Genomic DNA, 57,671 nt, shown 5'->3' on the forward strand with positions numbered 1-57,671 from the left:
AACCGTCTTTCAGAGTTTGTCCATGCGGACAAACTGATTATTCGGTATTAGCCCCGGTTTCCCGGAGTTATCCCCATCTGTAGGGCAGGTTGCCCACGTGTTACTCACCCGTCCGCCGCTAAAATCAGAGAGCAAGCTCTCGTCATTCCGCTCGACTTGCATGTATTAGGCATGCCGCCAGCGTTCGTCCTGAGCCAGGATCAAACTCTCCATAATAGAAGAAAATGAATAGCTCATTTCTTGCTGACTCGAATCCGAAGATTCTTGTGTGTGTTTCTTTTCAATCAACCGAAGCTGACTTAGTTAGAAACGTTTTGCTCAAGTGCGTTAGCACTCTCGCTGTATTTCATTGATGTTTTGCTGTTCAGTTTTCAAGGTTCATGTCGGAAGAATCAACTTGCATTCTTCGTTTTAAGTTGTTGTCGTTGTTTTGGTGACAACTTTTATATCATAACATTTCGTTTCGTTCATGTCAACAACTAATTTCAATTTCTTTTGTCGTTGTTTTAATAATGTCTTGAACGGAACTTATTAAATATACCAGTCTATCTCACAGAATGCAAGACTTATTTTGAAATAGTTTTCATTTCTATTTCAATACCACTGATATGCACTATCTCAAGCCTTATTCATCATTGCATATTAAAACATCCTTCTAATCCAATACCTTTTCTATAGCAAGATGCCTATTCGTAGTGAGGTCTAAAATAGATCCATCCACACTCTTCTTCACCATTGGACGTAATCTTGCATCACGGTGAACGAAAATAACTTCTCCTACTTCGCCGTTTGTCAGCAGCACCTTTGTTCCAATAGAAAGATTCCCGACAAGTTCATGCAGTGCTTGGACAACTTTAATATCAAATTTTCCGAACTCTTCTTCCTTTATCATCTCAATTACCTTAAACGAAGATTCCTTTGAACGATGAATCCGTTCTGATGTCATCGCATGGAAAACATCTGCAACCGCCAGCACTTGTGAAAACACGGAAATTTGATTTGCTTTCTCACCGCGTGGGTAACCGCTACCGTCGAGACGCTCATGATGTTGGAAGATTGCTAACTTCATTTCTTGTCGTAAAAGGGACGTGTCTTGAATCATTTGATAACTATACAATGTGTGTTGCTTTACTTCATTGAACTGATCTTTTGTTAAGAATGCTGCTTTCTCCGTAATCGCCGTATCAATTTTAGCCATTCCACAATCGGCGAGTACACCCGCAAGTCCAAGTTGTAAAGTCTGCCCTTTTGGAAATCCAAGTTGTCTACTGATAGCAGAAGCCAATATTCCCACACCAATTGAATGATGGTATATGTAGTCTTTGACATTTGAAAACTCATTTAATAACGTTACCATCTTTTTCTGTTCAATAAACGCATCTAATAGAGGTATCACTATTGAACGGACTTTAGCAATATCCGGACGCACACCTGCACGCCATCCGTGAAACTCCTTTTTATAGTTATGAACTGCATCGCTATATCGTGTTTGCAGGTCTCCCTGTTTCATGGGTATTTTTGCAAGCACATCATCCGGATTCACTGGACCCTCGTTGTCATCATATACATCTTCTCTTTTTACAACGAGTCGTTCTTGAACTTTAACTTTTTTTACACTGAATGCATTTAAAACCTTTATATGCTCCGGTGAGAGTTCAGTATCTTTTCTAAGGATCGGGTAGATTGTATTTATATATATATCTTCACTTGTAATTATGCCCGGGCGCAGGTCACTTGTTTTTACATAGTTTTCAGCCATCAATATTACCTACCTTCACCTTATAGTTCTTTCTATCATACTCTAAATATTTCAATTAAACGACGGGATTGTATAAATAGGCGTAAAAAAAAGGTTATTGAAATGGCCATATCGACCATTTCAATAACCTTTTTACTTAAGATTCCGTATCTTCATCGTCTATCTCAATAGTAGATAACCCGATGTCTTCATTATTTTCAGAAGAGACTTCATTCTCTTCAACAATATTGTCGTCGAGTTCTTCTTCCTCTTCTTCTTTCACAACTTTTGCAACAGTCGCGACAAGTTCATCTTCTCCTAGGCGGATTAAACGTACTCCCTGCGTACTGCGTCCAATAACAGAAATATCGTCAATGTCCATACGGATCAAAATGCCATGTATCGTAATCAGCATTAGATCTTCAGTACCATCTACTGTCTTCATCGCAACAAGAAGACCATTGCGTTCTGTCACATTCAATGTCTTCAGACCGTAACCGCCACGAGTTTGAATACGGTATTCATCTTCTGGCGTACGTTTTCCGAATCCTTTTTCTGTGACAACTAGAATTTCATCGCCTTCATTCACTGTATCCATACCAATTACAATGTCGCCTTCGCGAAGACGGATACCACGGACTCCACCTGCTATCCGACCCATAGAACGAATATCTGTCTCATTGAATTTGATTAACATACCATCCTTCGTACCAATGGAAATGTTTTCATCGCCTTTAGTCATTTTGACGCCGATAAGTTCATCATCGCCTCGAAGGGTAAGTGCTATCAATCCATTTGAACGGATATTAGCAAATTCGGAAACAGGTGTACGTTTAACAACCCCGTTACGAGTCGAGAAGAATAAGTATTTGTCATCCTCGAATGCATCTACAGGAATCATGGCTGTTACTTTCTCATCTTTATCGACACCTAACAAGTTAATGATAGGTAAACCTTTTGCAGTCCGGCTAAATTCAGGCACTTGATAGCCTTTCGTACGGAATACCCGTCCTCTGCTTGTGAAGAACAAGATGGTATCGTGCGTCGACGTATTCAATAAATGTTCAACGAAGTCGTCGTTATTCGTACCCATCCCTTGTATACCGCGACCTCCACGACGCTGGCTACGGTACGTATTAGCAGGCAAACGTTTAATGTAACCATTATGTGTGAGTGTCAGTACTGAGTTTTCGACTGGGATAAGATCTTCGTCCTCAATCATTTCAGCGCCGCCCAGTGTAATTTCCGTTCTACGTTTATCTTCAAAGCGAATTTTCACTTCGAGCAATTCCTCACGAATAATCTCAAGCAATTTTGATTCGTCTGCAAGAATTGCACGGAGTTCAGACATAAGGAGTTGCAACGCTTCGTATTCACTTTCAATTTTGTCCCGCTCAAGTCCTGTCAAACGTTGAAGACGCATATCAAGGATAGCCTGCGCTTGACGATCAGATAAATTAAATTGATCCATCAGCCCTGTTTTTGCTTCATCCGTTGTTTTAGATGCACGGATAAGGGTGATGATTCTATCGATATTATCAAGTGCTATGCGTAGTCCTTCTAAAATGTGTGCGCGATCTTCCGCTTTTTTCAGATCGTACTGAGTACGTCTACGGATTACAACTTTTTGGTGTTCAAGATAATGGAACAAAATCTCCTTTAATGCAAGGATTTTTGGTTGACCATCAACGAGTGCCAGCATATTGACACCAAAACTAGATTGCAATGCGGTTTGTTTGTACAGATTATTTAACAGTACGTTGGCATTTGCGTCACGACGTACTTCCATCACTATTCGCATTCCGGTACGATCCGATTCATCGCGTAGGTCAGTAATGCCATCGATTTTCTTATCACGTACCAACTCAGCAATTTTTTCAATCAGACGTGCCTTGTTTACCTGGAAAGGCAGCTCATGTACAAGGATTGTTTCCCTGCCGTTCGACTGCTGTTCAATTTCGACTCTGCCTCGAATGATAACCGAACCCCGCCCAGTTTCATAAGCTCTTCTGATTCCGCTACGACCAAGAATGATCCCACCAGTTGGAAAGTCTGGACCTGGAATAATTTCCAACAATTCTTCTGTTGTAATTGCAGGATTGTCAGCAAGTGCAAGGACAGCATCAATTGTTTCTCCAAGATGATGCGGAGGAATATTTGTTGCCATTCCGACCGCAATACCGGTTGTCCCGTTAACGAGTAAATTCGGGTATCTGCTTGGAAGAACAATCGGCTCTCTTTCTTGTCCATCATAGTTATCTTGGTAATCAACAGTATCTTTATTAATATCTCGAAGAAGTTCCATTGCAATACGCGACATACGAGATTCCGTATACCGCATCGCAGCTGCACCATCTCCATCGACAGAACCAAAGTTACCATGACCATCAACGAGCATATAACGGTAGTTGAAATCTTGGGCCATCCGTACCATCGTGTCATACACAGCACTATCGCCATGCGGATGATACTTACCGATGACGTCTCCGACAATACGTGCGGATTTCTTATGCGGTTTATCTGCGGTATTTCCGAGATCCTGCATTGCATACAGAATACGGCGATGGACCGGCTTTAAACCATCCCTCACATCAGGGAGCGCACGTGAAACGATGACACTCATTGCATAATCAAGAAAAGATGTCTTCATTTCTGTACTAATGTTAATTCCCTTAACACCACGTTGCGGCATATCTGCCATTATTGTTAGACTCCTTTCAACTCAAAAATCCTTAGGAAAAGATAGTTCGACTACTTGACTAGATATGCTGATCTAAAATATTCCATTGAACTCGCTAGGGGATGCCTCACACCTTAAGCGAAGCAGCCTCACCGTTCTCAGGGCTTCGGCTCTTTCGCTCAGTTATTATGGACAATCCTTTGTTCGATACATTTAGTTTTTTTTCATTTCAACTAGCCAATCAGGTATCTATATTTTTCACGTACATTGCATTCTCTTCGATGAATTTGCGTCGTGGTTCGACTTCATCTCCCATAAGCTGTTGGAATGTTGAATCTGCATCAAACGCATCTTCAAGGTGAACTTGGAGCAGTGTACGCTGATCAGGGTCCATTGTTGTATCCCATAATTGCGTTGCATCCATTTCCCCCAGACCTTTATACCGGGTAATAACGGGTTTCGGCATAGGAGGAAGTCGTCCAATAATCTCTTGGAGTTCTTCTTCAGTATAGCAATACTCCTGAACCTTCCCTTGTTTCACACGATAAAGTGGCGGCTGAGCAATATAAACATACCCTGCTTCGATAAGCGGTCGCATAAAGCGGAAGAAGAAGGTTAAAAGAAGCGTACGAATATGCGCCCCATCGACATCTGCATCAGTCATAATTACAAGTTTATGATAGCGTGCCTTGGAAAGATCGAATTCTTCTCCGATGCCAGTACCAAGTGCTGTAATCATCGCACGGATTTCTAAGTTACCTAAAATACGGTCAAGACGTGCCTTTTCGACGTTCAAGATTTTTCCTCGAAGCGGAAGAATTGCTTGGAAGTGACGGTCGCGTCCCATTTTAGCTGAACCACCCGCCGAGTCACCTTCAACGATATACAATTCACTTATAGCTGGGTCACGTGAAGAACAGTCTGCCAGTTTACCTGGAAGACTCGACACTTCAAGTGCCGATTTCCGGCGTGTAAATTCACGCGCATTTTTTGCAGCAAGACGTGCTCGTGCTGCCATAAGACTTTTATCGATGATTTGACGTGATGTTGTCGGATTTTCAAGCAGGAATCGTTGGAATCCTTCTGAAAATAATGAGTTAGTGATCGTACTAACTTCTGAGTTACCCAGTTTTGTTTTCGTCTGTCCCTCAAATTGCGGATCCGGGTGTTTAATCGAGATGATGGCCGTTAGTCCTTCACGTACATCATCACCAGACAAGTTTGGATCAGCTTCTTTCAGCACACCATTTTTCCGGGAATAGTCGTTAATAACGCGTGTCAGTGCTGTTTTAAAGCCCGATTCGTGCGTACCACCCTCATAAGTATTGATATTATTGGCAAATGAAAACAGATTTTCTGCATAGCCACTATTGTATTGCATGGCGATTTCGATTGAAATTCCATCTTTTTCGCCTTCAATGTATATAGGTTCATCATGAATAGGCTCTTTGTTTTTATTCAAGTGTTCAACGTACGACTTGATGCCGCCTTCGTAGTAATAAATGTCGCTTCGTTCTTCTTCACCACGCTCATCGGTAATCGTGATTCGCAGACCACGGTTTAGATAAGCAAGCTCACGAAGTCGGTTGGCCAGAATATCATACTCATATACTGTTGTTTCCGTGAAAATTTCTGGGTCTGCTTTGAAGCGGATTCTTGTTCCAGTTTCATCAGTAGTACCGATTACACTAAGCTCTTTTGACACAGCACCACGTTCAAATTCGATGAAATGGACTTCCCCGTCACGTCTTACATACACTTCTGTCGTTTCGGACAGCGCGTTCACGACAGATGCACCAACTCCGTGCAAACCACCGGAAACCTTATAACCTCCACCGCCAAATTTACCACCGGCATGAAGTACAGTCATAATAACTTCGACTGCAGGTCGACCTGTAGATTCCTGAGTACCTACTGGAATACCGCGGCCATTATCATCGACTCGGATCCAATCGCCTTTTTCCATCGTCACTTCGATATGGTCACAGTGACCTGCAAGTGCCTCATCAATACTATTATCAACAATTTCCCATACAAGATGGTGAAGTCCTCTAGAACTTGTTGTCCCGATATACATACCTGGACGTTTGCGGACAGCTTCTAATCCTTCTAAGACTTGGATTTGATTTTCATCATAAGCCATCTGCATATCTTTCTCTTCCATTGCCAAACTGTTCACCTTCCCTTTCCGAACGTCTAACATTTGTATTGCTGCTGTTTTATTTAAAGGGATGACTCAATCGTCATTCCTCTCTTTTAGCGACTTCGCCCGCTGTAACTTCGAATATGTCTGCCTGACGAATTGTTTCATGGTCAATCCCCGCTACGTTCGTCGTCGTGACAATTGTCTGCACTTCTCCTTGAATTGTGTTCAAGAGATGGGATTGTCGGTAATCATCAAGTTCAGACAGGACATCGTCCAAAAGAAGAACAGGTGCTTCTCCGACTTCTTGCTTTACAAGTTCTATTTCCGCAAGTTTAAGGGACAGCGCTGTTGTTCGCTGCTGTCCCTGCGATCCATACGTTTGGATGTCATAGCCGTTTACGAAAAAGTGAAGATCGTCTCTATGTGGCCCAATCAAGGTCATACCGCGATCTAGTTCACGGCGTCTTGCCTCAAGCAATCGCTGACCGAGTATCGACTGCATCTGTTCCACAGTCTGTCCCGAATCAAGTTCTTTTAGTGTTCCATAAGAAACTTGAAGGGATTCAATACCACGAGAGATTCCTTTATGAATCGGTTCTGCCCATTTTTGTAAAAGTTCCATGAAATAAAACCTTTTACGAATAATTTGGACGGCTACTTGAATATACTGCTCTGTATAAATATCAAACATGACATCGTTAAGGCTTTGTTTTCCCCGATTGTCTTTTAAAATTGCATTGCGCTGTTTGAGTATTTTTTGAAATGTTAAAAGATCATGTAAATAGGTTGGTGAAATTTGACCGATTTCCATATCTAGAAACCGTCTTCTTACCTGGGGACTGCCCTTTACAAGATTTAAATCTTCAGGAGCAAACATGACGACATTTAATTGGCCAATGTACAAGCTAAGGCGTTTTTGTTCAAGATGATTGACACGCGCTTTTTTGCCTTTTTTCGAAATGACCAATTCTAATGGCAGCCGTCCATATTTACGTTGTATGTCCCCTTCTATTTTACCATATTCTTGGTCCCAGCGTATTAATTCACGATCATTTGAAGTTCTATGCGATTTCGCCATAGAAAGTACATAGATTGCTTCCATGATGTTTGTTTTCCCCTGGGCATTTTCCCCAATTAACACATTGATTTGTGGGGAGAATGAAAGGTCAAGTGATTCATAATTCCGGTAATCGATTAATGCAAGTCGTTCAATATACATCCGTTTGACCGTCTGTTAGTTCAGTTACTTTATATGTGCCGACATTGGGAATTTTAACGATATCTCCATCACGAAGTTTTTTACCTCGTCGCTGTTCCTCCTCGCCATTGACGTAGACAATGTATTCATCCAGAAACCATTTAGCCATACCACCTGAACTAATTGTATTCGTCATTTTTAATAGTTGCCCTAGAGTTATGAACTCTGTATCGATTGTAAGATTTTCCATAGAGTCTCAACCTTTCGCAAGTTAGTCTGTCTTTCTATTTTAGCCGACTTTCGGCAGTAAGTAAAAAGGATAGTCAAATAAGTGACTATCCTTCAAGATTCAGTATGTTCGTACAGGGAGAATAAGTTGCAAGATTGAATCGTCATCAACTGATTTCAAGATGAACGGTCGCATAGCTCCCGTAAATTGAATCGTTATGTCTTGTCCATCGATTGCTTTCAATGCGTCCATCATATATTTAGCACTGAAAGAAATATTCAATTCTTCTCCTGTTACGCCAATAGCTTCAACCAATTCTTCAACCTTACCTACTTCAGGTGAATTTGAAGAGATTTCAATAACTTTACCTTCATTGGCAGAGAAGCGAACAATGTTGTTCCGTTCTTCACGTGCTAGAAGGGATGCTCTATCAATTGCCTGAAGAAGAAGTCGGCCATTCACCGTTACTGATGTTTTATATTCTAACGGGATAAGACGTGATGTATCTGGGTAATTGCCTTCCAATAGGCGTGAGTAAAATAACACACCACGTGTTTTGAATAACACTTGTTGATCTGCAATGACAATATCCACAAGTTCACCGTTATCAGGCAAAATCTTATTTAGTTCCTGAAGACTTTTACCAGGAATAACGACACTGAATGGAACTTCTGGCATATCTTCAGGTATCGTCAGTCTTCTTGCCAATCTATGGCTATCAGTAGCGATACAAGCAAGTCCCCCATCTTTTACTTCCCAAAGGACACCTGTTAATACTGGTCTAGTTTCTTGTTGAGACACGGCAAAGACCGTTTCTCGAATGATTGATTTCATCAGATCCGCTGGCAATGAAAATAGATAGTCATCTTTTACTTCTGGTAGAACCGGGTAATCTTCTGGATCTAGTCCAATTAGATGGAATTCAGACTTACCGGATTGAATATGTGTTTGAAGTCCATTTGCAACTTCTATTGTTACTTCATTCGTAGGTAGTTTTCGTACGATTTCGCTAAATACTTTAGCTTGCAGCACGATGCTTCCTTTTTCTACAACTTGAATAATTTGTTCTCCGTTATCTTCTGCAGGTATGAATGTACAGATCGTAATATCGGAATCACTTCCTGTTAATGTCATTCCTTTTTCGTCCACTTCAATCTTTATTCCTGTCAAAATTGGAATCGCAACTTTTTGACTGATGGCTTTCATAACATCGCTTAATCCATCAAGCAACTTATCTCTCATAATTTCAAATTTCATTCTATACCCTCGCTTAATATATATAGTATTAGTTATTAATAAAGTAATAGTAATAGTAGTAGGGGCTGTGGATATGTTGGTAAGTCTATTTTCCCTTTGAGCCTGAACGTTTTCCACATGTGTATAACCTGTTTGTAGGTGTGCACTACTTATTATATGTTATGCACAGGTCATCCTCTACCAAGAACATTACGAATATCTTGAACGTCTTGTTGCAAAGCTTGATCATCCTTTAACATTTGCCTAATCTTCTCGTGTGCGTGAATGACAGTTGAATGATCTCGTCCTCCGAATTCAGATCCAATCTTAGGTAGGGAGAAATCCGTAAGTTCTCTGGATAAAAACATGGCAATCTGTCGGGGAAATGCAATCGCCCTCGTTCTTTTCTTCGCAGTAAAATCCTCTAGACGTATGTCAAAGTGCTCTCCAACTGCTTTTTGGATATCAAGAATCGTTACAGTACGCGGTCTTGAATTAGGAATAATATCTTTCAAGGCTTCCGCAGCAAGATCCGTATTGATATCCGAATTGACGAGTGATGAGTAGGCGACAACGCGTATAAGAGCCCCCTCAAGCTCACGTATGTTTGAGTCAATTTGGTTGGCAATGTACAGCATGACTTCATTTGGAATATCAACAAGCCCATCAGCCTTTGCCTTTTTGCGCAAAATTGCGATGCGTGTTTCCAGGTCTGGAGGTGCTATGTCTGTGATAAGACCCCATTCAAAGCGGGATCTAAGTCTGTCCTCAAGTGTTGGAATTTCTTTTGGAGGTCGGTCACTTGAAATAACAATCTGTTTTGACTCCTCATGGAGTGTGTTGAATGTATGGAAAAATTCTTCTTGTGTTTGTTCTTTTCCCGCAAGGAATTGAATATCATCTATTAAGAGCACGTCTACATTCCGATAACGATTACGGAACTCGACAGCTTTATTATCACGAATAGAGTTAATGAATTCATTTGTAAACTTCTCAGATGAAAGATACATGACTTTTGCTGAGGGGTTCTGTTCGAGTACATAATGTCCAATTGCGTGCATTAAGTGTGTCTTTCCAAGCCCAACACCCCCATAGATAAACAGCGGATTATAGGCTTTCGCTGGTGCTTCAGCAACGGCAAGTGACGCTGCATGGGCAAAACGATTTCCTGAACCAATGACGAATGTGTCAAACGTATATTTTAGATTAAGCATGCCAGGTGCCGACGTTAATGGAACTTTTTCTATAGGTTTAACGGTCGGTTTAGGTAGCATGAAATCATTTTCTTCCATGTTTTTAGGAACAACGAACTGAATGATTCGGTCTTCGCCGGTCAATTCGGATAGAATACCAGTAATAAGATGTACATAGTGGTTTTCAAGCCAATCTTTTGCAAATGAATTCGGTGCGGCGATTGTGACATTTTCTTCGCCATAAGACATCAGTTTTGTCGACTTTAGCCAAGTTTCAAAACTAGGTCTTGAAATTTTCTGCTCAACCTTCGACAAAACTTCGATCCATAATTCTTCTAAGTGGTCCAAACGTGTGCCTCCTTTACAATGAAAATAAAAAACCCGAGGATATGTATTATACACAGTTTTCCGTCGTGTGGATAACAATTACGCAAAAGTGTTGAAAAAATTATCCACAATGTATTAACAACTGTGGATAACAAAAATGCTATAAAATTATGTGCATAACAAATTCATCTCATTGTAACAGGATATGTTGTGGATTACAAGGAGTCCTGAACCTTATCCACAGCGCAAGTGGTTGTGGATGAAATCTTTATCCACAGGCCTTGGTATGTGAGGAAGATGTCGATAAGCAGTGTGCATAAAAAAACTTGAGAAAATACTATCCACATCACTATCTGGAATTAGCGGAAGAAACCGTGGATAACTTATTGGGACGAAATCAGAGAAACTAAATGGCCTAAATTACTGTCGAACAGGAAAGGGTTGACTTTTACCTTGGAAATCCGATATACTATTCAAGACTGTCACAGTAATAAATAGACAATCAATGCAGGAGGTGTCTTAAAAGATGAAACGTACTTACCAACCAAATAAACGTAAGCGTAGTAAAGTTCACGGCTTCCGTGAAAGAATGAGCACGAAAAGCGGACGCAGAATTCTAGCAGCTCGTCGTCGTAAAGGAAGAAAAGTCCTATCAGCATAAGGCCACTGACATTTCAGTGGTCTTTTTTCTTGTTTATTAATGAAGAACTATAATCATAGATGACGGAGCAGGTGCATGAGATGAACAGACGTCAACGGATAAAGACGAATGAGGAATTCCAAGAAGTATTCAAAAAAGGGAAGTCGTTTGCTAATCGGCAATTTGTTGTGTATTCCTATAGGAAGGAAGACCAGCCAGAATTCAGGATTGGTCTGTCCGTCAGCAAAAAAGTAGGTAATGCAGTCGTGCGGAATAGGATCAAACGGTATTTACGACAGTCCTTCCTGGAATTGAAAGACGAACTGCGCAACGATATGGATTATGTCATCATCGCCAGACATCAGGCGGCCACATTAGATTTTCATGAAACAAAAAAAAGTTTGCAGCACGTCCTGCGTATTTCTCGTGTCTTAAAGAAGTAGAAGGAAGTATATGAACGTGATAAACTGTTAGTATCGGTCGATAGGGCCTTTTAACTTCACTCGGCAGGGGTCGAAACCCCTACTGAAAATTAAGGAACTCTGGCTAAAATCGCCGCGTACTGCGGCAACGCCTGAGTAACCAACATCCTGTTGGCCAAAAGCCTCCAGCGGATGTCACAGATTTTGAAGAGAATTAATTGAATAAGATAAGATTTGGGGGAACTGATTTGAAAAAGAAGTTAGCATTAATCCTTATACTGACGGCATTGTCGGTATTTCTTGCGGGATGTTCGGAATTCCAACAACCGATTTACGAGGACAGTGAAGGATTTTGGAACAAATTTGTCGTCTGGCCGTTAGTTTCCCTAATAACGACATTTAAAGACATACTCGGTACATACGGGTACGGTATTGTTGCAGTTACAATCATCATTCGACTTGTCTTGCTTCCATTAATGATCAAACAGACAAAAAGTTCAAAACGGATGCAGGAAATCCAACCTGAACTGAAAGCACTCAAAGAGAAATACAAATCAAAAGACGCAGTTACACAACAAAAGTACCGTGAAGAAATGCAAAAAATTATGTCGGAACGAAAAATCAATCCGGCGGCAGGCTGTTTACCAGTCTTAATCCAAATGCCAATTCTATTCGGTTTCTATCATGCGATCAGCCGAATGAATGTCACATACGATATTGGAAACTTCTTATGGTTTGAACTTGCAGCGCCAAGTATTACACTTGCAGTTTTAGCAGGAGCTATGCAGTTTATCGTTTTACGTACAGGTCCTGCAATGGACAACCCACAGATGAAAGTAATGATGTATATCATGCCGTTTATGATTATGATCTTCGGTTCATTCTTACCAGCAGCACTTTCACTTTACTGGGTAATCGGTAATATCATTTCAATTATCCAAAACATCTTCATTTACAAACCATTTAAGAAAAAGGAAGTGGAACTTGTAAAAGTGGGAGGGAAACGGAAATGACAAGGACGACGCGAAGGGGAACCACGGTTGAATTAGCGATTTCATCAGCATTGACAGTACTTGGCGTTACGCGTGATGAAGTAAAAGTCGAAGTGATCAATCAAGGGAGAAAAGGATTTCTAGGTTTCGGTGCAAAAGAAGCTGAAGTAACCGTAACTATTATGAACTTTGAAGAACCTTCCGTCCTTGAAGAAGCAAAACCTCTAATGGAGATACAGCCAACTGAGATTGAAGTTATTAGTGAATCTGTTAAACCTCCTGTGGAGAAAGAGGAAGTCCAAATTGAAGGATTGTCTGATGAAACTGCGATAGAAGAAACAGAAAACTATTTAAAAATGATTGCAATTGGAATGGGTGTCGATGACATTCAAATCAGCCATGAAATCAAAGGTAAATATGTTACTTTCCAAATGGAAAGTGCAAAAGCTGCATTACTGATTGGAAAACGAGGACAAACGTTAAATGCACTCCAGCAATTATCGCAACTTGTAACAAACAAATTGGCGAGTCAATTCAAGGTCGTCCGGGTAGATATCGGTGATTATCGGGAGCGTCGCGAACAATCTTTGGAACAATTAGCAGAACGAATGGCTGATAAAGCAGTTCGTACAGGGAAAAGAATCCAGTTAGAACCGATGGCTTCCTATGAAAGGAAAGTCATCCATAATGCTTTATCACGGCGCATGGATATTGAAACATATTCAGAGGGCTCTGATCCATTCAGGTATTTAGTCATAGAATCTGTTAGGTGAAAAAAAGTCCCGCAAAGACGAACGCTGTCTCTGCGGGACTTTTTTGTATTATATTGTAAAGATATCTTAACTTATCCACATTATTTAAATTGCGACACTAGGAGGATGGATGGATTTGTGATAATATATTATGTTAGATAGTCGTGTCGGAAATAGGTTATCCACATGTGAGTAACCAAGTCAGGAAGGTGAAAAACGTGCATTTTGATACAATAGCTGCCATCTCTACTCCAATGGGGGAAGGTGCAATTGCCATCGTCAGGTTAAGTGGGGACGAAGCTGTCCAAATAGCGGATCGTATTTTCCGTTCACCGTCTGGTAAGAGGCTAAATGAAGAACAATCACATACAATCCATTATGGTCATTTAATAGATCCATCAACTGAGGAAACTGTCGAAGAAGTAATGGTTTCTCTCATGAAAGCACCAAAAACATTTACACGTGAAGACGTCGTAGAAGTGAACTGTCATGGAGGAATTGTTGCGGTCACCCGTGTTCTTCAATTAGTGCTCAAGCAAGGGGCGCGTCTTGCAGAACCCGGTGAATTCACAAAACGTGCATTCCTTAATGGACGAATTGATTTGTCTCAAGCCGAAGCGGTCATGGATCTTATTCGTGCGAAGACAGACCGTGCCATGAATGTTGCACTCAATCAGATGGAAGGAAAACTTTCTCGGTTAATCGGGGGATTGCGACAAGCGCTTATTGAAACGTTGGCGCAAGTTGAAGTAAATATCGATTATCCGGAGTACGACGACGTCGAAGAAATGACAATCCCGCTAATGATTGAAAAAAGTATGTGGGTGAGAAATGAAATTGATAAGTTGTTGAAAACTTCATCTCAAGGGAAAATTCTGCGAGAAGGTCTATCTACTGTTATTATTGGTAGACCCAATGTAGGGAAGTCTTCCTTACTAAATAGCATCATTCAAGAAAATAAAGCAATCGTAACCGACATTGCGGGGACGACGCGTGATATTATTGAAGAGTACGTTAATGTGCGAGGTGTTCCACTTCGTCTTGTCGATACAGCTGGAATCAGAGAAACAGAAGATATTGTGGAACGAATCGGCGTCGAAAAATCGAGGAAAGTGTTGAAGGAAGCGGATTTAATTCTACTCGTCCTTAACAGTTCTGAAGAGTTATCGATAGAAGACGAACGACTATTTGAAGTGGTATCGGGAATGGATACAATCTTTGTTATCAATAAAACCGATCTTCCACAAAAAATTGACATGCAAAAAGTGATGGAACATGCCGGAACGGGCAAAGTTGTCACGACCTCTCTCGTGAAAGACGAAGGGGTAGATGAACTGGAAGAAGCAATTGCCGGACTCTTTTTCGAAGGAAATCTTGAATCAGGCGATTTCACATATGTATCGAATGCACGACATATCGCACTATTACACAATGCGCGTGCCACGATTGAAGACGCACTCGCGGCTGCTGAAGCAGGTGTTCCAGTCGATATGATTCAAATTGACGTTACACGGACGTGGGAAATTCTTGGTGAAATTATCGGAGACACGGTCCAAGACGGTCTACTCAATGAACTATTTTCTCAATTCTGCCTCGGAAAATAAAATAAGATAAGTGTTCAACAAGAGTGAATGGAAAGAGGGGGCCTGCCTAGCGCAGTAGCCCGCTTCTACTTTTCATCGAGCTTTTTGAATGACTTTAATAGAAAGAAGGAAAAGAACATGCCCAAATTTGAAGCAGGCACGTTCGATGTTATTGTTATTGGAGCTGGCCATGCGGGAGTTGAGGCGGCACTTTCCGCTGCCAAAATGGGTGCAACAACGCTCGTACTTACAATGAACCTCGACATGATCGCCTTTATGCCATGTAATCCGTCACTCGGTGGTCCCGCTAAAGGGATTGTCGTCCGTGAAATTGATGCACTGGGCGGTGCAATGGGGAAAGTAATTGATAAAACACACATTCAAATGCGGATGTTGAATACAGGCAAAGGACCAGCAGTACGAGCGCTTCGTGCGCAAGCTGATAAAGTCCTTTACCAGTCGGAAATGAAACGTCTCCTGGAAGAACAGGAAAATCTACTACTTCACCAAGGTGTTGTAGAAGAACTAATCGTGGAAGACGATGAAATAAAAGGTGTACTTACGCAAGTCGGTGCAATTTACCGTGCGAAGACAGTCATTATTACAACGGGGACATTCCTGCGCGGTGAAGTTATTATTGGTAACCTGAAATATTCAAGTGGACCGAATAACCAAATGCCTTCAATTAAACTTGCAGACAATATTCGCGAACTTGGCTTTGACATGGTGCGATTCAAAACAGGGACACCACCCCGTGTGAATAGCAGAACAATTGATTATAGCAAAACTGAAATCCAACCGGGAGATGATACAGCGTGGGCATTCAGTTATGAAACGACTGAATTTATCACTGATCAACTACCATGTTGGCTGACATATACATCGCCAAGAACACATGAACTTATTAATGAAAACCTTCACTTGTCACCGATGTATTCCGGGATGATTAAAGGGAAAGGGCCCCGCTATTGCCCATCAATTGAAGATAAAATTGTACGATTTGCTGATAAATCACGTCATCAGATTTTCCTTGAGCCCGAAGGCCGTAATACGCAAGAAGTGTATGTCCAAGGATTATCGACAAGTTTGCCGGAACACGTTCAAAAACAATTGATTGCAAGCGTACCAGGACTTGAAAATGCGGAAATGATGCGTGCAGGTTATGCAATTGAGTATGATGCAATTGTCCCTACGCAACTATGGCCTACACTTGAAACAAAAAGAATTCGTAATTTATATACAGCTGGTCAGCTTAACGGTACATCTGGCTATGAAGAGGCAGCAGGTCAAGGAATCATGGCGGGTATAAATGCAGCTTCCCGTGCTCTCGGGAAAGAAGAACGTGTCCTCGGACGTGCTGACGCATATATAGGTGTCCTTATTGATGATCTTGTTACAAAAGGGACAAGCGAGCCATATAGACTTCTGACATCACGTGCCGAATACCGACTGTTGTTGCGTCATGATAATGCGGATATGCGCCTGACTGAAATTGGGTACCAAATAGGGATGATTAGTGAAGAACGACATGATGCGCATATTATTAAAAAGCAACAGATTGAAGAAGAAATTGCCAGACTGCGAAAAGTGACGATTAAGCCTAATAGTGATGTTCAAGACATCATACGTGAAACAGGCGGCTCAGAACTTAGAGAGCCGATGAAAGCAGCAGACCTTCTAAAACGTCCTGAAATAAAATATAGCCAGATAGAAAGAATGGTTCCACCAGAAGAAAAGAAATCAAAAGAAGTAGAAGAGCAAGTTGAAATCTTCATTAAGTATGAAGGTTATATTGAGAAATCATTGCAACAAGTAGATAAAATGAAAAAACTAGAAAACAAAAAAATACCCGATAATATCGACTATAATGCAATATCCGGAATCGCGACGGAAGCTAAAAGTGTACTAAGCGAAGTAAGACCATTATCCATTGCACAAGCATCTCGTATATCCGGCGTTAATCCAGCCGATATTTCAATTCTTCTTGTCTATATCGAACAAGGAAGAATAGCCAAAATTTCGGGTTAAATTAGCTAATGCGGTCTTGTGTTATGTTAGTTAATACAAGCCGCTTACGCTTTTCTTATTGTCTAGGCTCCAGGCGTCAGCTCCTCGGGGGCACAAGTCTTTTTACTACGGCGGCTGTAGTACGCCTCCTACGTAAACAGTCTTGTGCCTGTCGGGGCTGAACGACGCCTTACGCTTTTCTTAAGGGGGAATATTGATGAATGTTGCACAATTTATACAAGCTTTAAAAGAACAAGGTATTGAATTGAGTGAAACGCAAATAGCTCAGTTTAACCAGTATTTTAAACTCTTGGTAGAGTGGAATGAAAAGATGAACTTGACAGCGATTACAGATGCGCCCTCAGTTTATTTAAAACACTTCTATGATTCTATATCCGCGGCTTTTTATATTAATTTGAATGAACCAAAAACAATTTGTGACGTAGGCGCGGGAGCTGGATTTCCAAGTATTCCTTTGAAAATTTGTTTTCCAAACTTAGACGTGACTATTGTGGATTCATTAAATAAAAGAATTGGTTTTCTGAAAGTATTAGCTGAAGAACTTCAGCTAGAAAATGTGCATTTCGTTCATGCAAGAGCTGAGGACTTCGGACAAGACTCCAAGTATCGTGAAAAGTTCGATATCGTCACTGCTCGTGCGGTTGCACGTCTGTCTGTCTTAGCTGAATTATGTATACCACTAGCTAAAAAAGGTGGAATCTTCATTGCGATGAAGGGAGCAGCCGCAGAAGACGAACTTTTAGATGCAAAAAAAGCACTTTCTGTTCTCGGGGCTACCATTAAAAAACAATACTCATTTATTTTGCCAATTGAAAATAGTGAACGAAATATCTTTGTTTTTGATAAAGAGAAAATCACTCCTAAAAAATATCCTCGTAAACCAGGCATTCCGAATAAAATGCCAATTCAGTGAACTGTTTCACGTGGAACAATGAGTAAAGAGGATATACTATCGCCATGCCGAATTAGTAGAATTAGGGAGCAGTATTGAAAAGGTGGTGCCGGGAATGAAAAGTCCGTTTTCACGATTTTTTGGGAGTGGAGATAAAGAATTAGATCCACTAGTAGTGGAAGAGGTTCATCACGAAGTAATTGAACAGGTGAAAATCGAGTTAATAAATCCAAATAAATTTCAACCGCGTACAATATTTTCTGAAGATAAGATTGAAGAACTTGCGAGGACAATCCATACGCATGGTGTCATTCAACCAATCGTCATTCGGAAAATGGGTGAAGAAAATTATGAAATCATCGCTGGAGAGCGTAGATATCGAGCAATGAAAAAATTGGGATGGTCGGAAGTACCGGCGATCATTCGAAACCTTGATGATAAAGAAACTGCATCCATTGCACTTATTGAAAACTTACAGCGTGAAGAATTGACTGCAATTGAAGAGGCATATGCCTATGAAAAACTTCTTGAACTTCATTCCTTAACACAGGAAGCGTTAGCGCAAAGACTAGGAAAAGGTCAGTCAACTGTTGCTAATAAATTGCGTTTACTGAAATTACCCGATGAAATCAAGAATGGAATATTAACAAAAGAAATATCGGAGCGACATGCAAGAGCACTTATTCCAATTAAGGACAGCGAATTACAGTCACAACTTTTTAAGGAAGTAATTGAACAGCAGTTGAATGTCAAACAACTAGAAGCCAGAATCTTTCAGGTTTTACACCCTCCAGAGAATGTAAAAGATAAAAAGACAGCACCTCGGAGAAAATCGGTAAGTAAAGATGTACGAATTGCTCTTAATACTATTAGACAATCACTAGTTCTCGTTACTAAAAGTGGGATAGATGTAAAAACAGAAGAAGAAGATTCAGATGATTTTTATATAATAACTGTTAAAATACCGAAAAAGAAATAAGAAAAGTCCAAGTGCCTTGATAGACCTGAAAAACTTATACTTTCTTATTTTTTAACAAAAGACTCTTGCTTCACATGGCAAGAGTCTTTTTTCTACATATTTCTCTACAAAAAATGTTTTTTTTGTTAAACTAGAAGAAGTTACAAAATTGAAAGAATAAAAGAATAATAAAAGTGCAGGAAAGCAGGTGCAGGTGTGGGCAGAATTATAGCGATAGCCAATCAAAAGGGAGGCGTCGGAAAAACGACAACATCCGTAAATCTAAGTGCTTGCCTTGCTCATATAGGCAAAAAAGTTCTTTTGATTGATACCGATCCGCAAGGGAATGCAACGAGCGGGGTAGGCGTTAACAAGGGGGAAGTCCAACAATGCATTTATGATATTCTAATAGATGATGTTAATATAAAAGATGTTATTCGTTCGACTAAAGTAGAAAACCTTGATATCGTGCCGGCAACTATATCCCTAGCAGGCGCAGAAATTGAGCTAGTTTCAACTATATCCAGAGAAGTACGGATGAAACATGCTATTCAGGAAGCGAAAGATCTGTATGACTACATCATTATCGACTGTCCACCGTCACTTGGTTTACTAACAATAAATGCACTGACCGCGGCTGATTCAATTATCATCCCAGTCCAGTGCGAGTATTATGCGCTTGAAGGTTTAAGTCAACTACTAAGTACGATTCGGCTTGTTCAAAAACATTTAAATGAAGACTTAATGATTGATGGCGTCTTACTTACGATGTTCGATGCAAGAACAAATTTAGGGATTCAAGTGATAGATGAAGTGAAAAAGTATTTTCAAGATAAAGTATACAAAACGATTATTCCAAGAAATGTACGATTGAGTGAGGCACCGAGTCATGGAGAACCGATTATCATTTATGATTCAAGATCACGTGGTGCAGAAGTATACTTAGATCTGGCAAAGGAAGTGGTTCGCAATGGCTAAAGGTCTTGGAAAAGGATTAAATGCTTTATTTCCTGGAGAGTCACTAGCGAAAGTAGAGTCTGTCGAACACATTCATGTGAAAAGTATTAAGGCCAATCCGTACCAACCAAGGAAAGTATTTGATGAAAATGCTATTCAAGAGTTGAGTGCTTCCATTAAAGAACATGGTATTCTTCAACCAATTATTCTTCGGAAAATGGGAACGGCCTACGAAATTGTTGTAGGTGAGAGACGATTCCGTGCAGCACAAATGGCAGGCCTAACTGAAGTTCCAGCGGTTGTCCGTATCTTGACGGACGAAGAAACAATGGAGTTTGCGATTCTTGAAAACTTACAGCGGGAAGACCTAACGCCAATAGAAGAGGCTGAAGCTTATCAAAGCCTCATGGAAAATCTAGGTCTTACACAGGAACAACTAGCATTTAGACTCGGTAAAAGTAGACCTCACATCGCAAACCATGTCCGTTTACTTTCATTGCCTGAAAAAGTAAGAAATTATATTACTGTAGGTAAAATTTCTATGGGGCATGGTCGAACATTACTTGGTCTACGTAAGAAAGAACAAATCGCTTTAGTGGCAGAACGGCTACTAAGAGAAGGACTTAACGTCCGCCAATTAGAAAAGCTGGTTCAAAAAATGAATGAGGATGTTCCACGTGAAACTAAACCAGAAAAGCGTAAAGACTTATTCCTTGCCGAGCGGGAGTCAAATCTGCGTGATTATTTCGGGACAAACGTATCAATAAAGAAAACAAAAAATAAAGGTAAAATTGAAATCGAATTCTTCTCTGAAGATGATCTCGAACGTATTCTCGAATTATTGAACGAATAAGGATGTACCTATTTTGCCGACTGTGCAAAATAGGTTTTATTTTTAACTTTACTCAGCGGGAATCCAACCCCGCTGAATTGTAGAACTAAGGCTAAGATCGCCGCGTCCTGCGGCAACGCCTGAGTAACCAACAGGGAGGAATGAACTGAAGTTCCTCCTCGTTGGCCCAAAGCCTCCGGCGGATGTCACAGATTTTGAAGGGAGTTAATTGAGCAAGCTCAATTAAAAATCTGGACGCAAATACGCCTCGACGTATTTGATTGAGAGGAAGTGAAAAAGTGATTTTATTTGGAACAGTTGTGAATGTTCTTTTAATAGTTGCAGGTGCGTTCATAGGAAGATTTCTACATAATATACCCGAGCGGATGAAAGAGACTGTCATGTATGGAATTGGGCTTGCGGTTGCTGTCATTGGCATACAAATGACTTTTGAAAGTACGCAAATACTGATTGTTATTATCAGTATTGTCGTTGGTGCAGTAATTGGTGAGTGGACGGATCTCGATAAGAAAGTGAATGATCTGGGACACTGGATGGAGAGCAAGATACCAGCAAGTGATAAAGGTCCGGGCATTGCGCAAGGGTTTGTTACAGCTACGTTGATTTTTGTTGTTGGATCGATGGCCATTATCGGTGCTATCGATAGCGGTCTGAGAAATGATCATGATGTCCTCGTCATGAAAGGGATTATTGATGGTTTCACTGCTATCATTTTAAGCTCAACGCTAGGTATTGGTGTCGCGTTTGCTGCAATTCCTGTATTTTTTTATCAAGGAATTATCACGTTATTTTCTACTCAAATAAGTCGCTTCGTTCCGGATGATTTACTGAACTTCTTCATCTCTGAAATGACAGCGACAGGTGGATTAATGATTTTGGCTATCGGTTTGAATTTAATTGGTTTGACTAAAGTGAGAGTTGCCAACCTGATTCCAGGTATCCTTGTTGTTGGAGTTGCTGTTACTATCGTACACTTCTTTTGATTTAAGACGCCCGTGTGCAAGTTGCAATGCCCGAGCAATAGTGCGGCTCATCTCGTATGGAAGGTAGAGGCGAGTACTTTGCAAAACGGCATGTTCCATGAACCCGGCGATATTGACTATGCCTTTAATGGATACGTCCCCAACTGGGGGTAGCTCCTTACCGACTGCCTTGCCAGGGTGTATAGGTCCACTATTGAAAAGTAATTGTCCGATAGAACTTACTTGTCCTAGGCATGCATCAATTGCTACGATGAAAGCAGTGGGATTAGTGAGTCTGGTTTCATCAATATGCTGTTGTAGATTTAAGGCATGTAATGGACTTTCCAATGTCCCGATTACAGTGAATGGGAACAGGGGAGACTCGGAAAGGAAAGAACCGGTAAGTGGCCCTAGCGAGTCACCGGTAGATCGATCGGTTCCGATGCAGAAAAAAGTGAGATCTTGGGTTTCGAATGGAATGTGCTGGAGGAATAATGAACTGAGTTTCCAAACGGCACCTGTCTCCTTATGGTGAATGCGATAATCATATGGTGTAGAAAGAGTAGATCGCATGAAAAAACTCCATTTCTTTTTTTATAACTCAGTCTACGCTTGCAAGTGATTTATTATACGAAAGGAAGAGGATTGTGGCAGTAATCATAAATGAGGACATTAAAAAGTTAAAAGAAGATGTTGAAGATGTAGGTAACATACTATTTAGTTCAGAAACTTGGATTGATATTGGTAAGCTTGGATTTAAAGTATTCTTCATTATTTTACTATCCATCATTGTAGTCAAAATAGGTAAAAGTGTTATTAGCCGCGCATTCAAGGTGAAACTAAGAGGTGCCTTGCGACAATCAGAGCGACGCGAGACAACGTTAATAAAGCTGCTTCAAAACACATTGTCATATGTCGTCTATTTCGCAGCAATTTTAGCGATTCTTTCTGCTTTTACAATCAATGTTGCAGGAATTCTTGCAGGGGCGGGAGTATTAGGCTTGGCAGTCGGATTTGGTGCCCAAAGTCTTGTGAAGGATATCATTAGTGGTTTCTTCATTATTTTTGAAGACCAATTTTCTGTTGGCGATTATGTTCAAATTGGTGTGGCGGTTGGAACGGTTGAAGAAATTGGTCTTCGTACGACAAAAATTAGTGCATATGGCGGGGAAGTACATATCATCCCGAACGGAAATATTACAGAGGTCGTAAACTACTCAATTAATAATTCACTGGCTATAGTGGATATTAGACTTGGATATGAAACGGATATCGCCAAAACAGAAAAACTGTTGGAAACGTATCTTGCAAACTTATCTGTTGGATATGAAGCACTGATATCACAGCCAACTATCGTAGGCGTACAAGATTTGGGAGCGTCTGAAATTGTCATGAGAATTACAGCAGAAACCCAGCCTGTTATGCAATACGCAATTGCAAGGCAATTACGCAAGGACTTGAAAACATTCCTGGATCAGAACGGTATTGAAATACCGTATCCGAAAATGGTTATGTATCAACCGAAAAATGAGGTGTGAATAAATGGCGGAAAAAGTTTTTGGGCTAAATGACATTGTTGAAATGAAAAAGCAGCATCCATGCGGAACGAACGCGTGGAAAATTATTCGGATGGGGGCGGATATCCGCATTAAGTGCGAGGGATGCGGTCACAGCGTAATGATTCCACGTAATGAATTTGCGAAGAAGATGAAAAAGCTGCTTGTAAAGGCTGAATCTTAAGCTGTTCAGATTCCAGGCGTTCCGCTAGCAGATGGACAACTAGGCCTGCTGTCCTTATAATGGAAGAGTTGCATATGGGATGTATGAGTAAAAGAATTAACATATAATGGAGGCTTCTTTAAGCGAAAGTACCGCTTAAAAAGCTAAATGAAAGGTTGTGGAACGAATGGCATTAACAGCTGGAATCGTCGGTCTACCAAACGTAGGTAAATCTACACTATTCAATGCGATTACAAAAGCGGGGGCAGAGGCGGCAAACTATCCGTTCTGTACAATTGATCCGAACGTTGGAATCGTTGAAGTACCTGATGAAAGACTAGATAAACTTACAGAATTAGTAACACCGAAAAAAACAGTACCGACTGCATTTGAGTTTACAGACATCGCAGGAATTGTTGAAGGAGCAAGCAAAGGTGAAGGGCTAGGGAATAAATTCCTTATGCACATCCGTGAAGTGGATGCAATCTGTCAGGTTGTCCGTTGCTTCGTAGACGAAAATATAACACATGTAGCTGGTAAAGTTGATCCAATCGATGATATCGAAATCATCAATCTTGAATTGATTCTTGCAGATATGGAAGCCGTTGAAAAACGATTGGCACGTGTTACCAAAATGGTGAAACAGAAAGATAAAGTGGCAATGGCAGAAGAGCCAATCTTGATTAGATTAAGAGAAGCATTTGAAAATGAAAAACCTGCTCGTTCTGTTGAGTTTACTGACGAGGAACTTATCCTTGCAAAAGGGATGAACCTTTTGACGATTAAACCGATGCTCTATGTAGCAAACGTTGCGGAAGATGAAGTTGCAGATGCAGACAATAATGAGAATGTTAAAGCTGTCCGCGCATTTGCGGAAAAAGATAGTGCACAAGTAATTGTTGTTTGTGCAAAAATCGAAGAAGAAATGGCTGAACTTGAAGATGATGAAAAAGCGATGTTCCTTGAAGAGTTGGGCATCAAGGAATCGGGCCTCGATCAACTTATCAAAGCATCTTATAAGCTTCTTGGCTTTGCAACATACTTCACAGCGGGCGTACAAGAAGTTCGTGCGTGGACATTCCGTAAAGGGATGAAAGCACCGCAATGTGCTGGAATCATTCACACTGACTTCGAACGCGGCTTCATCCGTGCTGAAACAGTAGCATATGATGACCTAGTTGCAACAGGTTCAATGGCTGCTGCAAAAGAGGCAGGAAAAGTTCGTCTTGAAGGAAAAGAATACATTGTTAAAGACGGCGACGTTATGCTGTTCCGTTTTAACGTTTAAGTACCTATAAATGCTACTTTGGAATGTTACATTCCAGTACGTCTGTTGCTTAGCCAAAAGTAACCAGAAAATAACTTGATCACACTGGGTGCTACGTGCAACGTTGTACTTGGATTGCTTTGGTTTGAACGACTACTCTATCATTATCGAGATGTCTGGATGTGTAGGGATGCGACTTGGTCGCATCCCTACACATTTTTTTTCGGTAATCGTATGGTGGTCCTTCTTCCGCCGCGCTCCAAATTCATAAGTATACGTAGTTCTGAAGCTTTTTGGGACGAAAGAATAGCTGGAGAAAAGCCGCCAAAGATGCAATTTTGGCGGCTGATGCTTTCTATATAGTTTTTTCTTTTTTTTATTAAAGAAGTATTACTCTCAAGTATGCATCACATAATTAGATGTATACTTTTTGTTGAAAGTAAGCAAGAAGCATATTATACAACGTGCAAGAGTGCCCGAAATTACATCTTCGGGCACTTACACTCACCATAGAATGACATCTACTCTTTTCTTCCAAAACAACTGCATTTTACACTAGGACACCTCAGTAAATCTGACATGAATAGTTCGCCGAAAGCGAGCCGAAAATAGTCCAGTGAAAATAGAGGATATCACCAGTATTTTATGTAAAAAAAGTGGCTAATCGACAGACCTAACATTCCAGAGTGGCATTTTTATTTTTCAATATAGTTCTCCAACTCAATCCTTTTGTCAGGCGAATAGACATAAAGTTTCGGTAATTCAGGATCATCTTTCACAACCCAATCGTCGGGCAGTTCTTTCAACTCCTTATACATAGCGAAGTCGCCAGCTGCCCCGCCTATCAATAAAGCAGACAAGCTGACTAGCAAACCACTTCCAATATAAAGACCGATAACGGCTGGAAGAATACCTGTCGTCCAAAAAGGGAGCAGTAGCGCTTTTCGTATAGCACGGTTTGTCATAAGTTGATCGGTTGTCGCATACGCGATGCCCATTTTTAGATTAACTCCAACAATCATCTTTTTCCATGGGACATCACCAAATACACTGAAGCCAAGCAGGTGAAATAGTTCATGCAGAATGATCAGCAGGATATAGCCTATAATGAAAAAAACAATTGTCCATAAGCTGAGTGAAAACGAAAAATCTCTTTCAATAACAATTTTAAGAAACCATAATAAAAGGAAAGCACTTGCGGTTAAAACTAGGCTGCTCTTAGCCACTTTTGGTAAATCAATCTCAATTATTTTGTCGGGTACAGGAAATTCATTCAATGAAAATCACCTCTATTCAAAAGTATACAAGAAAATAGTTGAAAGATGAATGGAACTGTGCTAATATGTACTGATGTGAGTAATATAATTACTTACTCCTTGCCCGCTGAAATCAGCAGGGCCCAAGTCCATAAGGAGGTGACTACAGATGAGAAAGTACGAAATTATGTACATTATCCGCCCAACAGTAGAAGATGAAGCGAAAAAAGCGTTGATTGAACGTTTTGACGAAGTTCTTCTTTCTAATGGTGCAGAAAACATCGAGTCGAAAGAGTGGGGCAAGCGCCGTCTTGCTTACGAAATCGACGATCTACGTGAAGGTTTCTATCAACTAATTAAGTTGAATGCAGAAACTAAAGCAATCGATGAATTTACACGTCTTGCGAACATCAACGAAGATATTCTTCGTCATATGACTGTCCGCATTGAAGATTAATCCATATATGAATAATGAACAGGTGAAACTTACAAAATGATGAGGGAGGTTGAATTCTAATGATTAACCGAGTTGTTTTAGTAGGGCGATTGACAAAAGATCCTGAACTCAAGTATACACAAACCGGTATTGCTGTTACACGTTTTACGTTAGCAGTAAACCGAGCTTTTCAAAGCGCTTCAGGCGAAAGAGAAGCTGATTTCATCAGTTGTGTTGCTTGGAGAAAACAGGCTGAAAACGTTGCAAACTTCTTGAAAAAGGGAAGTCTTGTCGGAGTAGATGGCCGTATTCAGACGGGCAGCTTTGAAGGACAAGATGGAAAGCGTGTTTATACTACAGAAGTTGTAGCAGACAGCACGCAATTTCTCGAACCGCGCAATGCATCTGGCGAAAATAGATCGGGAGCTGGCGGTGGGGCACCTTACCAAGGTTCTCAACAAAGCGAACAACCGAGCTATCAGAATCAGCAGTCAAACCAACAATACAAACAATCTAACCAGCAATCTCAACAGCCTAATCAGCAAAATTACACACGTACTGACGATGATCCATTCTCGACAGGCGGAGGTCCGATAGAAGTATCGGACGACGACCTGCCGTTCTAAGAATCTACCCGTCATTATGAATTAAGTAAGGAGGGGAACAACTATGGCACCACGTCGTGGAGGAAAGAGACGCCGTAAAGTTTGTTATTTCACATCAAACAACATTACTAAAATCGATTATAAAGATACAGATATGCTTAAGAAATTTATTTCTGAGCGTGGAAAAATCTTGCCTCGCCGGGTAACTGGTACAAGCGCGAAGTATCAGCGTAAACTGACACTTGCAATCAAACGCTCACGTATCATGGCACTTCTTCCATTTAGTTCGGAAGAAAGATAATTTTATTTAGATAGACCGCCTCGTCAGACCGACACAACCGGTATGGGGGCGGTCTTTTTATTCGGGTAAAAGAAGTACATATGTTCTTGGTTTGGTTTAAAAACAATAATCATGATACAATTGAAGCAACTATCCATAGTAATTGGAAGTTAGAAGTATGGATAGAATTAGTCGTCCAGCGAAAGACCGGAGGAATCTATATTATGCAAGACAATGCAAGGAAAATTACGTACGGAGCAATGATGATTGCGCTATTTGCAATCTTGCTTGCGGTATCGTTATATACGCCATTTCTCGGAAATGTCACTATGTTCTTTATTGCGTTACCGATTATTTTGTACAGATTGAAATACGACAGGAACTCGTCCCTTCTTACATTGGCGGCCGGTATCGTGTTGTCATTATTAATCGGAGGTATTCTACTCGTTCCAATCGCTTTCGTTCATGGAATTCTTGGATTCATTATCGGAGAAACCATTGTGAGGGGCAAATCAAAGTTATATATCTTCATGGCTTCTGGACTCACTCTACTTATCACGGGGATGGGCGTTTATGTTGGGGCTGTCCTTTTCTTCGGATTCAATATGATTGATGCATTAATGACGGTTATGGAGGAAACTAAAGAGCAGATGAAGTCGTTCATGGCTAACTATGGCGGGGTACCGGATGGCTATGATGAAGTCGTTACATCAACGTTTCAGATGTACGAGTACACAATTCCATCTATCTTCATCATAAGTATTTTCATGTTAGCTTTCATTCTTCTCACGCTAAACCTTGGAGTTGCCAAGCGACTGGGATTTGAAGTACCCAAGTTTCCACCATTCCGTGAAATGAAACTACCAATGATTGCGGTGATTTTGTACGGAGCAATTCTTCTTATTACGCTCTTTGCAGGTGTGAAGCCGGGCACTAATCTATATCTGATTACCGTCAACGCAACTACTGTTTTGAGATTCTTGTTTCTACTGCAAGGTGTTTCACTTATCCATTACTATGTAAATGAAATGAAGTTACCGAAAGTAGCGACAGTTGTGGCCACGATTTTTGCACTAATGCTGGCTCCGATAACGACGATGCTCGGGATACTTGATACGGGAGTGAATCTACGTGCCTGGCTTAGAAAAGACAAGTCAAAATAAGGGGATGGGACAATGACGTCATTTTTTAGAAAAAGAGCAATACGCTATCCGTTGACGGTATTGTCGATTCTGGGCGTGATGGCGGCAGTGCTCCTGCTCTTATTCCAGTTTTGGCCTGGACTTCTTTTCTCCGTCTTATTTATAGTTACAATGGGATTTACATGGAAAATGGAAGAACAGACTTATATCGAAACAGAGAAACATATCGAAACATTATCGTACAGGATGAAGAAAGTCGGAGAAGAAGCACTTCTTGAATTGCCGATTGGAATTATCCTTATTAATGAAAAAAATATTGTTGAGTGGGCTAACCCGTACGCAGCAAAAGTATTTGCACATCAGGAAACCCTTATCGGAGATGACTTGTTCGATCTATCTGGACAGTTTCATGCGATCTTAAAAAATGAAAAGATAGAAAATAATGTTTTGACGATTGGAGAACAATCGTATAAGGTTTTTTATAAAGCAGAAGAAAAACTTATTTATTTATTTGATATTACGGAGCAACTAGTGATGGAGACTCTTTATTATGCAGACCGTACAGTTCTCGGTATTATTCTTGTCGATAATTATGATGAAGTATCACAGGCAATGGACGATCAGACAAGAAGTCAGCTTAATTCATTGGTAACTTCACTTGTAAATAGCTGGGGAACAACAAATGGGATATTTGTAAAACGAATTGCGACTGATCGTTTCTTGGCTGTCTTTAACGAGGCAACATTGGCTGATTTGGAAAAAACAAAATTCTCGATTTTAGATGACATTCGTGAAACAACTGCTAAGCAGAGTACGGCACTGACACTAAGTATAGGTGTGGGTGTGGGATCTACTTCATTAATCGAATTGGGCGAACTGGCACAGTCGAGTTTAGATCTTGTACTGGGACGCGGCGGTGACCAAGTGGCCATCAAACGTTCTGACGGGAAGTTGAAATTTTATGGCGGTAAAACAAATCCCGTTGAAAAAAGGACCCGTGTTCGTGCAAGAGTCATCTCACATGCGTTGCGAGATCTTATTCAAGGCAGTGATAAAGTATTTATCATGGGTCACAAAATGCCTGACATGGACGCAATCGGTGCAGCAATTGGTGTTCGAAAAATGGCCCGCAAGAATAATATTGAGGGATATGTAGTCGTCAATTTCAATGAACTTGATGGAAGCGTCACACGGCTTATGGACGAAATTAGACGTGATACGGATCTGTTCAATCAATTCATCACGCCCGATGAGGCGCTTTCGATGATTACAGAGAAATCATTGATCATTGTTGTTGATACGCATAAACCGAGTATGGTCATTGATGAACGAGTTATCGATAAAGCAGAGAAGGTTGTCGTCATTGATCACCATCGACGTGGAGAAGAGTTTATCAAGAACACGATGCTTGTCTACATGGAACCATATGCGTCATCCACTGCGGAGCTCGTAACTGAATTAATTGAATACCAGCCTAAACAAGAAAAACTTACGATGCTTGAATCGACAGCCCTTCTAGCGGGTATTATCGTCGATACGAAAAGCTTCACACTCCGCACAGGGGCAAGGACGTTCGAAGCAGCATCGTATCTGCGAACCAATGGAGCAGATACAATACTCGTTCAGCGCCTGTTAAAAGAGGATATCGCTACTTATGTCCTGAGGTCTAAACTGATTGAAACTGTTGAATTGTCCGACGCGGGGATTGCCATTGCAAAAGGAGAGAACCAAGTCGTTTATGGTTCTGTTTTGATAGCTCAAACGGCTGATATTCTTCTTACAATGCAAGGCGTCGCAGCTTCATTCGTCATTGCATCCCGTGCAGATGGTAAAATAGGAATAAGCGCTCGTTCTCTCGGTGAATTGAATGTTCAACTCATCATGGAAGAACTTGGAGGCGGCGGCCATTTGACGAACGCAGCATGCCAGCTCGATGTTGAGTCTGTGGAAGCAGCAAAAGAAATGTTAACGGCTGTACTGAATACAAAGATGGAAAGGGGAAATTCATAATGAAAGTAATCTTATTGAAAGACGTAAAAAGTATTGGAGCAAAAGGTGATGTGAAAGAGGTATCTGTGGGGTACGCACAAAACTTCCTACTGAAAAATAAATTGGCGGTTGAAGCAACGCCAGGGAATATTAGCAGACTTGAAGGTCAAAAAAATCGGGTCGCTAAAGATGCAGCAGAAGAATTAGCAGAAGCAAAAGAGCTAAAAGAGCAAATTGATAAAATTACGGTAGAAATGAAAGCTAAATCTGGTGAAGGTGGAAGGCTATTTGGTTCAATTACAACAAAACAAATTGCTGAAGCATTAAATAAAACTGAAGGTATAAAAGTGGACCGTCGTAAAATGGAATTACCGGATGCAATCCGTGCACTTGGCTTCACGAATGTTCCAATCAGAATTCATCCAGACGTGACGGCAACACTTAAAGTACATGTAGTGGAAGAAGGATAAGGAGAGATTGGGTAGATGAATCAGATGATTGATCGCGTCCCACCACATAATAATGAAGCGGAGCAGTCGGTTATCGGGGCAATTTTCCTTGAACCACAAGCGCTCATTACAGCGGCAGAACTTCTTATGCCAGAAGATTTCTATAGGATGGCGCATGAGAAAATCTTCCAAACGATGATTATTCTAAGTGACAAAGGTCAGGCAATTGACGTTGTCACGGTCACGGAAGAACTATCTGCTAAAAAAGAACTGGAAGATGTCGGCGGTATTTCGTATTTGATGGAGATCGCCAACTCCGTTCCAACAGCAGCTAACATTGTGCATTATGCCCGTATCGTTGAAGAGAAAGCACTTTTACGGCGGCTTATCCGTGTGGCTACTTCAATCGTTGAAGACGGTTATGCGCGGGAGGACGAAGTAGAGGCACTTTTAGCTGAAGCGGAAAAGAAAATGATGGAAGTATCCAACCGGAAAAATGCTGGGGATTTTCGTCATATTAAAGACGTCCTCGTTGAAACGTATGACAGTATCGAACTTCTTCATACGCAAAAAGGTGATGTTACAGGTATTCCAACAGGTTTCCGGGATTTAGATAAAATCACAGCCGGTTTTCAGCGCAATGACTTAATCATTGTTGCCGCGCGTCCGTCTGTTGGTAAGACCGCATTCGCATTGAACGTGGCGCAAAATGTTGCGACTAAAACCGATGAAAACGTCGCAATCTTTAGTTTGGAGATGGGTGCGGAGCAGCTCGTTATGCGGATGCTTTGTGCGGAAGGTAATATTGATGCACAAGTGCTTCGTACAGGTGCTCTTGAAGCGGAAGACTGGCGTAAACTTACGATGGCAATGGGTAGCCTTTCAAATGCCGGTATTTTCATCGATGATTCGCCGGGTATCCGTGTCAATGACATTCGTTCTAAATGCCGTCGCTTGCAACAGGAGCACGGCTTGGGCATGATAATGATTGACTATATGCAACTGATTGCAGGAAGCGGCACTAAGCCCGGTGAAAACCGGCAGCAGGAAGTTTCAGAAATCTCCCGTTCGTTGAAATCACTTGCGAGGGAATTGAAAGTACCGGTTATTGCACTGTCTCAGCTGTCACGTGGTGTTGAGCAACGCGTGGATAAGCGCCCGATGATGTCCGATCTCCGGGAATCAGGGAGTATTGAGCAAGATGCGGATATCGTTTCATTCCTATACCGTGAGGACTATTATGATAAAGAAACAGAAAATCAGAATATGATTGAAATTATCATAGCCAAACAACGGAATGGTCCAACAGGTACAGTAACCCTTGCTTTTGCAAAGGAATACAACAAATTTGTCAATATTGACTGGAGTCAGCACGAATCTCCGGATTATTGATAAACACAAACATTATTTCGGGTCTTTGGAAATAACACCATCAAATAGAGAAAGACGTCTTGTGATACCGAGATTTCCCGGTAGACAAGACGTCTTTCTTTTTTATCGAAAAATACCTGAAAGTGACGTAGCAAAGTCGAAACAATGAAAAATAAATTGTCGAATAGAACGCTAAATGTATAAATAGCAAGGTAATAGTCGAGTAATGTGATAGAAAAGAAAGTTGAGAGAACCCTCTATCATTACAAAATTAATAGTTAATAAATGGATGCTATTCTACATTCTCATTACAAAGTCCTATAATACTACAAGAATGGTACCGGATATGTTAAATTAGAGAGGCGTGAAAATTTGCATACTGTAAATGATCTATATCAGTCTTCTGATTGAAATATGGAGGGAGTTTCATATATGTTTTTCAAAAGTAATAAACAGGACGAAACAAAAAAGGCATTACCAAAATTTATTCGTCCTTTCAAAAAGACTCAAAAGATCCTCGTTATGACAATGATCTTAGCGGGACTTGGGGTAAATTCAGGTTTTGCGAATGAAGAGGAGAGTAAGGACCTCTCGACCATATTCCATATCTATTCAAAAGGGGAATATGTGGGTGTTATAGCTGATCAAGAAAAGCTGGAAGAATTGAAAGAAGAAGAGCTGAAAAAAGCAGCCTCTGAATTTAAGAATCTTCCGCTTACAATAGGAACAGATTTATCGGTGATTCCAGAGCGGGTATTTACAGCAGAAACAGACGATGACATTGTCCTAGAAAAACTTCATGGAATGCTGTCCGTGGAAGCGGAAGCAATCGGCGTTTTAATTGACGAAGAACTGGCATTCTACGTTAATGATATGGCCACGTATAATGAAGTGATTCGCGAGTTGAAATTACAATCTGTTTCTGAGAAGAAGCTTAATGAATTCGAAGCCCGCAAAGCTTCTTCTGAACCAATACCCCCTTTGAAAGAAGATGAAACGCGTATCGTAAACATCTTAATTAGCGGTGAGATGCAGGCGGTACCGGGGAATGTATCTCCAAAAGAGGTAAGAAGTACAGAAGAAGCCATGGTTCTCCTTAATAAAGGGACACTTGAGGAGAAGAAGTATGTAGTAAGTTCAGGTGATGTCCTTGGATCAATTGCTGCCGCTCACAATATGGCAACGGCTAAATTGGTAGAAATAAATCCAGGATTTACAGTAGATAAGGTTCTTAGATTAGGCGACGAGCTCAATGTTACGGCTATTGAACCGTACGTAGAAGTGGAAGTTCATTATGAAACGAAAACAAAAGAAGCTATTAAATATGCAACTTTAACTGAAGAAGACAGTTCCTTATTTAAAGGCGAAAAGAAAGTAACAAAGAAAGGTTCTGACGGGGAAAAAATTGTTACAGAACTTATTCGTAAACGAAATGGTCAAACGATAGGCAGGTCTGTTTCTGAGGAAAATATTATTGCTGAAGCAGTAGACAAAGTGACGGTTGTCGGAACGAAAGTGATTCCTTCAAGAGGATCAGGTACATTCATTTGGCCTGCATCTGGAGGATATGTTTCTAGTCAAATGGGTACTCGCTGGGGTAGGACGCATCAAGGTATTGATATCGCACGTCCATCCTCGTATGGAATTGTAGCAGCAGATAATGGAGTTGTTACAACTACAGGATCGCACAGCACATATGGAAATCGGGTTGTCATCACACATAACAATGGATATGAAACCTTGTATGCCCATCTCTCTTCAATTGAGGTTAGTGAGGGACAAACTGTATCACAGGGAACAAAAATTGGTGTAATGGGGTCGACAGGTCGTTCAACGGGTGTCCATCTTCATTTTGAAGTATTCAAGAACGGTTCCAATATTAACCCCATGAGCGTGTTAAGATAATTAGATAACCAAAGACGATACACATGTTGTATCGTCTTTTTTTAACGTTTAGACTCCGGCGACTCGAGGGATAGAACTATATTCCTCCTACTTTTCGGATCTACCAAGGCGCTTACTTTTTTTGAATGTTCCATTCGACAATATTCGGGGTTTATTGCCCGGGAAATAGTGAGAGTGCTAGGAGAAGATGGCGACTTTGATGCGACAGTAGAAACGTGCGAAGCGTCGCGAAGAATGATAGAGTAAAAGGACACTGATAGAGGCGCCAACAGGGCGAGATGGGGGAAGATAAAATGCAAAACAAAGTAATTTTAATTGTTGATGATGAAAAACCAATTGCTGATATACTTGAATTTAATCTAAAAAAAGAAGGTTTCACTGTTTTTTGTGCATACGATGGAGATGAGGCGCTTGAAAAGGTAGAAGAAGTTAAGCCTGATCTAGTACTTCTTGATATTATGCTACCGAAGCGGGATGGTATGGAAGTATGCCGAGAAATCCGAAAAAAATATGACTTCCCGATTATTATGTTAACAGCGAAAGACTCGGAAATTGATAAAGTACTTGGTTTGGAACTTGGAGCAGATGATTACGTCACCAAACCATTTGGAACACGTGAGCTCATTGCTCGTGTGAAAGCAAATTTACGCAGGCATATGAAATCTGTTGAGGAAGAGCAAGAAGGGGCTACAAATGACATTACAGTCGGCAACCTGATTATTCAGCCAGATGCTTACCTTGTTCTAAAAAGAGATGAAAAAATTGAACTGACACATCGGGAGTTTGAACTTCTTCACTATCTTTCGAAGCATATTGGACAAGTTATGACGCGTGAGCACCTCTTACAAACAGTATGGGGTTATGATTACTTTGGAGATGTGAGAACTGTAGATGTAACAATCCGTCGTTTGCGAGAAAAGATTGAAGATGCACCAAGTAATCCAACGTGGATTGTGACAAGACGTGGCGTTGGCTATTACTTACGTGACCCAGAACAGGAGTAACTATCATGCAAAAAGTTGGTTTTTTCCGATCTATCCACGTTAAATTTGTCTTAATCTATGTGATGCTGATTTTAATTGCAATGGAAATAATCGGGCTGTACTTTGCACGCGAGCTCGAACAGAACATGAAATCTAACTTCACAACATCGATTGATGATAGGATGAGTTTGGTCGAATTCAGTGTGCGTGAAGAAATGATGAAAAAACGAGCTGCGGACGACCCGATGACACTTGAGAAGAGTCTTCAGGCCGTCCTTTCGAGTTTTAAATCGGAAGATATCAATGAAGTACGGGTTATTAATGCGGGGAATATTATTCTTGCAACATCAGCCTTAAATAATATATCTATGGTTGGACAACGTTCGGCGGACGACATTGTGAGGAAGTCAAATGCGTCGAAAACTCCATATGACATTATTAATCTTGACCGGAAAACAGGCAATCGAATTTTGGTTCGTGCAACGCCTATTGTTGTTGGAGATGAAGTGAAAGGCATACTTTATCTTGAGGCAAACATTGAAAAGGTGTTTAAACAAATCGATGAAGTAAATCGTATTTTAGCCGGCGGGGTAGCTGTTTCGTTGTCTATTACAATCATTCTTGGTATTTTAATCGCACAGACGATGACAAGACCAATATCTGATATGAGGCGCCAGGCTCAAGCGATGGCGAAAGGGAATTTCTCGCGAAAAGTTCGCGTATATGGAAATGACGAAATGGGCCAACTTGCAATAGCCTTCAATCATTTAACGAACCAATTACAAGAGTCTCAGTCATCGACTGAAAGTGAACGGCGGAAACTGGCTTCCGTATTAGAGAATATGACTGATGGCGTCATTGCAACTGATCGAAAAGGTCGCGTCAGCCTTATTAATGACTCCGCACTTCTTATGCTAAGACTAACACGGGATTTGGTCTTGAACCGACCGATATCTAGCATCCTTGGATTTGAGCAGGAGTATGCATTTGAGGATTTAATCCAAGTAAAGGAATCCATTGCACTGGATTTCAGTACGGAAGATCAGCCTTATATTTTACGAGCGAATTTTTCCGTTACACAAAGAGAAACTGGTTTTGTGAATGGTCTTATTGTTGTCTTACACGATAATACAGAACAAGAGAAAATCGATATGGAAAGACGTGAGTTTGTTTCAAATGTATCGCATGAATTGCGTACGCCACTTACAACAATGCGCAGTTATTTGGAGGCGCTTGCTGACGGGGCGTGGAAGAATGAGGAGATTGCACCATCCTTCCTTCACGTAACACAGACTGAAACTGAGCGGATGATTCGGCTTGTTAACGATTTGTTGAAGCTATCACGCATGGACAGCAGGGACTATGACTTGAATAAAGAATGGGTTGAATTCAATTATTTTTTCAAATCAATCATTGGTCGCTTTGAATTTTCGAAGTCTCAAGAAGTCCAGTTTATACGCCTTCTCTCTTCCTCCGAACTGTTTGTTGAAATCGATACGGATAAGATGACCCAGGTGCTCGATAATATAATTTCAAATGCGTTAAAATACTCACCAGACGGCGGAGATATCCGTTTTGGCATTACAATGTCCGGAGACTTTATTAAAGTAATGATTTCGGATGATGGTATGGGAATACCACAGGCAAACGTTAAACGTATTTTTGACAGATTCTATCGAGCAGATCGAGCAAGATCCCGTGCGATGGGCGGTACAGGACTAGGTCTTGCAATTGCCCGTGAAATGATTTTGGCGCACGGAGGAGAAATATGGGCAGAAAGCGAAGAAGGAAAAGGAACGACAATATTCTTTACGTTGCCGTTTGAACTTCAGGAGGACGGTGAGTGGGGTTGAAATATGTTGAAACTGTCAAATCGATTGTACTTATCCTACTTGTCGCTCTCAGTATCATACTAACATTTTCTATTTGGACGTACTCACCGCGTTATGAAACCATTGAGCAGTTCCCGCCCGTAGATATTTCTATAGGCGATAAAAAGAGAATTGATGAAATTATAAAACCATATAAAATGGTCTTTAATTTTGACGATGCTTTGAAAGGAACAACTGATTCAGATAAAATCGATCGTATTATGGAAGAGATAACGGACTGGAAAATAACAGAAATCACCACAGTGGAAGAAAACTTTACTTCAGAGGATATAAGTACTTTGCTACGGAAGCCTAACCGGTTTACAGTGTTCTTTCAAAGTGAAATTCCTTTGTCTGTCTATGACAGCGTTTTGAAAATTGAAGCACCGACGCCCGAGATTTCATTTAACCAGATTGTGGTTGAATGGAAGCCGGACAATACTGCGATGACTGTCTACTTCGTGAGCAAAGAAAACAAGAAGCTTTATAGCGCAAAAGTGAAGGCAGAGGATTATCAAAGTCTCGATAATTCAATATTAACAGTCGGGCGAGAACTTCAAGAATACAGAGAAGTAAACCCTGATAGTTCTTCCTATCTCGTAGTCTCAGTAGAGCCCGTGGAAACGATTAAGTACACTTTTCTGGAGGATGAAGTCTCCATTAATAAATTCCGTGATGCATTGTTCAGTGATGTAAATGCAGTACGGAACAGCCAAGTGGGAATTCATGTTGAAGAACTTGCTGACGATCATGCAATGATGAATGTTTATACGGAGAAGAAAACACTGAACTATGTTTCACCAAGTGCAGAAAGTCAAGAACTTGCAATACCCTCAGAGTTACTGATAAATACAGTCAACTTTGTTAATGAACACGGCGGATGGACAGACGAATTTAGATTTACGTACATGGATGCCGAGACCCGATCAGTAAGATTCCGGTTATATCTGCACGGATTACCTGTCTATACAGATTCCAGTTCTTCTGCTGAAATTCTGCCGAAGTGGGGAAAAAATCGGATATATAGTTATGCAAGACCGTACTATAGACTCAATTCTTCAAATCCAGCAAAATCAGAAATTGAACTTCTTCCACCAGGCATTGATATTGCCGAAAGTCTTAGAGAATCGGATAAGTTGGATATTGGTGCTGTCGAGGAAATTACTCCGGGTTACTTTATGAAATATAAGCCAGGACTTTTCATCATGGAGCCGGCCTGGTTTTACTTGATTAATGGTAATTGGAACCGCTTTTCACCTGAAATTTTAGGAGGTGAACTGATTGGATTGGAATAAGTCGAAAACGATATTTATTATCGTATTTTCAATCGTGAACGTTTTTCTTTACTTACTTTATGTGGACAAGGTTACAGATGCCCAAAATGTTCAGGTGATGGGGAAAACACCAATCGAGGAATTGCTGAAGATGGACAACGTTACGTATGATCAACTACCGCCCTATAAAAACGATCCGTCTTATGTGTCCGCAAAGTCTATGATATTTATAGATGAACAGATAAACAAACTTGAAAATCAAAAAGTCGAAATCTCAGACGAAACATTTCTTCAATCAAAATTGGACGATCCTGTCAGTGTGATGAATACGAAAGGCGATTTTGATTTTACGGAGATTCTCGCTAAGTATGTATTAAACGGTGCTGAGTACGAACTTTGGGACGTAGATGAAGAGGCGCAGGAAGCATTGCTTTTTCAGAAAGTGATGGACAATCCCATTTATTTCAGTAGTAATGCGAAGCTGGTATTGCATTGGAATGACAAGGGGGAAGTTACAAACTATGAGCAAAGTATGCTGCATGAATTCGGTACCTTTAATCGTAAAAAAGATCTTCTTTCCCCTATAGAGGCAATCGGTAATTTGTATTCAAACGGGCACTTGAAACAAGATTCCAAGGTAAAGTCTATGAAGCTCGGTTATTCGACACATGTTCAAGTATCGGAAACCCAAGTGTTTGCTCCGACATGGCATGTACGTGTAGAATTGAAGGATGGGGTAAAAGAAGATTACTTCATCAATGCAATTGAAGGTATGATTATAGAATTCCAGCAAGAACCGTTGGAAGAAGAGAATGAATAAGGGGTTTTTGCAATGCGTTTTAGTGTCCTCGCAAGCGGCAGTAGCGGCAATGCGGTATTTATAGAGAGTGATGAACATACCTTTCTCGTGGATGCGGGATTTAGTGCGAAGAAGATGGACAGTTTAATGGCTGGCATTGATCGTTCTATGAAAAAAGTTGACGGTATCTTTGTAACGCACGAGCATAGTGACCATATAAAAGGGATTGGTGTTGTCGCACGGAAATATGGCACACCAATTTATGCGAATGAAAAAACATGGCAGGCGATGGACGGTCTTGTTGGCAATATTCCGCTCGAGCAGCGCTTTCAATTTGATATGGAAACGGTAAAATCATTTGGTTCACTCGATGTTCAGTCATTTGCTGTCTCGCATGATGCAGCTGATCCGATGTTTTATGTTTTCCATGAGAATGGCCGAAAATTGGCGGTCATTACAGATACAGGTTATGTGAGTGATAGGATGAAAGGGTTCATCCGCGGTGCAGATGCTTTTGTCTTTGAAAGCAATCATGATGTTAGTATGCTGCAGGTAGGACGCTATCCTTGGTCCGTCAAACGACGAATTCTGAGTGATGTTGGACATGTATCTAACGAAGATGCTGCGGTTGCAATGAGTGAAGTTGTCGATCAAAAAGATACGAGAATCTATCTATCACATTTAAGTAAAGATAATAATATGAAAGATCTTGCAAGGATGAGTGTTACACAGACGCTGGAAACATGCGGTATCAGGACAGGTGAATTTGTTCATCTCTATGATACAGATGCAGATCAGCCGACTGAACTTGTCACAGTATAGAGTAATGTCTCTAGCCTTACCTTCAGGGGATTGTATAAAAACCTTGCTAAGGTAAGGTTTTTTATTTTGAAACGGTTGAAATAGGGTAATGTTAACTACAATGACATCATCATTAGAGAGGGAGAGGCGTATGGACGAACTAAATCAGAATCAGGCGAATGGAGAGCCGCAACCTTCTGCTCCTATGCCGGAAAGTACAGCGCGACATAGTCAAAAGCCGCCAAAAAGAAGAGGCGGATTCATATCCGGCTTCATTGGAGTTGTAATCGGTGCATTACTTGTATGGTTCATCATGCAAGGCGAAAGTAGTACAAAGGAACAGTCGCTGGTTAATGGCTCGGAGCAGAAGGTCGATGCTATGCAAACAGAACGCATATCTCTTGATGTAAATAACGACGTTACTGATATTGTCGAGAAAGTGGCGGATTCAGTCGTTGGCGTAACGAATTTGAAGACAATTAGTGATCCTTGGTCGCCTGTAGAAACGACAAGGGAAACAGGTTCAGGTTCGGGTGTCATTTATAAAAAACAAGGGGACAAAGCATATATCGTAACGAATCATCACGTTATAGAAGGTGCACAAGAACTTGAAATTACTTTCGATGATGGTTCGAAGACAGACGGAAAAATCGTTGGTAGCGATATGTGGACTGACTTAGCTGTCATTGAAATTGACGCTAAACTTGTTAAAACAGTTATTGATTTTGGGGATTCAGATGCTTTGAAACGCGGTGAAACGGTCATTGCAATTGGTAATCCGCTCGGTCTCGGTTTTTCAGGTTCGGTAACCGTTGGCGTTGTATCCGGAAAAGATCGTTCGATTCCAATTGATTTTGATGAAAATGGCACAGTAGATTGGTTTGCAGATGCCTTACAAACCGATGCCGCCATTAATCCTGGTAACTCGGGAGGCGCGTTAATTAACCTTGCTGGCCAGCTTATTGGCATCAATTCCATGAAAGTATCGGAGGCAACGGTTGAAGGAATCGGACTTGCGATCCCCATCAATCTTGCAATGCCGATTATCGATCAACTTGAAGAACATGGTGAAGTAAACCGTCCGACAATGGGGGTTACATTACTCGATCTTCGAAGTATACCAGCTCAACAACAACGGGAAATGCTAAAGTTACCGGTGGATGTAACAGACGGGGTTGTCATCAATGAAGTAATGAGCAATTCTCCTGCCCAACTTGCTGGTGTAAAGCAGTATGATGTCATCGTTGAAATGGATGGCGAAAAAATTGAGGACATGGTCACCTTGCGTAAACATCTGTATAATTCGAAAGAAGTAGGCGACACAATGCAAATGAAAGTGTATCGCGATGGTCAATTGCTTGAAATTGAAATGGTGTTAAAAGACGGTAACTCATTCTAGTAATAAAAATTATACACAGATTACCATGAAAAACTTATCCACAACGGGTATAATAGCTAACAGCTAGCTATTATACCCGTTTTTTTATTGTATTCGCTGTTTGTGGATAAATCTAAATATTTGTGAATAACTTTGTGTGAAATAAAAAAGCTGAAAGTTGGGATAGAAATGAATACTTATAGCTGTGAAACTCATATAAACCATGCTTTAGACGTTTTTGTAGCGGAGCAAGGAAAGTTTCCAATCATGGAAGTTGTATCGGAGGAAGAAAAGTTATCCACAAAGTGCAACTACTGTGAAGAGCCTTCGATATATGTTGTGGCGAACAAATAGTCGGACACAAGATGTAGATAAGTGTTGTGGATATGTGCATAAGTTTTGTTTGTAATAAATAAAAAAGGGTGGATAACTTGTGAATATAACGATTGTGACAGTAGGTAAATTAAAAGAGAAGTATTTAAAAATGGGCATTGAGGAATTCTCAAAACGATTAGGCGCGTATGCAAAAGTTAATATAGTCGAAGTAGCGGATGAGAAAGCACCTGAATCATTAAGCGACGCCGATATGGAAATTGTGAAGAAAAAAGAAGCGGAGCGAATTCTGGCGAAATTTGGGTCGGATACGTATGTGATTGCACTTGCGATTGAAGGTAAGATGAAGACGTCAGAAGAGCTAGCGGCGGATTTAGAGTCGTTGATGACGTACGGACGTAGTAAGGTGGCATTTGTTATTGGTGGATCACTAGGACTGCATGACAGTGTGATAAAACGCGCGGATGAATTACTGTCCTTTTCGAAAATGACGTTTCCACATCAGATGATGAAGCTGATATTGTTGGAGCAGGTATATAGGGCTTTCAGGATAATGAAGAATGAACCGTATCATAAGTAAAAGAGATTTTTAATATGAAATGAGAGATAAAAAATAACGTAACGTATAGATACTGATTTTTAACTGAAATTTATAATGCCTATGATTGGGGACCGTGTGAATGTTAAGTGAACAGACGAGATATTCTAGGCTTGCGAACATAACCAAAATAATAAATACAAAGTTAGAACTACGCGAAGTATTACAGCGGGTAACAATGGCAATATCCGAAGAGGTTGTTCAATGTAACTCTGTTGGTATTTATTTACCCCAGAAGGATGGAACATTCAGAGGGTTTGCAGGAAAACCAGAAGTTATAAATGGTATAACGCTTGATACGCAGGTAATAGATGTTGAAATAGACTTACTAGCCAAAGAAGTTATTGAAACTCAAAAAACCATCTACATCCCTGATACCTCAAAGGATAATCGACCGGATCCGAGATCAGTTGAAGCCTTCCAAATTAAATCCTTATTAGCTCTGCCTATTGCATTTGGGCACGAGTTGTTTGGTCTGGTTTTTTTATTTGATTATGGAACACCAATGAACTTAACAGAGTCAGAAATTCAAAGTGTTGAAGCTTATGTGAATATGGCTGCAGTCGCAATTCAAAACGCAAATAATTTAAAACAAAAAGAAAGCCTTATTGCTGAAAAGCAATTATTACTTAATGTTACACGTGACTTATCGATGTGTTCTTCTGTAGAAGAATGTCTCGATAAATGTTTTTATTACTTAGGAAAAGTTTTAGATAGCAAAAGTATTGCTGCATATCTTCTAGATCCGTTAGAAAATACAGCAATTAGATTAACGAAGTTAAGTAAAGACTGTGAGTGGACACAGGCAGATTGGATTGAGAACCTTAAAAGCATAAGAATGAATCAAAGCTTTGAAACCCTGATGCAAAAGGTTATTAAAACAAAAAGTGTAATTTCCGGCCCGAATGAAGAAAGTAAGTATCTATTTATGATTCCGTTGGTTTCAATGGGAGAAGTATTAGGGGTAATAGCAGTTGTTAATGTAGAAGGGAAAGCTAATAATTACGATAAATCTCAAATTCAACTAGCAAAATCTATAGTTGACGCCACAGCCCCTACGTTTTCAAACTTGTTATATATGGACCAACTTGAAAACATGGTGGAAGAGCGAACAAGCGAATTAGCTACTGCTAATGAAAAAGTCACGAGTGTTATTGAAAGTATTACAGATGGATTCTTTGCATTGAATAAAGAATGGGAATTTATCTACTTAAATAAACATCAATATATACCACAAAAGAAAACAGCAGAAGATGTATTAGGTAAGAATATTTGGAATGTCTTCCCGAAGAGTGTGGATACAGTCATGTATAAAGAATTTCATCGTGCAATGTCAGAGCGAGTATCAGTACATTTCGAATATCTCTCAACCTCTGATGATTATTGGTACGAAGTAGTCGCTTATCCGTATGACGAGGGGATCTGCTGTCTTTTAAAAAATATAACGGAAAAAAAGAAATATGAGCAAGAATTGAAAAGGTTATCAAATTTAGACTTAATAGGGCAAATGGCGGCAGGTATTAGTCATGAGATTAGAAATCCAATGACAACAGTACGAGGGTTTTTACAGTTATTAAAAAAAGAAGGCGAATTTGAAAAACATAATGGTTACTTTAATTTAATGATTGAAGAACTTGACCGGGCAAATTCTATTATTACTGAATTTCTTTCAATAGGTAATACAAGGACATCTGATTTAGAGATGTTAGATTTAAATTCAATTATTCGTGATATTACTCCTTTGATAAAAATCGATACATGTAATCAAAATAAACTTATTCAATTCGATATTAAAGACATCCCAGAACTACTTTTAAATCCTAATGAGATCCGACAATTAATAATAAACCTATATCGTAATGGCCTTGAAGCAATGAGCACAGGGAAAGTTCTATCCATCAGCACCTACAAGGAAGATGGAAATTGTGTAGTTCTTGCAATACGGGATCAAGGAGAAGGTATCAGTCCTCAGACAGTAGAGAAATTGGGTACTCCATTCTACACAACTAAGGATAATGGTACTGGATTGGGTTTAGGTATATGTTATGCCATTGTTGCCCGTCATAACGCAAAAATTGAAATTCAAACAGGATCTGAAGGAACTACTTTTTTTGTTAAATTTGACACCTACATAGGACTCCGTTGAATTCGCTATGGTGTTAGGAGATGCCTTCACTCAGATTATAGAGGTATTCATTTGTTCAAGATTAAATTAAAGTTAATCATAAAAAACTACTTTAGATTTGTCGTGGAAGTAAAATTTGAAGTGTCGATCCAATGGTAACGGCACACAAGAGCTTTACCCTTTGCAAGAAGCTAGGGTAAAGCCGTGGATTTTTGAGTGTTCCTATAGACGTTCGGCTTTACTATCTTTTAAATCGACTATAACTACTATATAATAGAAGTTATTCCGATCCATGAATAATTGTAAAAATTGAGACAGAAAAGATATGTGTCTAGGTCACTCCTTAGCTTGCTATAACGCCTAAGCAGGAGCGCCTACATCCTTTCTGCGAATACTAGGGTATAAAGGATGGTAAAAATGAGTAACCAAAAAACTAAAACAGACGTTATCTTAATTGGTGCCGGAGTTATGAGTGCGACTTTGGGGACAATGCTAAAAGAATTAGTACCAGAATGGAATATTAAAGTGTTTGAGAAGCTCGCAAATGCGGGGGAGGAAAGCTCTAACGAATGGAATAATGCAGGAACTGGCCATGCGGCACTGTGTGAGCTTAACTACACCAGTGAAAAACCAGACGGATCTGTAGATATTAGCAAAGCTATAAAAATCAATGAACAGTTTCAGCTTTCAATGCAGTTTTGGTCATATCTTGTAAACAATAAGCTGATCAACAATCCGCAGGACTTTATCATGTCATTGCCTCATATGAGCATGGTACAAGGGGAACAAAATGTAGCATTTTTAAAGAAACGTTTTGAAGCGATGTCAAATAACCCGTTGTTCAAAGGGATGGAATTTTCCGCTGACCCAGAAAAATTGATGGAATGGATTCCGCTAATTATGCAAGGCCGCCCATCAAATGATGCCATAGCAGCAACAAAAATCGACACTGGAACGGACGTCAACTTCGGTGCTTTAACGCGCATGTTGTTTGACCACTTACAGAATAAAAATGTCGATATCAATTACAAACATAGTGTTGATGCTATTAAGCGAACAAATGATGGCGCATGGGAATTGAAAGTGAAGAATGTCGATAGCGGTAGCATCGAACGCCATACTGCAAAATTTGTCTTTATCGGAGGCGGCGGAGGAAGTCTGCATCTACTACAAAAAACCGGTATTCCTGAAGGAAAACATATTGGTGGATTCCCAGTAAGCGGAATCTTCATGGTATGTAATAATCCGGATGTTGTGGCGCAGCATCACGCAAAAGTATATGGAAAAGCGCAGGTTGGCGCTCCACCAATGTCTGTTCCGCATCTGGACACAAGATTTATCGACAATAAAAAGTCATTGCTATTTGGACCATTTGCCGGCTTTTCACCAAAGTTCTTAAAGACGGGTTCAATGTTAGATTTAATAACTTCTGTCAAACCAAATAATGTGTTGACGATGTTAGCCGCAGGCGCAAAAGAAATGTCATTGACAAAGTACCTCATCCAGCAACTTATGTTATCGAAAGAACAGCGTATGAAAGAGTTACAAGAGTTTATCCCGAATGCCAAAATTGAAGAATGGGATTTTGTAGTAGCGGGCCAACGTGTACAAGTTATCAAAGATACTGAGGCGGGCGGTAAAGGAACACTTCAATTTGGTACGGAAGTTATCACTGCTGCAGATGGATCGATTGCAGCTTTGCTAGGCGCTTCTCCGGGTGCTTCTACTGCCGTACACGTTATGTTTGATGTCATTAAAAAATGCTTCCCGCAATATATCGAAGAATGGGAACCAAAATTGAAAGAAATGGTTCCCTCGTATGGCATGTCGCTAATGGAAAATCCAGAGCTTTTGCACGAAATGCATACTTCAACAGCGCAGGCGCTTGGTCTAAGCGAAAACTTGTCGGACCAAAGCTAATTCTTTGGATATAGAAACAATCGAGATGAACTATAATATAGAACCTTTGATCTGTCTTTGGATTGAAGGTTCTTTTTTCAAGACCCTTTAGCTAGATGGTCACGGAGACCTTTGTCGTAAGTACACAAAACAAACTACTCATAGGGAGTGAACAATATGATTACAAAAATCGGTCAAATTATGTTATATGTCAATAACCAAGATGAGACAGTGAAGTTTTGGACGGAAAAAGCAGGATTTAGCGTCATTTCAGAAGAAGATAATGGCCAAGGAATGAGGTGGATTGAAATCGCTCCAACAAAGGATGCGGAAACAACTATCATACTTCACAATAAGGAACTCATTGCTAAAATGCAGCCGGAATTAAATCTTCAAACACCTTCATTACTGCTTTTCTCAGAGAATCTTGATGAATTATACAGAGACTTTAAGGATAAACAGATCACAGTTGGAGACATGGTAACGATGCCTTCTGGCAGAGTATTTAATTTTGCGGATAATGAAGGAAATTACTTTGCGGTTTTGGAAAGAAAGTGAGCTTCTGACTAATGAAAAAATAAGTGCAAAAACGACTTAGAACATACTTCTTAGTCGTTTTTGTATTTGTTTAAACCTTGAGAGAATTATGTGGTGTCTCCTACTTGATAAAGTACCGGTTTATTTTTGATAACTCTCCATTAAGTCTTCTATACGCTGTTTTACTTCAGGCCAATCCTCTTCTATTACGCTATACATAACCGTATGTCGCACCGTTCCATTAGGTCTAATCATATGATTACGTAAAACCCCTTCTTTTTTAGCACCAATCCGTTCAATAGCTTTTTGAGATTGGCTATTTTCATGACCTGTTTTAAGTTGTACTCGTTGAAACTGTAGTTGATTAAAGCAGTAAAATAGTAGCAAGTATTTACACTCTGTATTGATGTTTGTGCGCCAAAATGACGGATGCAGCCAAGTATGACCGATTTCTAACCGTCTATGTGCAGTGGAAATATCGAAAAATCGCGTAGAGCCAATTATTTCATTTGTTGCTCGAAGCACAATGACAAAAGGGTATTCCGTTCCTGTTTCCCGATTAACTAATGCCTGTTCAATATAGGTCTGTACGTCTTCTTTCGTTTTTAATGTATCCAACATATGCGTCCAAATACGCTCGTCTTGGCAATGTGCATATATGCCATCTACATCATTTTTGGTCATTGGTCTTAAAACAACAGCATCTCCGTATAATTGAATAGTTTCCATGAACCATCACTCCTTTATTTCATTACACCTTAACTTTGATATGATTAGAAGTACCAAATAGTATAAAAGCAACCATACCAGAGGAGAGATTTTTATGGAGTTGTCATTCAATGGAGATGCCCCGTATTATCTTCAAATATATAGGCAAATTCGAGAAAAAATCATACAGCATCATCTTCTCCTACATACGAAGTTACCTTCAAAACGGCAACTTGCAAGGGATTTAGGTGTTAGTGTGCATACAATTCAGGAAGCATATGCTCAACTAATAGCTGAAGGCTATATCGAAAGTAAAGAGCGATCTGGTTACTTTGTTGCTGCTTATGATTATGAGCGCCTTGTTTCGAAACATCAGCAACTATATAGTTCACCCCCCGAAATTGCTGAAATCGACATCGACTTTCACTCAGGCCATGTAGCGAAGGATGTTTTTCCTTTTAAGACTTGGAAAAAGCTATTGAGTCGACATATAGGAGATGCCTCATTTACCATGAGTCCTTGGCAAGGTGAATGGCGCCTACGCCAAGAAATTGCTGCCTATGTTCAACAATCCCGTGGTGTATCATGCGTGCCGAATCAAGTCTTCGTTTGTAGTGGTACACAGACACAATTGCATATGATTTGTCAGTTTTTCTATGAAGCAGCGTCTGTTGCTATTGAAGACCCGGGATTTATTCGAGCTAAAGCGGTTTTTGAACAACAGCGAATACCTTATGAAGCGATTCCTGTAGATGAATTAGGAGTGACTGTTCCGAGTAAATCACATCAGTTTCTCTACACAACGCCAGCACATCAATTTCCACTGGGGATGATTTTACCGATACAACGAAGAATTGAGTTAATTAATTGGGCCCATCAAAACAATGCTTACATCATTGAGGATGATTATGACGGCGAATTTCGCTATAAAGGAAAGCCTATACCCTCACTTGCTGAGCTTGATGAAATGAAGAGAGTCATTTATTTTGGTACATTTTCAAAGACACTTATTCCATCTCTTCGTATGAGTTACTTTGTTTTGCCTATCAAGCTTGTTGAGCCATTTGAGCAGAAGTTTGCTCTTCAAAAATCAACGGTTTCTCGAATGGAACAACTTACCCTTGCTGACTTTATGAGGGAAGATTATTGGAGACGACATCTCGATAAAATGCGGACGATTTATCGACAAAAACAGAGGACGATTTTAAAGGCAATTCATCACTATTTATCGCCCGAATATGAAGTTATCGGGGAGAGCTCTGGTCTGCATATCGTTTTAAAGTTACCTGCTGATTTAACGGAAGAAGATGCTATTGAATTAGCGAAAGTAATTTATATTCGTATTTATCCAGTTTCAAATTCTTACGTCAATGTAAAATCAACTAATTTAGTTTTACTCGGATATGGTGGGCTTTCTAATGAGGACATTACTCGTGGAATTCAATTACTTGCAAAGGTTTGGCAGGAAAGATAGTAAGGGGCTATTCTTGTCGTGCATTTGCAACTGTGAGCAAAATGTTTACCAAGCATTCTAGATAGGACAGGTTTAAATAAAGAGCTTCAAGGAAGGTTTGTCAATACGGGAAGACTGTGAGAGGATATAAGCATATAACGAATGGAGGAAATGAAATTATGCCTAATTTACCAAATTGTCCAAAATGTAATTCTGAATATACATACGAAGATGGTAATCTTTTTGTTTGCCCAGAATGTGCCCATGAATGGTCTTTAGGAGCAGAAGCTGAAAATAGTGAGGAAACAAAAGTTTATAAAGACTCAAATGGAAATGTCTTGAACGATGGTGATTCTGTAACAGTCATCAAAGACCTTAAAGTAAAAGGAAGTTCATTAGTCGTTAAAAAAGGTACAAAAGTAAAAGGAATACGGTTAATTGACGAGGACCATGACATTGATTGTAAAATTGATGGTATTGGAGCTATGAAATTAAAAACGGAATTTGTTAAAAAGTTATAAGTTACTTTTCACTTCAAAGTACTTGGCTGTACACATAGAAAAAGCTAGGCGACGAGAGCCTAGCTTTTTTTTATCATTTATCACATCTGTTGATTGACTATTTTCTTGCACAAGATACTGGTAAGATAGGTGCAAAATCCTTAATTTGGACTAGTTCGTTTCCGGCTCGCTTTCGGATAAAATAATCACGACAGTTTTACCGAGGGACAAGTGTGGCTAGAAGGGACTTCGTCACTTCTAGCCACACCCTTGGGGAGGAATTGCAGTTCATTCCTCCTAGGTCATCTTGTAGCGATTAGTTACCTGTCGCGTACCTACAACGTTCAAGTGAAAATTGCAGTTGCTTGGAAAATAAGAATAGATGACTTTTCACAGAAGTTATTAGTGCCCGAAGATACAATTTTGGGCACGTTTGCACGTTGTCCAATGCGTTCCTTAATTGCTTTTAGCAAACATCATATGATGCCCTATGGAAAGTGACACTTCTTTAAATTTTTTTTAAAAAAATCCTATAGAGAGGAATTGAGCAGCCCAAATTGTATCTTTGGCAGTCTTTATCCAGATAAGAAACCACTAATCTTCTGGTCCAAAAAGCTTTAGAACTTCGTGTGAAGCCAATGAAAAAGTTCTTTTTTATAGAAAGAACTAGTTGATTGTAGTGAAGAGCGGCGACTCCAGCGGGAACAGCGCGAGCTGAAGACCCCGCAGGAACGCAGTGACGAGGAGGCTGAAGCCGTGCCCGCGGAAAGCGTCCGCTCGAAACGGAAATCAACGGGATTGAAGGAAATCGTAATTTTTCAGTGCCCTCCTTCGTGTACCTTTGACTTTGGGGAGCGACTGATGAACGACCACCATACTGATTACCGAAAAAGCTCAATAGGGATGCGACGAAGTCGCATCCCTATTGAGCAAGATATCTCGGTACTGGTATAGGAGTCGTTCAATCCAAAGAGATCTAAAAGCAACTGTACTCAGGACGCTTAGTGTTTGAGTAATTTTTATTTTGTGAAGTTATCGAAATAGCCTTGTATAAAGACGATAGGTGTACCTTTATCTCCGCTTCCTGATGTTAAATCAGATAGAGAGCCAATAAGGTCGGTAAGTTTTCTTGGTGTAGTACCTTGTGCTTCCATTGCTCCTACAAGATCATCGTCTTTATCGGTAATGAATTGTGATATAGCTTGTTTAAGGTCATCGCCTCTTAAATCGGCAAAGTTATTGTCGGCAAGATATTTTAATTTTATTTCATTAGGTGTACCGTCAAGCCCTGGTGTGTAAGCTGGTGATACGACTGGATCCGCAAGTTCCCATATCTTACCGACTGGATCTTTAAACGCTCCATCTCCGTAAATCATGACTTCAATATCTTTGCCAGTCTTTTCTTTGAGTATATGCTGTATGTTATCAACGACAGGTTGGCAATTACGTGGGAACAGTTTTACATCATCTTCAGTTGATTTATTTGACCCAAGCAGCCCATAATCTTCGTTATAACCGCTACCATCCATAGACTCGGCTAATATGTCATCGAGGCTATAAACGCTAATGCCACCATTTGCTTTTAATATTTTTTTAGTTCTAAATCTCGTGTGTATATCACAAGTAAGAACATGTTTTGTGTAATCTAAAATCGTTTTTGGACTGTTTGAGAATATAACTTCACATTCAATACCGTATTCTTCAACTAATGATTTATAGTAATCAATATAATCAATACCAGTAAAAGCATGTTTATTATAACCAAAATGGCCGCGGAACTGTTCTTCCGTTAAAACGTCTGTCCAAGGGTTAATTCCTTTTTCATCAAGCATGTCCAGATCCACAAGGTGATTCCCAACTTCATCAGAAGGATAGCTAAGCATTAAAACAACTTTTTTAACGCCTTTTGCAATACCTCGAAGGCAGATTGCAAAACGATTACGACTTAAAATAGGGAATATTACTCCAACAGTTTCTTCTCCGAACTTTGAACTAACGTCTTTAGCAATATGATCAATCGTTGCATAATTCCCTTGAGCTCGAGCAACAATGGATTCTGTTATAGAAACAATATCTTTATCATTAAATGTAAAGCCTTCAACTTCGGAAGCTTTTAACACACTTTCTACTACTATATCCTCAATATTATCTCCACGATTTATTATTGGGCAACGGAGGCCTCTTGCAACTGTTCCAACTATTCTTTCCAATGGAATCGCTCCTTAATATTACAAAGTATATTTATATTAACTAACTTTCTATCTGTACTATACAACGCATTAGTGGTATAAGTAAAATTAATATAACAAATGGTCGGTATAAGGGGTGCTTATATGGTTAGTAAATTAGATTTATATAAAATATTTTGTCAAGTAGGAAAAAGCGAGAGTTTTTCCAAGGCTGCAAAAGATCTTTATATGACGCAACCAGCAGTTAGTCAGGCAATCATGCAGTTGGAAAGAGAATTAGATACACGTCTTTTTTATAGAAGTCCAAAAGGCGTATCTCTGACAAATGAAGGTAGTCTGCTATTTGAATACGCCAATTCGGCTATTAATTTAATTCATGTCGGAGAAGAAAAGATTTTAGAATTTAAAAACTTAACGACAGGTGAATTAAAGATAGGTGTAGGAGATACAATTTCAAGGTATTTTCTACTTCCCTATTTGGAGGCTTTTCACATTAGATATCCAAATATAAAATTTACGATTGTAAATGGTACGACATTGGAACTCTGTTCGATTTTAAAATCAGGTGGAGTAGATGTTGCTGTTTGTAACTTCCCGATTGACGATCCTACATTAGAACTGAAGCCATGTATTGATATCCAGGATACATTTGTTTACGGGGAAAGGTTTAAGAAAATATTGGCTAAACCCTTAAGCCTACATGAATTAGTAAAGCTTCCATTAATTTTTCTTGAATCGAAATCAAACTCGAGAAAGTATGTAGAGGATTATATGATTTCTAAAGGTATAAAGATTTCACCGGAATTTGAATTAGGTTCACATGACTTATTATTAGAGTTTGCTAAAATAAATTTAGGGATAGCGTGTGTAACAAAAGAGTTTTCTCAAGAGTATTTAAATAAAGGATTGTTATATGAAGTACAACTAAATGAAAAGATACCGACGAGAAGTATAGGCGTATGCTTTTTAAAAAGTGTACCATTATCACGAGCCTCAACAAAATTCGTTGAGATTGTAGAAGGCAAACAGCTGTAAATTACTTTTCACCAATACCCGGTACCCACATTTATTAACGGTTAGATTGGAACTTCTGATATAACGGAAATAGTCCTAATCACGACATCACTCGCTTCTGTTGACCGAGATAATGCAAAAGCTCCATAAAAAGTGCAGCCAAAATCCCCATTAGCATGCCGTTCGAAAGGATTGGGCGTATAAGCTGTGGAATCGTTGTAAAGGCCGTTGCCGGTAATGTCATAATCGATAGTCCTAATAACACCGGTAAAGCGATGCGATAGACTGTAGTGGGTTCGAATCTCAGGCCTTCTATGTTGCGAATTGCTGAGCGGAACAGCTGTAAATAAGCAACAAACAGTACTGTGTTACCAACGCTATGCGGAATTGTTGAGAAAAAGGCACTTAACTGTGGAACCGATCCCAAGAGGATGAATAACATGGATCCTACAAAAAACGGTGCTCTTTCGCGAATTCCAGTTGACTGCAAAAATCCTAATGATGAAGCGTAGGGTGCATAGGGGACGAGTCCAAGCACGCCTGAAGCTGTCGACAACATCCCTGTTAGGAAGAAGGAGGCACGGTACTGCTTGGGAGTTGTCTCCTGTTCAAAAACATCTTCTGCCCCTTTCAATGTGGCAATCGTATTCGTAGTGTTTAATAATCCAGTAATGACCACCGTAATGACGATGCCCCACTCAAAAGCGGGTTGCCCCCAAGGAAACCAGGTAAGGAAAGGCGTCGTTTTAATTGTCTCTGTTACTTCCGCAGGAAACAGCAGGGCGGCAGCAATCCATCCGACTGTCATTCCGATGAGCAAATTCAAGCTGCTAATAATTCCTTTTCCTTTTACATGGATAAGGATCGTCAGTGCGGCGAGAGTAAATGAAAAACAGGCGACTTTTACATCTATAGAATCACCTATATTGAGGCCAATCATTCCTTTTAGAAAAATAGTGATGAGCTGATTAGCTAGTAATAGGAGAAAAACAAACATTACGATGGGTGTAAACCATTTCTTTAACACTTCTCCCATACCCAAAATACCGAAAACTGCGACAATAATGCCCGAAATTATAACCCCAACTGCAATGCTGCCACCAATCGTAGTTAGTTCGAGATTCATCGTACTGGCCGTAGCAGCCAAGCTTAGGATGACGCCCCACCACAGTCCAGATTGACCCTCCATTAATGCTAAACGATGCCCGATAAGCCCTTGCAGCATACAGGCCACTCCTGTGAAGATGAAGGAGCGTTGAATGGCGGATACAATTTCAATGGATTCCAACTGAAAAGCACTGCCGACAGAAATAGGAATAACGACTGTATTGGCAAACATAAAGAACAGCCACTGAAATCCCGCTAGTAAAGTGATAGACGCCCCTACTGACTTAGTTTTCATTCAATCCGCTCCTCTATAAGTAGCTCTTAATTCTTTTATATCTTCAACCAATTTACTGCCAATTGTAGTTGAAAGAATATCGTATACAGGGTACAGTTCCTTTATCCATTCCTGTTTTTCAAAATCACTTAGTTCATGAATCTGAATAGATGAGTTACGTTTGATAAGTTCAAGTTGCTCTTCGTTCATTAGTATAGAATGCCGGTCGTTCCAGGCAGTTGTCTCATCCATAGCTTCAAGTAGGATTTGCTGAGTGTTTTTTGTTTGCTGATCCCAGACTTTTTGATCCATCATCACGACGTAACCTAGGTATCCATGATTACTGATCGTCAAATGTTTTTGAACGTTATAGAACTTTTTAGAATGGATATTTGAAATCGTATTCTCTTCGCCATCAACATGTCCGGCTTCGATTAAGTTATAGGTGGAATTAAATGATTCTTGTTGCGCCTTAGCGCCTAATAGATCATATTGGGCTTGAATGACATCACTTTTCATAATCCTGATTTTTTGCCCTTTTAGATCTTGTGGTGTAACAATAGGGCCTTTGTTTGATGTGATTTGTTTAAAACCATTGGACCAATGGGCGAGTCCAATAATGCCATTTTTTTGTAATGAGTTTAGCAGGTGTTCACCGATAGGCCCATGTATTCCTTTGTGAATAGCTTCATGATTAGGGAAGGCGAATGGTAGATCGAGAACACCCCATTCAGGAGAAAGTACTCCAAGTTTTGAGGTGGAGGTAGCTATTATATGTACTTGCCCTTCTTTTAAGGCATTAATATCATCTATATCAGAAAACAAACTTCCGTTTGGGAAGACGACGATCTTTATATGACCATTTGATTTCTCATTAACGAGCTCTGCAAACTTGTCTGCCGCACGTCCTTTCGGCGTATTCTCGGCAACGACATGGCTAAATTTAAAAATGATTTGATCACTGAGTCCTTCCTGATCATCGTCATAAACCAGTTCTTTCTGAGGAAATAGATTATAGTATCCTAAAACAATAGCAATACCAGTGCCTAAAAGGAGCATATAAACAAATATGTTTTTCACCGTAAGCCTCCTATTACTTCGTTAGTGTAAGCATACTCAGAAAATTGCGATTCGTAAAGATGAATAGTAGGAAAGGGGAACTGAAAATGAGACAATTACCTATACGTTGGAAAATTATGACTTTATCTTATGCGGTAGTTATCTTTTCATTGTTGATCGGCGGAATTGTCATCATTGCTAACATTCAACAAAAAGAGGAAAAAGAATTAAGAATCAGATCTATGAACACGGCACGAACTGTAGCTGAACTATCAGATATAAGAAAAGCAGTCCAAGAACCAATAGGGTGGAAAATAGTGAACCCCGTTGTCGATGAAATAAGACTCATTAATAATACGGATTATGTTGTTGTCATGAATATGGATGGAATTCGGTATTCTCATCCTGTAAAGGAAATGCTAGGAAAACCCTCGACAGGTGAGGATGAAAAGCCGGCTTTTGCGGAGCATATCTATTTTTCGAAGGCAGAAGGAGAGATTGGTACCGTTATTCGGGCATTTGTACCGATTAAGGATTCAGACTTAAACCAAATCGGTGTTGTCGTCGTTGGCAATAAAATCCCGAGTTTTATTGAAATTATGGGCGATTTAACAACAGACATTCTTATAATTGTTGTATTAACATTATTATTTGGCTTGATAGGTTCAGCAATGCTTGCTAATCATATTAAAAAACAAATGTTTCAGTTGGAGCCATATGAAATTAAGAGAATGCATGAAGAAAGAACAGCTACTTTTCATTCAATGAATGAAGGCGTTATTGCAATCGACAATAAAGAAATTATTACGATATTTAATGAGAAAGCAAAGATGATATTTAATGTAAAAGGAAATTTTATAGGTCAACCAATTCGCGATGTACTGAAGGACACAAGGCTTCCTGAAATTGTTGAAAGAAATAAGGCGGTATATAATGAGGAGATAAAGGTAAGCGGAAAAGTGATCGTAAGTAATCGTATACCGATTAAAAAGGATAACGAATTAATTGGTGCTGTAGCAATCTTTCAGGATCGTACAGAAGTGACTAAGCTTGCCGAAGAATTAACAGGTGTCAAAAACTTTGTAGAGGCATTGCGGGTTCAAAGCCATGAACATATGAACAAACTTCATACGATAGCTGGTCTAATTCAGCTCGGGAAACCTGAAAAAGCGTTGCAACTTGCTTTTAATACATCGGAAGAGCAAGAAAATGTAACAAGTTTTCTGAATGAAAAAATTAAAAATGATGCAGTTGCAGGTCTCCTTTTAAGCAAAGTAAGAAGGGGAAAAGAATTAGGGATTACTGTTGAGGTTGATCAAAATAGTTATTTTGCCGCCTTTCCCAATCAACTAGACCAACATGACTTTGTTGTGTTATTAGGTAATCTACTAGAAAATGCTTTTGGGGCGTTCGATCAAATTGAGACTGAGGATAAAAGAATTGATATTAGTTTTGAACAGTCAGCTTACGTGTGTGCCGTATTGGTTGAGGATAATGGATCTGGCATGAGCGAAGAATACCTACCAAGACTTTATGAAAAAGGATTTACGATGAACAAATCTGAAGGTACCGGTTACGGGCTTTTTTTGATAAAACAGATCGTTGATAAAGGGAGAGGCAAAATTGACCTTTCATCCCAACAGGGTGAAGGAACTTCAATCATTATTACCTTCCCAATGGAAGTGGAGGATGAGTTGTATGACGTGTAAAGAAGAAATAAAGGTACTACTGATTGAAGACGATCCAATGGTTCAAGAAGTAAATAGAGAGTTTATTGAAAGTATAAAAGGATTCCGAGTAGTGGCCGTCGCTAGTAATGGCGAAGAGGGAATTAGACTTTTGAAAGAATTAAGTCCAGATCTTGTAGTATTAGATATTTATATGCCAAAAAAAGACGGGATCAAGACATTACAAGAGTTCAGAAAACAAAAATTGGAGGCAGATGTGATTGTCGTATCTGCCGCTAAAGACAGCGAAACAATTAAGCTTATGCTTCAAAATGGTGCGATGGATTATATTATTAAGCCATTTAAAATTCAGCGAATTCAGCAGGCATTGGAGAAATATCGGAAATACAGGACAAGCTTGAATGCATCTGAAGTGATCTCACAAGAACAGCTTGATTTACTGATTTACTCCGAGCATTCAAAGAAAATCACAGGCAACAATTTACCAAAAGGTTTGAATGAATTCACCTTAAATGAAATTACGATGTATGTTCAGAACCAAGACGGTCCGCGCTCCGCCGAAGAGGTGGCAGGTGCAATCGGAATAGCTAGAGTGACTGCTCGCCGCTATTTAGATTACCTGGAAAAAAGCGGTGGCATTACCCTCGATGTCCAATACGGAGGGGTTGGAAGACCTATAAATCGTTATGTATCCAATCAGCAAAAAAAGTAAGACCAAAAAGACCAAAATAGCCGTTATGACCATAAACTTCTCACACCCTACTGAAAGCGCTATCATTTGTATTAATTAGTAATGATGAAGTATTCAGTTTAAAGGGGGATTAAAGGTGAGAATATTTAAGAATTTAACCGTTCAAGTAGTAATCGCAATTTTGA

52 protein-coding genes and 1 rRNA gene (2 of these 53 running past the window's edge) are annotated in these 57,671 nt (G+C 40.0%); 39 read left to right on the forward strand and 14 right to left on the reverse strand.

All coding sequences use genetic code 11. The annotated features are described in order from the left end of the window. The 8 genes from ACP8HG_RS16780 to dnaA form a co-directional block, all read right to left on the reverse strand. Positions 1-216: ribosomal RNA gene (locus tag ACP8HG_RS16780) — 16S ribosomal RNA — on the reverse strand (it extends 1,336 nt beyond the left edge of the window). 439 nt (positions 217-655) lie between these two features. Continuing rightward, positions 656-1,759: an HD-GYP domain-containing protein gene (locus ACP8HG_RS16785; protein WP_338654418.1), complete on the reverse strand. Its 1,104-nt coding sequence runs from the start codon at positions 1,757-1,759 to the stop codon at positions 656-658. A gap of 136 nt (positions 1,760-1,895) precedes the next feature. Then, positions 1,896-4,439: a DNA gyrase subunit A gene (gene gyrA / locus ACP8HG_RS16790; protein ID WP_067204065.1), complete on the reverse strand. Its 2,544-nt coding sequence runs from the start codon at positions 4,437-4,439 to the stop codon at positions 1,896-1,898. Positions 4,440-4,659: 220 nt separating this feature from the next. Beyond that, positions 4,660-6,582: a DNA topoisomerase (ATP-hydrolyzing) subunit B gene (gene gyrB, locus ACP8HG_RS16795; RefSeq protein WP_067213784.1), complete on the reverse strand. Its 1,923-nt coding sequence runs from the start codon at positions 6,580-6,582 to the stop codon at positions 4,660-4,662. A 79-nt stretch (positions 6,583-6,661) separates the two neighbouring features. Next, a complete protein-coding gene (recF, locus tag ACP8HG_RS16800; protein ID WP_067204068.1) occupies positions 6,662-7,783 on the reverse strand; it encodes a DNA replication/repair protein RecF in 1,122 nt (373 codons plus the stop codon). Then, positions 7,773-8,012: a S4 domain-containing protein YaaA gene (gene yaaA / locus ACP8HG_RS16805; RefSeq protein WP_067204071.1), complete on the reverse strand. Its 240-nt coding sequence runs from the start codon at positions 8,010-8,012 to the stop codon at positions 7,773-7,775. Before yaaA ends, recF begins: the two co-directional genes overlap by 11 nt. Positions 8,013-8,111: 99 nt before the next feature. Further along, positions 8,112-9,248, reverse strand: coding sequence for a DNA polymerase III subunit beta (gene dnaN / locus ACP8HG_RS16810; RefSeq protein ID WP_067204074.1), 1,137 nt, complete (start codon positions 9,246-9,248; stop codon positions 8,112-8,114). Positions 9,249-9,418: 170 nt separating this feature from the next. Further along, positions 9,419-10,768: a chromosomal replication initiator protein DnaA gene (gene dnaA / locus ACP8HG_RS16815; protein ID WP_067204077.1), complete on the reverse strand. Its 1,350-nt coding sequence runs from the start codon at positions 10,766-10,768 to the stop codon at positions 9,419-9,421. 505 nt (positions 10,769-11,273) lie between these two features. Here dnaA and rpmH point away from each other — a divergent pair. The 11 genes from rpmH to ACP8HG_RS16870 all read left to right on the forward strand — a co-directional run bounded on the left by rpmH (position 11,274) and on the right by ACP8HG_RS16870 (position 21,807). After that, a complete protein-coding gene (gene rpmH / locus ACP8HG_RS16820; RefSeq protein ID WP_067204080.1) occupies positions 11,274-11,408 on the forward strand; it encodes a 50S ribosomal protein L34 in 135 nt (44 codons plus the stop codon). 80 nt (positions 11,409-11,488) lie between these two features. After that, positions 11,489-11,830 (forward strand): ribonuclease P protein component, encoded by a 342-nt coding sequence (gene rnpA / locus ACP8HG_RS16825; protein WP_187046280.1) that lies wholly within the window; start codon positions 11,489-11,491, stop codon positions 11,828-11,830. A 227-nt stretch (positions 11,831-12,057) separates the two neighbouring features. Then, complete coding sequence (yidC, locus tag ACP8HG_RS16830; protein ID WP_067204084.1) at positions 12,058-12,822, forward strand: membrane protein insertase YidC; 765 nt, start codon at positions 12,058-12,060, stop codon at positions 12,820-12,822. Beyond that, a complete protein-coding gene (gene jag / locus ACP8HG_RS16835; protein WP_067204087.1) occupies positions 12,819-13,574 on the forward strand; it encodes an RNA-binding cell elongation regulator Jag/EloR in 756 nt (251 codons plus the stop codon). The genes yidC and jag overlap by 4 nt, the downstream gene beginning before the upstream one ends. 197 nt (positions 13,575-13,771) lie before the next feature. After that, a complete protein-coding gene (gene mnmE / locus ACP8HG_RS16840) occupies positions 13,772-15,157 on the forward strand; it encodes a tRNA uridine-5-carboxymethylaminomethyl(34) synthesis GTPase MnmE (RefSeq protein WP_067204090.1) in 1,386 nt (461 codons plus the stop codon). Between the two features lie 117 nt (positions 15,158-15,274). Further along, positions 15,275-17,164, forward strand: a complete 1,890-nt coding sequence (gene mnmG / locus ACP8HG_RS16845; protein ID WP_067204093.1) for a tRNA uridine-5-carboxymethylaminomethyl(34) synthesis enzyme MnmG — start codon at positions 15,275-15,277, stop codon at positions 17,162-17,164. A 196-nt stretch (positions 17,165-17,360) separates the two neighbouring features. Then, positions 17,361-18,077 (forward strand): 16S rRNA (guanine(527)-N(7))-methyltransferase RsmG, encoded by a 717-nt coding sequence (gene rsmG, locus ACP8HG_RS16850; protein ID WP_067204096.1) that lies wholly within the window; start codon positions 17,361-17,363, stop codon positions 18,075-18,077. A 94-nt stretch (positions 18,078-18,171) separates the two neighbouring features. Further along, positions 18,172-19,035, forward strand: a complete 864-nt coding sequence (noc, locus tag ACP8HG_RS16855; protein ID WP_067204099.1) for a nucleoid occlusion protein — start codon at positions 18,172-18,174, stop codon at positions 19,033-19,035. Between the two features lie 195 nt (positions 19,036-19,230). Further along, positions 19,231-19,992, forward strand: coding sequence for a ParA family protein (locus ACP8HG_RS16860; RefSeq protein ID WP_067204101.1), 762 nt, complete (start codon positions 19,231-19,233; stop codon positions 19,990-19,992). After that, complete coding sequence (locus ACP8HG_RS16865) at positions 19,985-20,824, forward strand: ParB/RepB/Spo0J family partition protein (RefSeq protein WP_067204104.1); 840 nt, start codon at positions 19,985-19,987, stop codon at positions 20,822-20,824. The genes ACP8HG_RS16860 and ACP8HG_RS16865 overlap by 8 nt, the downstream gene beginning before the upstream one ends. Positions 20,825-21,102: 278 nt before the next feature. Then, on the forward strand, positions 21,103-21,807 hold the full coding sequence (locus tag ACP8HG_RS16870; protein WP_438298671.1) for a DUF554 domain-containing protein: 705 nt from the start codon (positions 21,103-21,105) through the stop codon (positions 21,805-21,807). On the opposite strand, the gene yyaC is transcribed toward ACP8HG_RS16870, so the two are convergent. Further along, positions 21,718-22,359: a spore protease YyaC gene (gene yyaC / locus ACP8HG_RS16875; protein WP_187046284.1), complete on the reverse strand. Its 642-nt coding sequence runs from the start codon at positions 22,357-22,359 to the stop codon at positions 21,718-21,720. The two genes, ACP8HG_RS16870 and yyaC, sit on opposite strands and share 90 nt — an antisense overlap. Positions 22,360-22,433: 74 nt before the next feature. Here yyaC and ACP8HG_RS16880 point away from each other — a divergent pair, with 74 nt between their 5' ends. The 3 genes from ACP8HG_RS16880 to ychF all read left to right on the forward strand — a co-directional run bounded on the left by ACP8HG_RS16880 (position 22,434) and on the right by ychF (position 24,793). Next, a complete protein-coding gene (locus tag ACP8HG_RS16880; RefSeq protein WP_438297268.1) occupies positions 22,434-23,324 on the forward strand; it encodes a mechanosensitive ion channel family protein in 891 nt (296 codons plus the stop codon). 4 nt (positions 23,325-23,328) lie between these two features. Beyond that, the gene (locus ACP8HG_RS16885) at positions 23,329-23,526 is read left to right on the forward strand and encodes a DUF951 domain-containing protein (protein ID WP_438297270.1); all 198 of its coding nucleotides are present in this window, start codon (positions 23,329-23,331) and stop codon (positions 23,524-23,526) included. Positions 23,527-23,692: 166 nt separating this feature from the next. Continuing rightward, positions 23,693-24,793, forward strand: coding sequence for a redox-regulated ATPase YchF (gene ychF, locus ACP8HG_RS16890; RefSeq protein WP_067204112.1), 1,101 nt, complete (start codon positions 23,693-23,695; stop codon positions 24,791-24,793). A gap of 674 nt (positions 24,794-25,467) precedes the next feature. Here ychF and ACP8HG_RS16895 read toward each other — a convergent pair. Beyond that, entirely contained in the window at positions 25,468-26,049 is a 582-nt protein-coding gene (locus ACP8HG_RS16895) for a DUF3267 domain-containing protein (protein ID WP_438297272.1), read from the reverse strand. 148 nt (positions 26,050-26,197) lie between these two features. Between ACP8HG_RS16895 and rpsF the strand changes: the two genes are divergently transcribed. From rpsF to ACP8HG_RS16990, 19 genes are all read left to right on the forward strand, one after another. Further along, entirely contained in the window at positions 26,198-26,485 is a 288-nt protein-coding gene (gene rpsF, locus ACP8HG_RS16900; protein WP_067204117.1) for a 30S ribosomal protein S6, read from the forward strand. Between the two features lie 59 nt (positions 26,486-26,544). After that, on the forward strand, positions 26,545-27,090 hold the full coding sequence (gene ssb, locus ACP8HG_RS16905; protein WP_067204120.1) for a single-stranded DNA-binding protein: 546 nt from the start codon (positions 26,545-26,547) through the stop codon (positions 27,088-27,090). Between the two features lie 43 nt (positions 27,091-27,133). Beyond that, positions 27,134-27,370 carry a 30S ribosomal protein S18 gene (gene rpsR / locus ACP8HG_RS16910; RefSeq protein WP_067204122.1) on the forward strand — a complete coding sequence of 79 codons (237 nt, stop codon included), beginning with the start codon at positions 27,134-27,136 and terminating at the stop codon, positions 27,368-27,370. Positions 27,371-27,450: 80 nt separating this feature from the next. Next, positions 27,451-28,512, forward strand: coding sequence for a YybS family protein (locus tag ACP8HG_RS16915; protein WP_438297275.1), 1,062 nt, complete (start codon positions 27,451-27,453; stop codon positions 28,510-28,512). Positions 28,513-28,524: 12 nt separating this feature from the next. Then, positions 28,525-30,501 (forward strand): DHH family phosphoesterase, encoded by a 1,977-nt coding sequence (locus tag ACP8HG_RS16920; protein WP_067204127.1) that lies wholly within the window; start codon positions 28,525-28,527, stop codon positions 30,499-30,501. Continuing rightward, positions 30,501-30,950 carry a 50S ribosomal protein L9 gene (gene rplI / locus ACP8HG_RS16925; RefSeq protein WP_187046287.1) on the forward strand — a complete coding sequence of 150 codons (450 nt, stop codon included), beginning with the start codon at positions 30,501-30,503 and terminating at the stop codon, positions 30,948-30,950. Before ACP8HG_RS16920 ends, rplI begins: the two co-directional genes overlap by 1 nt. A 15-nt stretch (positions 30,951-30,965) precedes the next feature. After that, positions 30,966-32,321, forward strand: coding sequence for a replicative DNA helicase (gene dnaB, locus ACP8HG_RS16930; protein ID WP_067204134.1), 1,356 nt, complete (start codon positions 30,966-30,968; stop codon positions 32,319-32,321). A gap of 411 nt (positions 32,322-32,732) precedes the next feature. Continuing rightward, a complete protein-coding gene (locus ACP8HG_RS16935; protein ID WP_342539329.1) occupies positions 32,733-34,205 on the forward strand; it encodes a M23 family metallopeptidase in 1,473 nt (490 codons plus the stop codon). Positions 34,206-34,498: 293 nt separating this feature from the next. Next, a complete protein-coding gene (yycF, locus tag ACP8HG_RS16940) occupies positions 34,499-35,209 on the forward strand; it encodes a response regulator YycF (protein ID WP_067204140.1) in 711 nt (236 codons plus the stop codon). Positions 35,210-35,214: 5 nt separating this feature from the next. Beyond that, positions 35,215-37,041, forward strand: a complete 1,827-nt coding sequence (walK, locus tag ACP8HG_RS16945; RefSeq protein ID WP_338654372.1) for a cell wall metabolism sensor histidine kinase WalK — start codon at positions 35,215-35,217, stop codon at positions 37,039-37,041. After that, the gene (locus tag ACP8HG_RS16950) at positions 37,032-38,354 is read left to right on the forward strand and encodes a YycH family regulatory protein (RefSeq protein WP_399629945.1); all 1,323 of its coding nucleotides are present in this window, start codon (positions 37,032-37,034) and stop codon (positions 38,352-38,354) included. Before walK ends, ACP8HG_RS16950 begins: the two co-directional genes overlap by 10 nt. Continuing rightward, a complete protein-coding gene (locus ACP8HG_RS16955) occupies positions 38,341-39,153 on the forward strand; it encodes a two-component system regulatory protein YycI (RefSeq protein ID WP_399629948.1) in 813 nt (270 codons plus the stop codon). The genes ACP8HG_RS16950 and ACP8HG_RS16955 overlap by 14 nt, the downstream gene beginning before the upstream one ends. A gap of 12 nt (positions 39,154-39,165) precedes the next feature. Then, positions 39,166-39,954: an MBL fold metallo-hydrolase gene (locus ACP8HG_RS16960; protein ID WP_067204153.1), complete on the forward strand. Its 789-nt coding sequence runs from the start codon at positions 39,166-39,168 to the stop codon at positions 39,952-39,954. 130 nt (positions 39,955-40,084) lie between these two features. Further along, entirely contained in the window at positions 40,085-41,332 is a 1,248-nt protein-coding gene (locus ACP8HG_RS16965) for a S1C family serine protease (RefSeq protein WP_231885746.1), read from the forward strand. Between the two features lie 168 nt (positions 41,333-41,500). Beyond that, positions 41,501-41,665: a CxxH/CxxC protein gene (locus tag ACP8HG_RS16970; protein ID WP_082786443.1), complete on the forward strand. Its 165-nt coding sequence runs from the start codon at positions 41,501-41,503 to the stop codon at positions 41,663-41,665. Between the two features lie 79 nt (positions 41,666-41,744). Continuing rightward, positions 41,745-42,224: a 23S rRNA (pseudouridine(1915)-N(3))-methyltransferase RlmH gene (gene rlmH, locus ACP8HG_RS16975; RefSeq protein ID WP_067204158.1), complete on the forward strand. Its 480-nt coding sequence runs from the start codon at positions 41,745-41,747 to the stop codon at positions 42,222-42,224. 100 nt (positions 42,225-42,324) lie between these two features. Next, positions 42,325-44,388: a GAF domain-containing sensor histidine kinase gene (locus tag ACP8HG_RS16980; RefSeq protein WP_438297281.1), complete on the forward strand. Its 2,064-nt coding sequence runs from the start codon at positions 42,325-42,327 to the stop codon at positions 44,386-44,388. Positions 44,389-44,784: 396 nt separating this feature from the next. Continuing rightward, on the forward strand, positions 44,785-46,287 hold the full coding sequence (locus ACP8HG_RS16985; RefSeq protein ID WP_342539332.1) for a malate:quinone oxidoreductase: 1,503 nt from the start codon (positions 44,785-44,787) through the stop codon (positions 46,285-46,287). A gap of 156 nt (positions 46,288-46,443) precedes the next feature. Beyond that, a complete protein-coding gene (locus ACP8HG_RS16990; protein ID WP_338654362.1) occupies positions 46,444-46,824 on the forward strand; it encodes a VOC family protein in 381 nt (126 codons plus the stop codon). A 120-nt stretch (positions 46,825-46,944) separates the two neighbouring features. On the opposite strand, the gene ACP8HG_RS16995 is transcribed toward ACP8HG_RS16990, so the two are convergent. After that, positions 46,945-47,532, reverse strand: a complete 588-nt coding sequence (locus ACP8HG_RS16995; protein ID WP_438297284.1) for a GNAT family N-acetyltransferase — start codon at positions 47,530-47,532, stop codon at positions 46,945-46,947. A gap of 94 nt (positions 47,533-47,626) precedes the next feature. Between ACP8HG_RS16995 and ACP8HG_RS17000 the strand changes: the two genes are divergently transcribed. Further along, a complete protein-coding gene (locus ACP8HG_RS17000; protein WP_438297286.1) occupies positions 47,627-48,985 on the forward strand; it encodes a PLP-dependent aminotransferase family protein in 1,359 nt (452 codons plus the stop codon). Between the two features lie 158 nt (positions 48,986-49,143). Further along, entirely contained in the window at positions 49,144-49,485 is a 342-nt protein-coding gene (locus ACP8HG_RS17005; RefSeq protein WP_067204173.1) for a zinc ribbon domain-containing protein YjdM, read from the forward strand. A 998-nt stretch (positions 49,486-50,483) separates the two neighbouring features. Here the strand turns inward: ACP8HG_RS17005 and ACP8HG_RS17010 are convergent. Beyond that, complete coding sequence (locus ACP8HG_RS17010; RefSeq protein ID WP_187046297.1) at positions 50,484-51,674, reverse strand: coenzyme F420-0:L-glutamate ligase; 1,191 nt, start codon at positions 51,672-51,674, stop codon at positions 50,484-50,486. Between the two features lie 123 nt (positions 51,675-51,797). On the opposite strand from ACP8HG_RS17010, the gene ACP8HG_RS17015 reads away from it, so the two are divergent. After that, positions 51,798-52,688: a LysR family transcriptional regulator gene (locus ACP8HG_RS17015; protein WP_067204177.1), complete on the forward strand. Its 891-nt coding sequence runs from the start codon at positions 51,798-51,800 to the stop codon at positions 52,686-52,688. Positions 52,689-52,767: 79 nt separating this feature from the next. On the opposite strand, the gene ACP8HG_RS17020 is transcribed toward ACP8HG_RS17015, so the two are convergent. Further along, positions 52,768-54,069 carry a uracil/xanthine transporter gene (locus ACP8HG_RS17020; RefSeq protein ID WP_340741146.1) on the reverse strand — a complete coding sequence of 434 codons (1,302 nt, stop codon included), beginning with the start codon at positions 54,067-54,069 and terminating at the stop codon, positions 52,768-52,770. Beyond that, positions 54,070-55,128 carry a DctP family TRAP transporter solute-binding subunit gene (locus ACP8HG_RS17025; protein ID WP_187046299.1) on the reverse strand — a complete coding sequence of 353 codons (1,059 nt, stop codon included), beginning with the start codon at positions 55,126-55,128 and terminating at the stop codon, positions 54,070-54,072. A gap of 86 nt (positions 55,129-55,214) precedes the next feature. On the opposite strand from ACP8HG_RS17025, the gene ACP8HG_RS17030 reads away from it, so the two are divergent. The 3 genes from ACP8HG_RS17030 to dctP all read left to right on the forward strand — a co-directional run. After that, positions 55,215-56,816 (forward strand): ATP-binding protein, encoded by a 1,602-nt coding sequence (locus ACP8HG_RS17030; protein WP_399629970.1) that lies wholly within the window; start codon positions 55,215-55,217, stop codon positions 56,814-56,816. Continuing rightward, positions 56,806-57,507, forward strand: coding sequence for a response regulator (locus tag ACP8HG_RS17035; RefSeq protein ID WP_187046300.1), 702 nt, complete (start codon positions 56,806-56,808; stop codon positions 57,505-57,507). Before ACP8HG_RS17030 ends, ACP8HG_RS17035 begins: the two co-directional genes overlap by 11 nt. A gap of 115 nt (positions 57,508-57,622) precedes the next feature. Next, positions 57,623-57,671 carry the start of a C4-dicarboxylate transporter DctP gene (dctP, locus tag ACP8HG_RS17040; protein ID WP_438297290.1) on the forward strand. 1,247 nt of this gene lie beyond the right edge of the window, so 49 of the gene's 1,296 nt are visible here — the first part of the coding sequence; it begins with the start codon at positions 57,623-57,625; its stop codon lies off the right edge, out of view.

It is taken from the genome of Sporosarcina sp. FA15 (assembly GCF_051550195.1).
Classification (GTDB): Bacteria; Bacillota; Bacilli; order Bacillales_A; family Planococcaceae; genus Sporosarcina; species Sporosarcina psychrophila.

Bases quoted from the DNA above. Each gene is read 5' to 3' on its own strand.
- ACP8HG_RS16785 (WP_338654418.1), bottom strand. From the start codon at position 1,759: ATGGCTGAAAACTATGTAAAAACAAGTGACCTGCGCCCGGGCATAATT.
- gyrA (WP_067204065.1), bottom strand. From the start codon at position 4,439: ATGGCAGATATGCCGCAACGTGGTGTTAAGGGAATTAACATTAGTACA.
- gyrB (WP_067213784.1), bottom strand. From the start codon at position 6,582: ATGGAAGAGAAAGATATGCAGATGGCTTATGATGAAAATCAAATCCAA.
- recF (WP_067204068.1), bottom strand. From the start codon at position 7,783: ATGTATATTGAACGACTTGCATTAATCGATTACCGGAATTATGAATCA.
- yaaA (WP_067204071.1), bottom strand. From the start codon at position 8,012: ATGGAAAATCTTACAATCGATACAGAGTTCATAACTCTAGGGCAACTA.
- dnaN (WP_067204074.1), bottom strand. From the start codon at position 9,248: ATGAAATTTGAAATTATGAGAGATAAGTTGCTTGATGGATTAAGCGAT.
- rpmH (WP_067204080.1), top strand. From the start codon at position 11,274: ATGAAACGTACTTACCAACCAAATAAACGTAAGCGTAGTAAAGTTCAC.
- rnpA (WP_187046280.1), top strand. From the start codon at position 11,489: ATGAACAGACGTCAACGGATAAAGACGAATGAGGAATTCCAAGAAGTA.
- jag (WP_067204087.1), top strand. From the start codon at position 12,819: ATGACAAGGACGACGCGAAGGGGAACCACGGTTGAATTAGCGATTTCA.
- mnmG (WP_067204093.1), top strand. From the start codon at position 15,275: ATGCCCAAATTTGAAGCAGGCACGTTCGATGTTATTGTTATTGGAGCT.
- rsmG (WP_067204096.1), top strand. From the start codon at position 17,361: ATGAATGTTGCACAATTTATACAAGCTTTAAAAGAACAAGGTATTGAA.
- noc (WP_067204099.1), top strand. From the start codon at position 18,172: ATGAAAAGTCCGTTTTCACGATTTTTTGGGAGTGGAGATAAAGAATTA.
- ACP8HG_RS16865 (WP_067204104.1), top strand. From the start codon at position 19,985: ATGGCTAAAGGTCTTGGAAAAGGATTAAATGCTTTATTTCCTGGAGAG.
- yyaC (WP_187046284.1), bottom strand. From the start codon at position 22,359: ATGCGATCTACTCTTTCTACACCATATGATTATCGCATTCACCATAAG.
- ACP8HG_RS16885 (WP_438297270.1), top strand. From the start codon at position 23,329: ATGGCGGAAAAAGTTTTTGGGCTAAATGACATTGTTGAAATGAAAAAG.
- ychF (WP_067204112.1), top strand. From the start codon at position 23,693: ATGGCATTAACAGCTGGAATCGTCGGTCTACCAAACGTAGGTAAATCT.
- rpsF (WP_067204117.1), top strand. From the start codon at position 26,198: ATGAGAAAGTACGAAATTATGTACATTATCCGCCCAACAGTAGAAGAT.
- ssb (WP_067204120.1), top strand. From the start codon at position 26,545: ATGATTAACCGAGTTGTTTTAGTAGGGCGATTGACAAAAGATCCTGAA.
- rpsR (WP_067204122.1), top strand. From the start codon at position 27,134: ATGGCACCACGTCGTGGAGGAAAGAGACGCCGTAAAGTTTGTTATTTC.
- ACP8HG_RS16915 (WP_438297275.1), top strand. From the start codon at position 27,451: ATGTTCTTGGTTTGGTTTAAAAACAATAATCATGATACAATTGAAGCA.
- ACP8HG_RS16920 (WP_067204127.1), top strand. From the start codon at position 28,525: ATGACGTCATTTTTTAGAAAAAGAGCAATACGCTATCCGTTGACGGTA.
- rplI (WP_187046287.1), top strand. From the start codon at position 30,501: ATGAAAGTAATCTTATTGAAAGACGTAAAAAGTATTGGAGCAAAAGGT.
- dnaB (WP_067204134.1), top strand. From the start codon at position 30,966: ATGAATCAGATGATTGATCGCGTCCCACCACATAATAATGAAGCGGAG.
- ACP8HG_RS16935 (WP_342539329.1), top strand. From the start codon at position 32,733: ATGTTTTTCAAAAGTAATAAACAGGACGAAACAAAAAAGGCATTACCA.
- yycF (WP_067204140.1), top strand. From the start codon at position 34,499: ATGCAAAACAAAGTAATTTTAATTGTTGATGATGAAAAACCAATTGCT.
- walK (WP_338654372.1), top strand. From the start codon at position 35,215: ATGCAAAAAGTTGGTTTTTTCCGATCTATCCACGTTAAATTTGTCTTA.
- ACP8HG_RS16960 (WP_067204153.1), top strand. From the start codon at position 39,166: ATGCGTTTTAGTGTCCTCGCAAGCGGCAGTAGCGGCAATGCGGTATTT.
- ACP8HG_RS16965 (WP_231885746.1), top strand. From the start codon at position 40,085: ATGGACGAACTAAATCAGAATCAGGCGAATGGAGAGCCGCAACCTTCT.
- ACP8HG_RS16970 (WP_082786443.1), top strand. From the start codon at position 41,501: ATGAATACTTATAGCTGTGAAACTCATATAAACCATGCTTTAGACGTT.
- ACP8HG_RS16980 (WP_438297281.1), top strand. From the start codon at position 42,325: ATGTTAAGTGAACAGACGAGATATTCTAGGCTTGCGAACATAACCAAA.
- ACP8HG_RS16985 (WP_342539332.1), top strand. From the start codon at position 44,785: ATGAGTAACCAAAAAACTAAAACAGACGTTATCTTAATTGGTGCCGGA.
- ACP8HG_RS16990 (WP_338654362.1), top strand. From the start codon at position 46,444: ATGATTACAAAAATCGGTCAAATTATGTTATATGTCAATAACCAAGAT.
- ACP8HG_RS16995 (WP_438297284.1), bottom strand. From the start codon at position 47,532: ATGGAAACTATTCAATTATACGGAGATGCTGTTGTTTTAAGACCAATG.
- ACP8HG_RS17000 (WP_438297286.1), top strand. From the start codon at position 47,627: ATGGAGTTGTCATTCAATGGAGATGCCCCGTATTATCTTCAAATATAT.
- ACP8HG_RS17005 (WP_067204173.1), top strand. From the start codon at position 49,144: ATGCCTAATTTACCAAATTGTCCAAAATGTAATTCTGAATATACATAC.
- ACP8HG_RS17015 (WP_067204177.1), top strand. From the start codon at position 51,798: ATGGTTAGTAAATTAGATTTATATAAAATATTTTGTCAAGTAGGAAAA.
- ACP8HG_RS17020 (WP_340741146.1), bottom strand. From the start codon at position 54,069: ATGAAAACTAAGTCAGTAGGGGCGTCTATCACTTTACTAGCGGGATTT.
- ACP8HG_RS17030 (WP_399629970.1), top strand. From the start codon at position 55,215: ATGAGACAATTACCTATACGTTGGAAAATTATGACTTTATCTTATGCG.
- ACP8HG_RS17035 (WP_187046300.1), top strand. From the start codon at position 56,806: ATGACGTGTAAAGAAGAAATAAAGGTACTACTGATTGAAGACGATCCA.